Source organism: Rhodoferax saidenbachensis, assembly GCF_031457975.1.
In the GTDB taxonomy this organism is placed as follows: domain Bacteria; phylum Pseudomonadota; class Gammaproteobacteria; order Burkholderiales; family Burkholderiaceae_C; genus Allorhodoferax; species Allorhodoferax saidenbachensis_A.
Genome location: NZ_JAVDXO010000005.1, coordinates 115,343 through 171,883, shown reverse-complemented (window position 1 = coordinate 171,883; position 56,541 = coordinate 115,343). Strand labels below are relative to the sequence as shown.

Below are 56,541 nucleotides of genomic sequence, written 5' to 3'. Positions count from 1 at the left end.
CGCCGGGGACTTGTTGACCTGCCGCCCGTTTGACGTGTCGCTGGACCTGTACAAAAAGGGCCACCTGGACAAGCTCAATGGCAACCCTGCATTGAAGAGCTTCCCCGAATCCGCCCAGGTGGCGTGGCAGACCGATGACGGCAAGGACACCTACTGCGTGCCCATGGCCTCGGTGATCCACGGTTTCTTCTACAACAAGAAGGTGTTCTCCGAGCTGGGCTTGGCTGTGCCTGTGACCGAAGCCGACTTCTTCTCTGCACTGGACAAGATCAAGGCGCAAGGCAAAGTGGCACCCATCGCCATGGGGACTGCGGACCAGTGGGAAACCAACCAGATCGTGTTCACCGGCATTGGCCCGAACCACTGGAAGGGTGAAGAGGGTCGCAAGGCCATCATCGCTGGCAAGAAGAAGTTCACCGATCCCGAGTTCGTGAGCACCTGGGACGTGATGGCCAAGTGGGCCAACTACCTGCCCAAGGGCTACCAAGCCCAAACCTATGGCGATTCGCAAAACCTGTTCGGCACTGGCCGCGCTGCGATCTACCCTGCGGGTTCGTGGGACATCTCGTACTTTGAAGGCAACAGCAAAGTGGAATTCGGCGCCTTCAAGCCGCCCGTGCAAAAGGCCGGTGACCCTTGCTACATCTCGGACCACACCGACATCGCCATGGGCATCAACAGCAAGAGCAAGAACAAGGCAGATGCCCAGGTGTTCCTGAACTGGCTGGCCAGCAAAGAGTTTGCCGACCTGTACACCAACAAGGTGACGGGCTTCTTCTCGCTGTCCAACCACGCGATTGATGTGAAGAACCCCGTGGCCAAGGAAATGATCAGCTGGCGCAACCAGTGCAAGAGCACCATCCGCCTGAACGCCCAGATCATGAGCCGCGGCACACCGAGCATGGAAAACGAACTGTGGAACGTGAGCTCCCAGGTCATGAACGGAAAGATGGCGCCCAAGGATGCTGCAGCGCAAATCCAGACCGGCTTTGCCAAGTGGTACACGCCTGGCAAGTAATGCCTGGGTGTGAGTAATCAAGGTGCGGGCCAGCGGTCCGCACCTTGGTACCGCAGTTTTCTTCCCCCTGCTTCTGTCTCTGACCAACAAGGTCTTCCATGAAATTAGGCTTCTCCTGGCGGGTGCTGGTGTTCATTGCACCGGCGCTCCTGATCTACGCCACCTTCAGCGCACTGCCGCTGATCGACACCCTGCGCCTGGGTCTGTACAGCGCCGACGACACCGGTGTGCGCACGTTCTCTGGCCTCGCCAACTACACAACGATCCTGGCAGATCCGCAATGGTCCACCGCGTTCTGGAACGCGATGTGGAACAACCTGAAGTTCTTTGGCATCCACATGGCGGTGCAAAACCCCGTGGGTCTGCTGTTGGCGGCGCTGCTGTCGCTGCGCAATGTGCGCTTTGCGGCCACCTACCGGACCATCTTCTTTCTGCCCACCTTGCTGTCGGTGGTGATCATCGGCTTTGTCTGGCAGCTCATCCTGTCGCCGCTGTGGGGGGTGTCCGAGCGCCTGCTGACGCTGGTGGGGCTGGGCGACTGGTTTGCGCCCTGGCTGGGGCTGGAGGGCAGCGCGCTCATCACGGTCTCGTTGATGTCGGTGTGGCAGTACATCGGCGTGCCCATGATGCTGATCTATGCCGCGCTGATTGCGATTCCCGACGACATCATTGAAGCCGCCGTGGTGGAGGGGGCATCGCCCTGGCGCATCTTTTGGCAGATCCGCCTGCCGCTGATCCTGCCCACGCTGGGGCTGGTGACCATCCTCACCTTTGTGGCCAACTTCAACGCGTTTGACCTGGTCTACACGGTCAAGGGCGCGCTGGCCGGTCCCAACTACAGCACCGACATTCTGGGCACGCTGTTCTACCGCACCTTCTTTGGCTACCAGTCGCAGGTGGCCAGTCCGACCATGGGGGCGGCCGTGGCCACCATCATGTTCCTGGTGATTCTGGTGGGCGTGGCCATTTACTTTCTCGCGGTGCAGCGCAAGCTGCAGCGCTTTGCCCTGTGAGGCCACGCATGGCATCGAACTCTTCCTCCAAAGCCCTGCCGCTGGCGCCCAGCCGCGTGTTCGTGCACCTCACGCTGATTGCCTACCTGCTGCTGGCGCTCTTGCCCATCCTGCTGGTGTTCATGAACTCCTTCAAGAGCCGTGACGCCATCTTCAACGACCCGCTGGCTTGGCCCACGCCCGAGACCTTCTCGCTGATTGGCTACACCAAGGTACTGGGCCGCTCCGATGTGCTCATGTATTTCGGCAACAGCTTCATCGTCACCATTGCCTCGCTGTTCTTCATTCTGTTGTTTGGTGCCATGGCGGCCTGGGGCCTGTCGGAGTACCACTTCAAGGGCAACCGCTGGCTGAAGTTCTTCTTCGCCTTCGGCATCATGGTGCCGATCCGGCTGGGCACGGTGTCCATCCTGCAGCTCATGGTGGAGCTGAACCTGGTGAACACGCTGACCGCGCTGGTGCTGGTCTATGTGGCGCAGGGCTTGCCGCTGGCCATCATGATCCTCTCGGAATTCATGGGCCAGGTGCCCAGCGAGCTGAAGGACGCGGCGCGCTGCGACGGCATTGACGAGTTCCGCATCTTCTTCCAGGTGGTGGTGCCGTTGATCCGCCCGGCCATTGCCACGGTGGCGGTGTTCACCATGGTGCCGATCTGGAACGACCTGTGGTTCCCGCTAATCCTGGCGCCGTCCGAGAAGACCCAAACCATCACGCTCGGCATTCAGCAGTTTGTGGGGCAGTACGCCACCGACTGGAATGCCGTGCTGGCCTCGCTGTCACTGGCCATCGTGCCGGTGGTCACGCTCTACGCCCTGTTCTCCCGTCAACTGATTCGCGGCATCACCGCGGGCGCCGTCAAATAAAGCACACACACCATGGCACGCGTTTCCCTTAAAAACATTTCCAAATCCTATGGCAGCAACGACCCGGTGCTGCACAACATCAGCCTGGACATCGAACACGGCGAGCTGGTAGTGCTGGTCGGCCCCAGCGGTTGCGGCAAGTCCACGCTGCTCCGCGTGCTCTGCGGGCTGGAAGACATCAGCAGCGGCGAGCTGCGCATTGGCGACGATGTGGTGAACCACCTGCCGCCAGCCGAGCGTGGCATTGCCATGGTGTTCCAGAGCTATGCGCTGTACCCGCACATGGACGTGTACCGCAACATGTCCTTCGGTCTGAAGATCCACGGCGCGAACAAGGCCGACATCGACAAAAAAGTGCGCGACGCGGCCAAGGTGCTGCACATCGACCACCTGCTGGACCGCCTGCCGCGCGAGCTCTCGGGCGGGCAGCGCCAGCGCGTAGCGATTGGCCGCGCCATCGTGCGTGAGCCACGGCTGTTTTTGTTTGATGAGCCGCTGTCCAACCTGGACGCCGCACTGCGCGCCAAGACCCGCATCGAGCTGGCGCGCCTGCACCGCGACCTGGACGCCACCATGGTCTACGTGACGCACGACCAGGTAGAGGCCATGACGCTGGGCGACAAGATCGTGGTGCTGAACGAAGGCCATGTGCAGCAGGCGGGCACGCCGCTGGCGCTGTACCAGCAGCCCGCTAACCGCTTTGTGGCGACCTTCATCGGCTCGCCTACCATCAACCTGCTGCCCGCGCGCGTGATCGAGGTGTCGGACACCGGCGCGCGCCTGCAACTGGGCAATGGCAGCAAGGTGCTGGCCACGGTGGATGCCTCGCAACTGCAGGTAGGCGAGACGGTGGAGGTGGGCCTGCGCCCCGAGCATTGCGAAGTGTTGCCCGCCGGGGTGGCGCCGGGCACGGATGACACGGCGCTGGATGCCGAGATCACGCTGGTGGAACACTTGGGCGAGTCCAACCTGCTGTACCTGAAGATGGACGATGGCCAGGAGCTGATCGTGCGCGGTGATGGCAATGCCGAGGTGCATCTGGGTGACTCGGTCATCGTGCGCGCAGCGCCATCGGCGTTGTACGTCTTCCGGGCCGACGGCACGGCCTGCACGCGCCTGAACCCGGGCAATATGCGCTCGGCCCACGCCCGATGAGTGCTGTCTGGAATTTTGAATCACTGCCGGTGCACATCCACTACGCCATTGGCGTGGACGGTGGCGGCACCAGCACGCGGGCACGTGTGGTGCACCGCAGCGGGGCGCTGGTGGGCGAGGGCAAGGCCGGTGCTTCCGGCCTCATGCAGGGCACGCCGCAAGCCTGGCGCCATATTGCAGAGGCCATTGCAGTGGCGGTGCAGGGCCGCTTGCAGGCCGACTGGCCCCAGCCCGAGCCCGCCAACTGCGCGCTGGGTCTGGGCCTGGCCGGTGCCAATAATGCGGACTGGAACGCCAGCTGCCTGGCTGCCAACCCTGGCTACACGCGCCTGGTGCTGGAGTCCGATGCGGTGACCGCCTTGCTGGGCGCCCACCAGGGTGCGCCCGGTGCGCTGGTCATCATGGGTACGGGCGCCGTTGGCCTGGCCCTGCAGACGAATGGCGAGCGCACGACAGTGGGCGGTTGGGGTTTCCCCTGCGGCGACGAAGGCAGCGGTGCCGACCTGGGGCTGCAGGCTGTGAACCTCACGCAGCGCGCGGTGGATGGGCGCCATGCCCATACGCCGCTCACGCGCGACGTGTATGCCACGCTAGGCGGCACGCCGCAGGCCCTGCTGGCCTGGTGCGGCGCGGCGCGGCAGTTTGAGTACGCCACCGTGGCGCCCAAGGTGTTTGCGCATGCGGAGCAGGACGCCGAAGCGGCCCGCCTGCTCGCGCACGCCGCGCACAGCCTAGAGTCCTTGGCCACTGCGCTGGACCCCACCCACACGCTGCCGTTGGCCGTGGCCGGCAGCATTGCCCAGCGCCTGCTGCCCCGTTTGTCCCACGCCACGGTGCGGCGCGTGGTACCCGCCCAAGGCGACGCCATGGATGGCGCGCTGGCCCTGTGTTTTCAATAGAGGATTGTTTCGTGAGTACTTTGATGTTGGAAGAGGCCCTTGCCTCGGCGCGCCAGGTGGCGCAACAGTTGGCGGCGGACGAAGACCGTTACGCCGCCCTGGGCGCCGCATTGCGCGCGCTGCCGCCGCAGGGTGCGGTGACGATTGCGCGTGGCAGCTCGGACCACGCGGCGGCCTACTTTGCCTACCTGGTGATGTCGCGCACCGGGCAACTGGTGACCTCGTTGCCCATGTCGCTGTTGACGCTGTACAAGGCGCCGTTGGCCAAGCAGCGCCTGCTGGCGGTGTCCATCTCGCAGTCGGGCCGCAGCCCGGACCTGATTGAGCCGATGCAAATGTTTGAGGCCGCAGGCGCGACTACGGTGGCACTGGTGAATGACACCACGTCACCGTTGGCGGAAGCCGTGGACTGGGCGCTGCCATTGCATGCCGGCCCCGAGAAAAGTGTGGCCGCCACCAAGAGCTTTATTTGTGGATTGGTGGCCGGTGCGCGCCTGGCGGCACACTGGGGTGCGCATGCCGACCTATTGCAGGGCCTGCAGACCCTGCCTGCCGCGCTGGAGGATGCCTGCAAGCAGGATTGGTCCAGCGCGGTGGAGCCATTGCGCACCGCCAGCAAGCTCATGGTGATTGGCCGCGGTCCGGGCCTCGCGATTGCGCAGGAAGCGGCGCTCAAGTTCAAGGAGACCTGCGCCATCCAGGCTGAGGCCTTCAGCGGTGCCGAGGTGAAGCACGGCCCCATGGCGCTGGTGGACGAGAACTACCCCATGCTGGTGTTTGCGCTGCGCGGCCCCGCGCAGCAAAGCCTCATCGACCTGGCCACCGAGATGCGTGGCCGCGGCGCCCAGGTGCTGCTGGCCGCACCGGCCGATGTGCCGGGCCGAGACCTGACGTTGAGCACCGCGCCACAAGAGGACCTGGACCCGATCACCGCCATTCAGAGTTTCTACCTGCTGGTGGAAGCCGTGGCGCGCGCGCGCGGGTCCAACCCCGACCAGCCCCGCCACCTCTCCAAGGTCACGACCACCCGATAAACTGCGGGGCATGAATTGCCAGACCCTGCTGATTGACGATGCTCCTGCTGTGCGCCTGCAAGGGGCCGCCGGCGATACCGTGACGGTGCTGTTGCGCGGTGCCCAGGTGATCTCGTGGGTGGACGCCAGTGGCGTGGAGCGGCTCTATTGCAGCCCCGCATCTCCGCTCAAGGGCCCGCAGGCCGTGCGCGGCGGTGTGCCGGTGATCTTTCCGCAGTTTGCGGCGCGTGGCTCCTTGATGCGCCATGGCTGGGCACGCATGCGTGGCTGGACATTGCAGCCCTGGGACACGTCCGCGCCGGAGCCGAGCGTGTCTTTGCAACTGCACAACGCCGTGGGCGACGACCCGCAGTGGCCCCATGCCTGTGTCTGTACGCTGACGGTGAGTCTGCTGCCGAATGGCCTGCGCATGGCGTTGACGGTGGAGAACACGGGCCCTGCGTCCTTCTCCTTCCACGCCGCCCTGCACACCTACCTGGCGGTGGGCGATGTGGCACAGACCACGTTGGCTGGCGTGTTGCCCGAGGGTGCAGTGCTGTCGCTGCGGGAACCTATTGACCAGATCTTCGAAGCCGTGACCGGCCCCTTGCAATTGCATAGCCCGCTGGGGCTGCTGCGGCTGGAACACGCGGGCTTTGGCGATGTGGTGGTGTGGAACCCCGGACCCGATGCGGGGCTGGCTGACCTGCCGCCCCTGGGCCATACCGCGTTTGCCTGTGTGGAGGCGGCGGCGGTGATGCAGCCCGTGGCGCTGGCGCCGGGAGCGCACTGGCAGGGATCGCAGACGCTGCTGAGCGGTTTGTAGGGGCTTAGGCGCATTTTTTACAATGCGCGCGCTGTTCACTTCTGACCCCGTACGCCATGACCGCACCCACGCCCAAGAAAACCACCGCACTGCGGCCCATCCCCAATTTCATTTTCGCCAGCCGCTGGCTGCAGCTGCCGCTGTACCTGGGGCTGATTGCGGCACAGGGTGTGTACGTCTTCCACTTTTGGGTGGAGCTGGTGCATTTGCTGGAGGCTGCTTTTGGCAGCCAGGCCGCGCTACAGGCGCTGGTAACCAGCATTGGCTACAAGTCCGACATCGCCGTGCCGGCGCTCAACGAGACCATCATCATGCTGGTGGTGCTGGCGCTGATTGACGTGGTGATGATCTCCAACCTGCTGATCATGGTGATCGTGGGCGGCTACGAGACCTTTGTGAGCCGCATGGACCTGGACGGCCACCCCGACCAGCCCGAGTGGCTGAGCCATGTGAATGCCTCGGTGCTCAAGGTGAAGCTGGCCATGGCCATCATCGGCATCAGCTCCATCCACCTGCTCAAGACCTTCATCAACGCTGCCAACTACGACGTGAAGGTGCTGATGTGGCAGACCATCATCCATGTGGTGTTCCTCATGAGCGCCATGGCGATTGCCTACACCGACAAGCTGCTCACCATCACCCACAACGCGCAGCAGCCGCACTGAGCCGGGCGGCAAGGCTTTCTTAGGGGACCACTGGCTCGTGGTCCTTGTCCGGTCGTTGGGCCGGGTCCACATGGGTGAAGAGGTTGAGCACGCGGTGGCGTGCCAGCACGGCGGCCCGGGCCCGTACTGCGATGGCGTGGCCGGCCTCCACGGTCAGCAGCGCATCCACCTCGATGTGCGCATCGGCCAGTACCATGTCTCCCATTTTTCGGGTGCGCACTTCGTGCACTCCCAGCACGCCCGGCGTGGAGAGCAGTGTGTCGCGGATGGCCTGCACCTCTTCCTGGTCGATGGCGTGGTCCACCAGGTCGTGCAGCGCGTCCCAGCCAAAAATCCAGCCCATGCGGCTGACCATCAGCCCCACGATGAGCGCGGCAATCGGGTCCAACAGTGGAAAGCCCGCCAGGTTGCCCAGCAGCCCCAGGCTGACCACGAGTGACGAAGCAGCGTCGGATCGGGCATGCCAGGCATTGGCCACCAGCATGCTGGACTTAACGGCCTTGGCCACCCTCAGCATGTAGCGAAACAGCAGTTCCTTGGCCACCAGTGCGGTCAGCGCCACCCATAGCGCCACGGGATGGGCCACGGGGATGGCTTCGGGCGTCTGCAGCTTGACCACGGCGCTCCAGACCATGCCCACGCCGACCATCAGCAACAGCGCGCCCAGTGCCAGTGACGCGGCCGTCTCAAAGCGTTGGTGGCCGTAGGGGTGTTCCTGGTCTGCGTCCTTCTGGCTGTGCCGGCTGGCAAACAGCACGACAAAGTCGGCCACCAGGTCGGACAGCGAATGCAGGCCATCGGCTACCAGGCCTTGGGACCGGGCCAGCAGGCCGATCACGATTTGCAGGCCCGACAGGACCAGGTTGACCACGACGCTGACCCAGGTGCTGCGCGCCGACGCCACCGCGCGCTGCGCGGCGGAATGGGTGCTGTGCTCCCTGTCGTCGCGCGGTTCGGAGTAGCGCATGGCGTCAGCTCAGGTGTTTGCCCGCAATGCCAGCCAGTTCAAACATCGTCACCTGTTCCTTGCCAAACACTTTGAGCAGCTTGGCATCGGCGTTGATGGCTCGCTTGTTGGTGGCGTCCTGCAGGCCGTTGGCTTTGATGTAGTCCCACAGCTTCTTGATGACCTCGGTGCGCGCCACGGGCTCGGCGCCAATCACCGCGGCCAGTTCGGCGCTGGGTAGCTTGCCGCTGGCGGCGGTGGTCTTGCGGGGTGCCTTGGGCTTGGCAGCTTTAGCGGCTGCGGCCTTTTTTGCAGGTGCCTTTTTGGCTGTAGCCCCCGTAGATGCTGCACGAGCAGCTCCTGTTTTAGTAGCGCCCGTAGTCTTGGCTGCCGCTTTGTAAGCGGGCTTGCGCGGTGGGAATTTGCTGGGCGCAAATTCGAAGTTCACCTTGCCGGCTTCGGCGTCCCAGGCCAGCATGGCCTTGAAGGCACGGCGCGTGCGCATGGAGACAAACTTGTCCAGCAGGTCGGTCTTGCCGGTGGCCAGCAGCTTTTGCATTTGCTCCCGCTCGATAGGCTGTTGCAGGATGATCTGGCCGCTCTTGAAGTCGCAGCTGGGCGTGGGCTGGGCCATGGTGGGCACCGACTTGTCGCACACATAGTTTTTGCCGTGCTCATACACATGGCCGCCGCACTTGGGGCACACGCCCAGGGCAGTCTGGCCGCTGAAGTCGATCAGCTCGCCACTTTCCTCGCCAGCCTTGTCGTCGCCAAAGTCAAACTCCAGCTTGTAGTTCTTGGTCTCTTCATCGAACTTGATGACCATCTCGGCCGTGAAGGGCCAGCCCGCCTTGGAGCGGAAGCCATCCAGCGGGCCGATGTGTTTGTCGCGCAGGAATTGTTCGACCTCGGCGGGCTCAAACGTACGCCCGGCGGGCGACTTGCCAAACGAAAAGCCGCAGCCTTCTTCGGCACCAGTCTTGCCGGTGCAGGTGTAGCGGCGGTAGTTTTCCTTGACGATGCCGCCACAGTTGGGGCAAGGCGCAGTCAGTGTGGCGTAGTCGCCGGGGATGGTGTCGCGGTCGTATTCCTTGGCCTTCTTGACCATGCGTTCGGTCATGGACGCGATCTCGGCCATGAAGCTGGTACGGCTCATCTTGCCCTGCTCCATCTGGGCCAGCTTGTATTCCCACTCGCCGGTCAGCTCGGCCTTGGAGAGTTCTTCCACGCCCAGGCCGCGCAACAGCGTCATTAGCTGGAAAGCCTTGGCGGTGGGGATCAGCTCGCGGCCTTCGCGTAGCATGTATTTTTCGGCGATCAATCCTTCGATGATGCTGGAGCGCGTAGCGGGTGTGCCCAGGCCTTTTTCCCCCATAGCCTCGCGCAGCTCGTCGTCGTCCACGGTCTTGCCCGCGTTTTCCATGGCACCCAGCAGCGTGGCTTCGGAGTAGCGTGCGGGGGGCTTGGTCTTCAGGCCCTTGGGGTCCACGGGGTCGCCCTTGACCTTTTCACCGGGCGCCACGGGCACCAGGTTCTGGCCTTTGTCGCCTTCCTTGGCATCTTCCACCTCGGCCGCGGCTTCCTTGCCGTAGATGGCCAGCCAGCCCGGCTTGACCAGTACCTTGCCTTCGGTCTTGAAGCTGTGGCCCACGGCCGTGGTGATGCGGGTGGTGACCTGGTATTCGGCGCTCGGGAAGAAGATGGCCATGAAGCGGCGCACCACCAGGTCATAGATCTTCTGCTCGGCTTCGCTCAGGCCGCTGGGCGCCTGCAGCGTGGGGATGATGGCAAAGTGATCCGACACCTTGGCGTTGTCGAACACGCGCTTGGTGGGCTTCACGTAGCCGCCCTTGACGGCCTGAGCTGCGAATGGTGCCAGGTGCTTCATGCCGCTGTCGGCCAGCATATTGAAGGTGTCTTTGACCACCGCCACATAGTCTTCGGGCAGGTTGCGCGAATCGGTACGCGGGTAGGTCAGGGCCTTGTGGCGTTCGTACAGGCTTTGGGCGATGGACAGTGTGGTCTTGGCCGAGAAACCAAACTTGCCGTTGGCCTCGCGCTGCAGGCTGGTCAGGTCGAACAGCAGCGGCGATGCCTGCGTGGTGGGCTTGCTTTCTTCGGTGACGGTCGCTTGCTGGCCGCGCACGGCGTCGGCAATGGCCTGCGCTTCACGCTGGCTCCATACGCGGTCGGCCTTTTTCTCGGCATCCTCGGCGTCCTTCTTGTGCGCGGGGTTGAACCACTTGGCGGCGTAATCACCTGCCTCGGCGTGGAAGGACGCGTGCACTTCCCAGTAGTCGCGGCTCACAAACTTGCGAATCAGCTCTTCGCGTTCCACCACCACCGACAGCGTAGGCGTTTGCACGCGGCCCACGGTGGTCAGGAAGAAGCCACCGTCGCGGCTGTTGAAGGCGGTCATGGCGCGTGTGCCGTTGATGCCGACCAGCCAGTCGGCCTCGGAGCGGCAGCGGGCGGCGTCGGCCAGCGGCTGCATCTGGGCATTGCTGCGCAGGTGGTCGAAGCCATCGCGGATGGCTTGCGGCGTCATCGACTGCAGCCACAAGCGGCTGACTGGCTTGCCCAGTGGCTTGGCGCCACCGGCGTACTGCTCGATCAGGCGGAAGATGAGTTCTCCCTCGCGGCCCGCATCACAGGCGTTCACCAGTTTGTCCACGTCCTTGCGCTTGGCCAGCTTGACCACGGCGTTCAGGCGCGTCTTGGTTTTGTCCACGGGCTTGAGGTCAAAGTGCGGCGGAATCACGGGCAGGTGGGCGAAGCTCCACTTGCCACGCTTCACGTCGTACTGCTCGGGCGCCTGGATCTCCACCAGGTGACCCACGGCGCTGGAGACGACGTAGGTGTCGCTCTCGAAGTATTCGTCGTGTTTCTCGAACTTGCCCGCCGTGGGCGTGAGCGCCCGCACGATGTCTTGGGCGACCGACGGCTTTTCGGCAATAACCAAAGTTTTATAGAAAACGTCGTTTTTCATCTGACTACAATCCAGTTCTCGCGTGCGCGCAGGCGCGCACTTGCACACGCAGGCACGCACACATGCGCGCCCATACGATTCACCATACCAAATTTTCGATCCGTGGCAAAAAACCCAGTGAATTCCTCGGTCCCCGCCAGTAACCGGCGTATCCAGACCCGTCGCTCCGGGGTGCATGGCAAGGGGGTATTCGCGGTGCAGGACATTGCCGAGGGTGAGACCATCATCGAGTACGTGGGTCAGATCATCAGTTGGAAGGAGGCCCAGCGCCGCCACCCCCACGACCCCAAGGACCCCAACCACACGTTCTACTTCTCGTTGGAAGATGGCAATGTGATCGACGCGCTGTTTGGCGGCAACTCCTCACGCTGGATCAACCATTCCTGCGACGGCAACTGCGATGCCGACGAGGAAAACGGCCGCGTGTTCATCAAGGCGCTGCGCAATATCAAGGCCGGTGAAGAACTGAACTACGACTACGGCCTGATCATCGACGAGCCCTATACCAAGAAGCTCAAGGCCGAGTACCCCTGCTGGTGCGGCGCCAAGACCTGCCGCGGCACCCTGCTGGCCCCAAAAAAATGACTCCCCCCTGTGGCGGCTCCTGCCGCCTCCCCCTCAAGGGGGCAACGCCAATGGCCCGGCAAAGCCGGTTCCACGGCGTTTCTGGGTTCAGGCATAGCGCGCCGGAGACATTGTCTGTATGACTGTACGCTGGCAGGCTGAGGGGATCTGGGAGGCTGTGAGCCCCCTGTGGCCGACGTTCTCGGTTGAGATCCTGCCGGAGGTGGACTCCACCAACACCGAACTCATGCGCCGTGCCCGTGCGGGCCAGTTGGACCCCATCCTGCTGGTGGCCGAGCGCCAGACGGCCGGCCGCGGCCGTCTGGGCCGCGACTGGAAGAGTGACACACAAGGGTTGGGCGGCACGTTGACCTTCTCGCTGGGCGTGCCCCTGGCACCTGCGGATTGGTCGGGCCTGTCCTTGGCCGTGGGCCTGGCCGTGGTCAACAGCCTGCACCCGGACCTGCGCCTGAAGTGGCCCAATGACGTGTGGCTGGAACAGCGCAAGCTGGCCGGCATCCTCATCGAGACCGCCAGCGTGGGCGATGCACGCTACGCGGTGATCGGCATTGGCATCAACATCGCCCCGCGCGACGCGACCGACCTGCGCACGCCCCCTGCGGCCCTGCACGAGCTGTTGCCCGATGCCACGGCACCGTCGGTACTGGCGAGCGTGGTGCCGCTGTTGGCGCAGGCCGTGCAGCGCTTTGCCCTGGAGGGCTTTGGTCCGTTGCGCACGGCCTTCCACGCGCGTGACCTGCTCTATGGCCAGGCCGTGGTGTGCAGCGATGGCACCACCGGTACCGCGCGCGGGGTCGACGCCAGCGGTGCCCTGCTGGTGCATACTGAGAATGGATTGATCAAAATTAGTAGCGCGGAGGTCAGTGTGCGACCCGCGCGCGCTGCCCTTCTCTGACCTGACCCTATGCTGCGCTTGCTTGTTTTGATGCTGGTACTGGCCAACGGCCTGTTTTTCGCCTGGAGCAATGGCCTGCTGCGCGCCTACGGGTTTGCGCCAGTGCCGCCCAATGAGCCGCAGCGCCTGTCCCAGCAAATCAAGCCCGAGGCCATTCAACTGCTGAGCACGGGTGAACTCAAGCGCGTGGAGGCCCAGGTGCAGGCCGATCTGGCGCCCAAAGAATGTCTGCAGGCCGGCCCGTTTGACGATGCCCAGGTGAGTACCCTGCGCACGGCGCTGGAGGCTGCCAGCCTGCCCGCCGGCAGCTGGCAGCTGGAGCCGGGCAAGGAAGCCGCCCGCTGGATCATCTACATGGGCAAGTACGCCACGCCCGAGCTGCTGGCCAAAAAGCGCGCGGAGCTGGCGGGCATGGACATCAAGACCGAAGCCGTGAACAACCCCACGCTGGAGATCGGTCTGTCGCTGGGCGGCTTTGAGACCGAGGCTGCAGCCAAGGCCGAACTGGTCAAACTGGCGCCCAAGGGCATTCGCACCGCCAAGGTGGTGCAGGAGCGTGAAGAGGCCACGGTGTCCCTGCTCAAGCTGCCCGCAGTGTCAGAAGCCGTCCGGGTCAAGCTGGGCGAGGTCAAACCAGCGCTGGCGGGCAAGCCACTCAAGACCTGCAGTTGATCGTCTGCTAAGCCGCGTGCAGGTTGTGTTGAAAGCGCAGCGTGAAGCTGGCGCCTGGCGCGGTATGGCCGGGGCGGGTTTCTTCCAGTGAAATGGTGGCATGGTGCTGGCGCGCAATTTCCAGCACGATGGGCAGGCCCAGGCCGGAACCATCCGCCTCGTTGCCCAGTGCCCGGTAGAAAGGTTGGAACACCAACTCCCGCTCGGCCACCGGGATGCCGGGGCCTGAATCTTCCACCTGCAGCACCAGCGCCTTGCTGAAAGGGTCCACCAGCACACGGGTGGTGATCACGCCGGGTTTGTCGGCTGTGGATGGCGTGTAGTTGATGGCGTTGTCCAGCAGGTTGCGCACCATCTCCTTGAGCAAGGTGGGGTTGCCCTGCAGCGTGGCGCCTTCGGTGCCGGGTTCCACACCCTCGAAGCCCAGATCGATGTGTTTCTCCATAGCGCGCGGCACGCAGTCGCGCACCACTTCCATGGTCAGGCGCGCCAGGTCGCACGGCTGGTGGCTGAGCACGGCACCACTGCTCTCGGCGCGTGCCAGCGCCAGCAGCTGGTTCACCGTGTGGGTGGCGCGGATGCTGGAGCGGCCGATCTGCCGCAGCGATTGCTTCAAGTCTTCGGCATTCGCGCCCTCGCGTTGGGCCAGGTCGGCCTGCATGCGCAGCCCCGCCAGCGGGGTCTTGAGCTGGTGCGCTGCGTCGGCCAGAAAGCGTTTTTGCGTAGAGATCGAGTCCTTGAGCCGCATTAGCAAGTCGTTCACCGAGGACACCAGGGGCACCACTTCCAGCGGCACGGCTTCCACGTCCAGTGGGCTCAAGTCGTCGGGGCTGCGCGCGCGGATGCGCTCTTCCAGGCTGTTGAGCGGTTTGATGGCCTGCACCAGCGCCAGCCAGACCAGCAGCACGGCCAGCGGCAAGATGACGAACTGCGGCAGCATCACGCCTTTGACGATTTCGGTGGCCAGCACCGAGCGCTTCTCCATAGTCTCGGCCACCTGAACCAGTGCGGGCCGGCCCTGGGGCAAGTCCAGCTTGACCCACATGTAGGCGACCTTGAGGTCCAAACCCTTGAACTCGGCATCGCGCATGCGCACCTCGCCGGGCGGCAGCCGTTCGTCCTCGGGCGGCAGGGGCAGGTCTTTCTCGCCACTGAGGAATTCGCCATTGGCCCCCAGCACTTGGTAGTACACAGTGTCCGCATCGTCGGCACGCAGCAGTTCGCGCGCAGGCAGCGGCAGCACAAACTGGGCGTGGTTTTTGTTGACGGTGATGAGCTGGGCCAGCGCGCCCACGTTGTATTCCAGCGCGCGGTCAAAGGGCTTGCCCGCAATGCCCTGGGCCACCAACCAGGTCAGCACCAGGCTCACAGGCCACAGCAGCAACAGCGGTGTGAGCATCCAGTCCAGGATCTCCCCGAACAGGCTGCGTTGCTCACGCTGGAAGATTTTCAAGGCGCGATTTTCTCGAGGCAGTAGCCCAGGCCGCGCACCGTGGCAATGCGGATTGGGCCTTTTTCGATCTTCTTGCGCAGGCGGTGGATGTAGACCTCGATGGCGTTGTTGCTCACCTCTTCGCCCCACTCGCACAGGCGCTCCACCAGCTGGTCCTTGCTGACCAGGCGGCCGGCACGCTGCAGCAGCACTTCCAGCAGGCCCAGTTCGCGTGCCGATAGCTCGACCATCTTGCCGTCGATGGTGGCCACGCGGCCGGCCTGGTCGTAGGTCAGCGGGCCGTGCTTGATGCTGGCGGAGGTTGCCCCCATGCCGCGGCGCACCAGGGCGCGCACGCGGGCTTCCAACTCTTGCAGGCTGAAAGGCTTGGCCATGTAGTCGTCGGCGCCGTAGTCCAGGCCTTTGACGCGTTCGTCCACGCTGTCCGCTGCGGTGAGGATGAGCACGGGCAGCGAGGAGCCGCGGGCACGTAGTTTCTTCAGTACTTCCAGCCCGTGCATCTTGGGCAGGCCCAGGTCCAGGATCAGAAGGTCGAACTCGGTGTTGGTCATCAGTGCGGCATCGGCTTCGGTGCCGCTGGATACGTGGTCCACCGCAGCGCCTGCGCTGCGCAGGGCACGCAGCAGGCCATCGGCCAGCACCTGGTCATCTTCCGCTATGAGTATTCGCATGGGTGTCTCCTCGCTGGGCAGCGTGCGCGTTCTGTTCTGTTTGCCATTCTAGGCCGCGACCCTTGCGCCGGTCTTGCCCGTTAGCCGCCGCTATAAGCTTCCAGGCCCAGCGCCACCACGGTAGCCACCTCAGGGCTGACCGACTGACGCAGCTCGTCTTCGGCTTGGGCCACAGCCTCCTGGTAAGCACCCAGCCAAGCCAGGCCGGTGGCGGTGAACTGCACGCGGCGCGCGCGCGCATCGGCGGGGTCGTCTTCCCGGGTCACCATGCCCCAGGCCTCGCACTGGTTCACCAGGGTGCCCATGGCTTGCTTGGTCATGCCCGCACGCTGTGCCAGCTCGGTCAGGCGTGAGCCCTCCACCGCCAGGTGCCGCGTGATGTGGATGTGGGCCGCGCCCACTTGTCCGCGCTCGGCCAGGTTGGACAGGCCCAGAGGGACGCCGGGGTGGTCCGCCATGAGTTCCAGCACGCGGGCGTCAAAGCGCTCCAGCGCCAGGCGCAGCCAATGGCCCAAGTGGTTCTGACGCCAGGTGTCGTTGCGGATTGGGGTGAAATCGGGCACCTGCAAATAGTAATGCAAGCTGACTAAAAAATGTATTTACGCAATGTAATAAGCGCGTTTAAACTACTGTTCAAGCATCCAGCCTGTTGTTAAAACCAGATTGCTGTGGTGCACCAACCCATTGATTTTCAAGGAGATTTCTCATGGATGCACCCGTCAAGAACCTGAACAACACGAATGGCGCCAACGCTGAAAAAGCCAAGGCCTTGCAGGTGGCCCTGGCCCAGATCGAAAAGCAATTCGGCAAGGGCACCATCATGCGTTTGGGCGAAGGCGAGGTGATCGAGGACATCCAGGTCGTCTCCACCGGCTCGCTGGGGCTGGACATCGCCTTGGGCGTCGGCGGTCTGCCTCGTGGCCGTGTTGTTGAAATCTACGGACCAGAATCCTCCGGTAAAACCACGCTGACGCTGCAGGTGATTGCCGAGATGCAAAAACAGGGCGGCCAATGCGCCTTCGTGGATGCCGAACATGCGTTGGACATCCAGTACGCCCAGAAGCTGGGCGTCAACCTGCAAGACCTGCTGATCAGCCAGCCCGATACCGGCGAACAGGCGCTGGAAATTGTGGACAGCCTAGTGCGCTCCGGCGCAGTGGACCTGATCGTGGTCGACTCGGTGGCGGCCCTGACCCCCAAGGCCGAGCTGGAAGGCGAAATGGGCGATTCATTGCCCGGCCTGCAAGCTCGTCTGATGAGCCAGGCCCTGCGCAAGCTGACGGCCCACATCAAGAAGACCAACTGCATGGTCATCTTCATCAACCAGATCCGCATGAAGATTGGCGTGATGTTCGGTTCGCCCGAAACCACCACCGGCGGCAATGCGCTGAAGTTTTACGCCTCCGTGCGCTTGGACATCCGTCGCACCGGCACCATCAAAAAAGGTGACGACGCGATTGGCAACGAGACAAAGGTCAAGGTGGTGAAGAACAAGGTCAGCCCCCCGTTCAAGACGGCAGAGTTCGACATCCTGTTTGGCGAGGGCATCAGCCGCCACGGTGAAATCATCGACATGGGCGTAACCGCCGGCATTCTGGAAAAGTCTGGCGCCTGGTACGCCTACCAGGGCGAGAAGATCGGCCAAGGCCGTGACAACGCGCGTGAGTTCCTGCGCGAGAACCCTGTGCTGTCGGTGGAGATCGAAAACAAGGTGCGCGAATCCCTGGGCATCCCTTTGCTGCCCGTCGCCGAGCCTGAGGTCAAGGCCAAGGCCAAAAAAGCGGACAAGGCCGATAAAACCGAGAAAATAGAGTAAGCGAGCCTCTAGCCCCCGTGGATATTGTGCAAGCAGCTATGAATACAGGAGCAAAGCCGGCGTTGTCATTGATCGGCCGAGCCTTGCGCCTGCTCAGCACCCGGGAGCATTCCCGGGCCGAACTGGAGCGCAAGCTGGAGCCGTACGAGGAGGAGCCGGGCGCCCTGGCTAAGGTGCTGGACGCATTGCAGGCCAAGGGCTTTATCAACGAGGCGCGGGTGCTGGAATCGGTGGTGCATCGGCGGGCATCCAAGCTGGGTGCTTCGCGCATCAAGCAAGAGCTGCAGGCCAAGGGGCTGGAGCCGGAGGCGGTGGCCGAGGCGGTCCAGGCCCTGCGCGCCACGGAGCTGGAGCGGGCTCGAGAGATCTGGCGCAAGAAGTTTGATCGCCAGCCCGCAGATGCGGCCGAGCGCGGTAAGCAAATGCGCTTTCTGGCCAGCCGTGGTTTTGGCGGCGACACCATCCATAAGGTGGTGTCGGGCGCGGACGAAGAGTAACGCTTACAGGCTGAGCATCAGTTCCAGGTTTTGCACCGCTGCGCCGCTGGCACCCTTGCCCAAGTTGTCCAGGCGGGCTACGAGCACGGCATGGGCAAAGCCGTCTTTGGCAGCGTCATTCCCAAATACGCGCAACTCCAGCTTGTTGGTGTCGACCAACGCCACGGCATCCAGTTTGAGGTCAGGTGTGACCGGCTCTACGGTCACCCAGGCGCTGCCCGCGTAGTGCTTGGCCAGCGCGTTGTGGAGGTCCTGTGCCGATGGCTTGCCCGGTAGCGTGTCCAGGTGCAGCGGCAACTGGACCAGCATGCCCTGCTTGAAGTTGCCCACCGAAGGCACAAACAGCGGGCGGCGGCTCAGGCCCGTGTACTTCATGATTTCGGGGATGTGCTTGTGCTTGAGGCCCAAGGCGTACAGCTCATACGGGGCTGCAGTGCCTTGCTCGTAGGCCTCGATCATGGTGCGCCCGCCACCCGAATAGCCGCTCACCGACGGCAGGCACACGGGAAAGTCGGCGGGCAGCAGGCCTGCGTCCACCAGCGGGCGGATCAGCGCGATGGCACCGGTGGCGTAGCAGCCGGGGTTGCTGACGCGGCGGGCGTTTGCCACCGCATCGCGCTGGCCCTTGGCCAACTCGGGGAAACCGTAGACCCAACCTGGCGCAGTACGGTGCGCGGTGGAGGCATCGATGATGCGAGGACCAGGGCGCCCGGTTTCCTTTTCCAGGCCATCGACCATGGCCACGGTTTCGAAGGCTGCGTCATCGTGCAGGCAGAGCACGACCAGGTCGGCTTGTGCCACCAGGGCGCGCTTGGCCTGCGGGTCTTTGCGCAGTGCGGGATCAATGCTGAGCAGGTCGATTTGCGGCATGGCCTGCAGGCGTTCCCGGATTTGCAGCCCGGTGGTACCGGCCTCGCCGTCGATAAAGATTTTTTTCATGGTCATGGTCGAAAATCAATGCAATAGCAGGGGCAAACACCCGGGCTGTATACAGTGGCCGTAAGCCACGCACAAGGATTGTGCATCGCACCATGATACAGTCGGAGGCTGATGTGTCCAGTGCCATGCACTCGCAATTCATGTTGCGGCATGGTGAAAATTGTCCAGTCCAGAGAGAGACGTCATGAAGATTCACGAGTACCAAGGCAAGGAAATCTTGCGCCAGTTCGGTGTGCCGGTGCCTCGCGGCATCCCCGCTTTCACAGTGCAAGAAGCGGTGGAAGCCGCCCAGAAGCTCGGTGGCCCTGTCTGGGTTGTCAAGGCGCAGATCCACGCGGGTGGCCGCGGCAAGGGCGGTGGCGTGAAGGTGGCCAAGTCCATCGACGACGTCAAGCGTCTGGCTAGCGAAATCCTGGGCATGCAGCTCAAGACGCACCAAACTGGCCCCGAAGGCCAAAAGGTCCGCCGCCTCTACATCGAAGACGGTGCCGACATCAAGAATGAACTGTATGTGTCGTTGGTGACCGACCGCGCTACGCAGAAGGTGGCTCTGATCGCGTCGAGCGAAGGTGGCATGGATATCGAGGAAGTGGCCCATTCCACACCTGAAAAGATCGTGACCGAAATGATCGATCCTCTGACCGGCATCACCACCGAGCAGAGCAAAAAAGTGGCCGCAGCCATCGGCCTGACCGGCGCCTCCATTGACCAGGCCGTAGACATCTTCGCCAAGATCTACAAGTGCTACATGGACACCGATGCGTCACTGGTGGAAATCAACCCGCTGAATTGCGACTCCAAGGGCAATTTGATGGCCCTGGATGCCAAGTTCAACTTTGACCCCAACGCGCTGTTCCGCCACCCCGAAATCGTGGCCTACCGCGATCTGGACGAAGAAGACGCGGCCGAAGTCGAAGCTTCCAAGTTCGACCTGGCTTACATCAGCCTGGACGGCAACATCGGCTGCTTGGTGAACGGCGCCGGTCTGGCCATGGCCACCATGGACACCATCAAGCTGTACGGCGCTGAGCCTGCCAACTTCCTGGACGTGGGCGGCGGTGCTACTCCCGAGAAGGTGACTGAAGCCTTCAAGATCATGCTGAAGAACCCCAAGGTCGAGGCCATCATGGTCAACATCTTCGGCGGCATCATGAAGTGCGACACCATCGCCACTGGCGTGATCACTGCCTGCAAGGCCGTGAACCTGTCCGTGCCACTGGTGGTGCGCATGAAGGGCACCAACGAAGACCTGGGCAAAAAGATGCTGGCCGAGTCCGGTCTGCCCATCATCAGCGCCGATAGCATGGCCGAAGCGGCCGAAAAAGTTGTTGCAGCCGTCAAAGCCCGCTAAGGAAACACCATGTCGATCTTTATCAACAAAGACACCAAAGTCATCACCCAGGGTATCACCGGCAAGACCGGCCAGTTCCACACTGAGAAGTGCCAGGAATACGCGAACGGCAAGAACTGTTTCGTAGCTGGCGTGAACCCGAAGAAGGCTGGCGAGTCCATCTTCAACATCCCAATCTACGCCTCCGTCAAGGAAGCTGCTGGCGACACCGGCGCCACCGTGTCGGTGATCTATGTGCCGCCGGCTGGCGCCGCTGCTGCCATCTGGGAAGCTGTTGAAGCCGATCTGGATTTGGCCATCTGCATTACCGAAGGCATCCCCGTGCGCGACATGCTGGAAGTGCGCAACCGCATGAAGGCCAAGGAGGCTGCGGGCGGCAAAAAGACGCTGCTGCTGGGCCCCAACTGCCCCGGTTTGATTACACCTGACGAAATCAAGATCGGCATCATGCCCGGCCACATCCACCGCAAGGGTCGTATCGGCGTGGTGTCCCGCTCCGGTACGCTGACGTACGAAGCTGTGGCACAACTGACGGAAATCGGTCTGGGCCAGTCGTCGGCTGTTGGCATTGGTGGTGACCCCATCAACGGCCTGAAGCACATCGATGTCATGAAGGCGTTCAACGACGATCCTGATACCGACGCCGTCATCATGATTGGCGAAATCGGCGGACCGGACGAAGCCGAAGCCGCTCGCTGGTGCAAGCTGAACATGAAGAAGCCTATCGTTGGCTTTATCGCTGGCGTGACTGCGCCTCCCGGAAAACGCATGGGCCACGCCGGTGCGCTGATTTCTGGTGGTGCTGATACAGCCGATGCCAAGCTGGCAGTGATGGAAGAGTGCGGCTTCAAAGTCACACGCAATCCGTCCGAAATGGCGAAGCTGCTCAAGGCCATGCTGTAATTCCAGCGTTGGTTCAATAGCCGAAGCGAGGGGTTTTCCTCTCAGAGCAAAGTGCCCACACCTCGTGTCTGGGCACTTTTTCGTTTGTAGTGTGGAGTGCAATTATGGAAATTCTTCAGAGCGCTGACTTCTGGATTGGTCTGATCAAGATCGTCTGGATCAACATCATTTTGTCCGGGGACAACGCCGTGGTGATCGCCCTCGCGGCGCGCTCTCTGCCACCTGAACAGCAGAGAAAAGCGGTGCTTTTCGGTTCCGGTGCGGCCGTAGTGCTGCGAATCGCGCTGACTGTGGTGGCTGCCAAGTTGCTGGAGATCTCCTTTTTGCAGGTCATCGGCGGCATCTTGCTGCTGTGGATCGGTGTGCAGTTGATGAGTGACGACGACGGTGAAGAGGGCCATGGCAAGAACACCGGAAGCATGCTGGCCGCGGTGCGCACGATTCTGATCGCGGATCTGGTGATGAGCCTGGACAACGTCATCGCGGTGGCGGCTGCCGCCAAGGGCAGCATGCTATTGCTGATCCTGGGGCTGGCTATCAGCATTCCGCTGGTTATCTTCGGCAGCACGTTGATGATTCGCTTGATGGAGCGTTTCCCGGTGATCGTCACCCTGGGTGCCGCACTGATCGGCTGGGTAGGCGGTGAAACCATCGCCAGCGACGGTGCGTTCAGCGGATGGATGGTGACCCATGGCTGGGTGCACTATGCAGCGGCTGTCATGGGCGCCGGTTTGGTATTGGGCTTGGGTATAGCGCTGGAGAAGCGCAAGGCGCGCTCTGCGGCCTAAACGAGCCTCCGCCTGTCGCCAAGGGCCCCCACTTGTCGCAAAAGCGAGAAGTCCAGTGAAGAAGTCCCTTGTCGGCTGGGGGATCGTCTGCTAACGTCCCTACCTTGACTCCTCCTCACGTGAGGCGGGTAGGGGTGTGGGCAGATCAATGGGCGCCGATAAGGCATGGTGTTGGGGGTAGCAATTGGCGAAATCTTCTTCAAAGACGCAATCATTCTGGCGCGCGGACTGGCTTGCCGGGTTGGCGATCGTGGTGGCAGCCGTGGTACTGCACCTGTCCACCGATTTCATTGGGACTTTGGAGCGCCGCTTTTACGATTTCGCAAGCACCAGCACCTCGCGGCAGCCCTCAGACCGCATCGCGGTCATTGCCATTGATGACCAAAGCATCGCCAACCTGGGTCGCTGGCCCTGGCCCAGAGACATCCATGCCAAGCTGATCGACACGCTGGCTGCGGCGAAAGCCAAGACCATCGTGCACACCGCGTTCTTTTTTGAGCCCCAGGTGGATCCGGGCCTCGTTTTCATCCGCAAGATGAAGGCCGCATTGGATGCGCCTGCCGATGGGGCGGCAGCCAATGAATCGGTAGTGAAGCTGATCGCGGAGGCTGAGACTGCGCTGGATACCGATGCCAAATTGGCAACCAGCCTGCAGAATGCTGGCAATGTGTTGATCCCGTCAGTGTTCACCCTGGGCGAACCCCAAGGCCGACCCGATAACCCGCTTCCCTCTTACGCGCTGAAAAGTGCCCTGGATGATGCCAATGGGTTTTCCATTCCCGCCGTACGTGGGCAGCAGCCTATTGAGAGCGTGGGGAATGCCGCAGCCGGTATTGGGCACTTGAACCAGTTTCCCGACGTGGATGGTGCGGTTCGTTTAGAGCCCTTGCTGGTGAACTACTACGGCAAGGCAGTGCCCTCCATGGCGCTGTTGGCCGCCTTCAAGAGCTTGAACCTTTCCCCCGCGGACGTGAAACTCAACCCCGGCGATTCGGTCCAAATTGGCAAACTGAAGGTCAAAACCGATGAAGCGGCATTGATGTTGCCGCAGTTTTACAAGGGGCGGGACGGCAAACCAGCCTTCGCAGTGGATTCTTTCTATGATGTGCTGACAGGGAAAATCCCTGCGAGCAAGTATGCCGACAAGATCGTCATCATTGGTGCCACAGCTGCGGGCGTGGGCGTTCAATTTCCGGTGCCTGGTAACGCAGCCTTGTCACCCGCGGAAACCATCGCCCACATTACGTCGAGCATCTTGAGTGAGCACTTTATCGTGCAGCCTAGTTGGGGCGTGTGGATCAGCCTGCTGGCCTTCTTGGTTGTGGTGGTTTATGTCGTCGCAGGCTTGCCGCGTTTGTCGGCCGCCACGGCCGCAGCGGTGACCTTGGGTTTGTTTGTCGCCTTGTTGGTCGTGGAGTTTGGTCTGCTGTCGGCTGCCGCCACTTGGTTGAAGCTGGTGTTTCCTGCCACGGTGTTGGTCTTGGGTCATTTGGCATTAACGACCAAGCGTTTTCTGGTCACCGAAGCAGGCAAGGTCAAGGCCGATGAAGAGTCTGCGGAGACCAATCGCATGATGGGTCTGGCTCTGCAAGGCCAGGGGCAGTTGGACATGGCTTTTGACCGTTTCCGTCGCGTGCCTTTGGCGGAGGCGGTGATGGGCAATTTGTATAGCTTGGCGCTGGACTTTGAGCGCAAACGCCAGTTCAACAAAGCGGAGGCTGTTTACGAGCACATGGCCGCGTTCGACAAGAACTACAAGGACATCCAGACCAAGTTGAGTCGCGCCAAAAACCTCTCGGAAACCGTGATATTGGGTGGAGGTGGAGGTCATCCTGGAGGCACCATGCTGTTGGATGGTGGTGCTGTCGAGAAGCCCATGCTGGGTCGTTACCAGGTGGAAAAAGAGCTTGGCAAGGGCGCGATGGGCGTGGTGTATTTGGGCAAGGATCCCAAGATCGGTCGGGTTGTGGCCATCAAAACTATGGCGCTGAGTCAAGAGTTTGCCGGCGAAGAACTGACGGACGCCCGAGAGCGTTTCTTCCGGGAGGCAGAGACCGCTGGCCGCCTGCAACACCAAAACATCGTGACCATTTTCGATGCGGGTGAAGAACATGACCTGGCGTATATCGCCATGGAGTTTCTCAAAGGGCGTGACTTGGTCGAGTTTTGCAAGGGCGACAATTTGTTGCCCGTGCCGCTGGTGTTGAGTTTGGTGGCCAGAGTCGCCGAGGCGCTAGCGTATGCGCACAAGCAGTCGGTGGTACACCGTGATATCAAGCCCGCCAACATCATGTACGAGCGCGAAACCGATACGGTCAAGGTCACCGACTTTGGCATTGCGCGCATTACCGACTCCAGCAAGACCAAAACGGGGCTCGTGTTAGGGACGCCCAGTTTCATGTCTCCCGAGCAGTTGGCCGGTAAAAAAGTGGATGGCCGATCCGACTTGTATTCACTGGGCGTCATGCTGTTTCAATTGCTGACGGGTGTGTTGCCCTTCCGGGGTGACTCCATGGCTGAACTGATGTTCAAAATTGCCAACGAAGAGGCGCCAGACATACGTGTTGTGCGGCCAGACTTGCCTGTGTCTCTGGCGAATGTGGTTGCCCTGTCTCTGAGCAAGCGCCCTGAGTTGCGCTATCAGGATGGCGACCAATTTGCGACCGATTTGCGCGAAGCAATCGGAGGGCTGGACTCCTCTAGAGCAGCAATGGCGCGTCCTGCATTAGCTGTGGCGGCAGGGGCGGAAGAAAAAACGCAGGCGTTTGTGGCCGCCAACCCTAAGGCTCAAAGCAATTTCGATCAAACCGTTGCGCAGCCCGCGACGGGAGCGCCCGGGCCAACAGCCGCGGGTGCTGACACGGATATTCAGATCTAAAACAACAATGATGTACCACTTTTGTGCGCAAACGGACCCTGGTCGCGCTCGCGATAACAACGAAGACTCTGTCGCTTTCGAAGAGTCTGCCCGGGTCGCGGTTCTGGCGGACGGCATGGGCGGATATAACGCAGGTGAGATTGCCAGCGGCATGGCCACTGCTTTCATCAAATCAGAATTGAGCCGCTGGCTGCTAGAGGCCGGTGCTACGGCGCAGGCCAAGGAGGTGCGCCGTGCCATGGAAATTTGCGTGGACAACGCTAACCTAGCGATTTTCAATTCTGCCAATTCCAATGCTGCGTACTCGGGCATGGGAACCACCCTGGTGGTGGGGGTTTTTCGCGACGATCGCTTGTTGCTCGGCCACATCGGTGATTCCCGTTGCTACCGACTGCGGGGCGGGCAATTGACCCAAATCACCAAAGACCATTCCCTGCTGCAAGAGCAAATTGATGCGGGCTTGATTACCCAGGAGCAGGCGGCGACCTCGTCCATCAAAAATTTGGTGACGCGGGCTTTGGGGGTGGAAGAGGTTGTGATGCTGGACGTCAACGAACACGTCGTTGAGCCCGGGGACCTGTATTTGATGTGCTCGGACGGCTTGTCCGACATGGTTGACGATGAACTAATCGCTAGAATTGTCGTTGGCGACTCCGGTCTGGATCAAAAGGCGGGCTTGTTGATTGATGCTGCCAACGACAATGGTGGGCGGGACAATATTTCCGTGCTGATAGTCTCTGCAAGTGAAGCCGCAGAAAAGCGTGGTTTGATCGCTCGGCTGCTAGGGAAGTAGAGTTGTTACATTTTCCAAAAACCAATTACAGGAAAAGGAGTCGATCATGCCGAAAATGATCGTTTCGATCGATGAGGTCGTGATCAAGGAAGTTCAGCTCACCAAAGAGCGCACGACGTTGGGGCGCCGTCCTTACAACGACATCGTGATTGACAATTTGGCAGTGAGTGGTGAGCACGCCGTGCTCCAAATGACTGGTAGCGAAGTTTTCCTGGAGGACTTGAACAGCACCAACGGCACCTACATCAACGGCAAGGCTGTGAAAAAGCAGCAGTTGCACAACGGTGATGGTATCGAGATTGGGAAGTACAAAATCAAGTTCGTGGGTGATGGTGTTGTCGACAACTTTGACAAAACCATGGTGGTGCGCGCGCGCCCTGCGGTGGCACCCCAAGCGGCGCCTGCTTCCGGATACCCCACTTCAGCAGGCGACTCCACTGGCATCGGGGCATTCCACGCTGCGATCAAAGTGCTTTCGGGCGCCGCTTCGGGGCGTGAAGTGCCTTTGACCAAGGTCGTGACTACCATCGGCAAGCCCGGTGTTGCAGTGGCCGCGATCACGCGGCGACAGCATGGCTATGTGGTGCACCATGTGGAAGGGGCGGGCAATCCTACTTTGAATGGTTCACCGATCGGTTCTGACCCCATTTCGCTGAAGAATGGCGATTTGGTGGAGTTGGCGGGAACGCAAATGCAATTCGTCCAAACCTGAGCTGGTCGAAATCCGGCCTGATCACATGCAGATTGGAATTCAGCCTGGTTTGAAATGCGGTCGCTAACCAGGCATTGGCCCCGCATCGCGGTGACCCTGATCCCCGTGATTTTGGCACTGTTGCATGCGGTTGGCGTGGTGCGTATTGGTGTTTTGCAGCGGCTGGACGACATCATTTATGACGCTCGTCTGCGGGCCACCATGCCCAACACGCAGGATGACCGGATTGTCATCGTCAATATTGACGAAAAAAGCTTGGCTGAGGTGGGGCGCTGGCCCTGGGGCAGAAACAAACTCGCTCAGTTGATCACCACCTTATTCGATGAGCAGCAGATTGCACTCATTGGCTTTGACGTGGTCTTTGCCGAGGCGGACGAGAGCTCCGGTCTGACCCGGCTTAATGAGCTGGCTCGCAACGAATTTCGCGATCAGGCCGGGTTTTCTGACCGCTTGCGCCAGTTGCAACCGGAACTCGATTTCGACGCGGCCTTTGCGCGTGCCATTGCCAACCGCCCGGTCGTTATGGGGTATTACTTGACGAGCGATGGCGAAGGCCGCTCCAACGGAACTTTGCCGGCCCCTGTATTGACTCCAGACGTATTGCAGGGGCGCCCCATCAAGGCGACTTCTTGGAATGGATTTGGCTCCAATATTGACCAGCTAGCCAAGGCGGCGCCATTGGCAGGGTTTTTCAATTCAATTACCGACGGGGATGGGGTTGTTCGGTCCTTGCCCTTGTTGGCTGAATACAAGGGACAGTATTACGAGTCCATCTCTTTGGCGATGTTTCGCGCCATTGCAGGCATGCCCAAAGTGGCCCCCGGGTTTTCCAACGAGAAATTCCTGGCTCGCAGCTATCAGGGCATGGACCGTGTATTGCTCAAGCAGGGAGAAAAAGCACTGGCCATTCCGGTAGATGAGCGTGTGGCCACGCTGGTGCCATATCGGGGGCGGGGTGGTGTGCAGGGCGGTTCGTTCCGGTATGTGTCCGCATCTGATGTGCTGTCCAAAAAGCTGCCACTCCATAGCCTGAAGGACAAAATCATTTTGCTGGGGACCACCGCACCGGGTCTGCTGGATTTGCGAGTGACCCCGGTGGGGGAGACCTATCCTGGGGTAGAGACCCACGCCAACATCATTTCTGCACTGTTGGATGGCAGTGTATTGGTGAAACCGGACTATGCAGTGGGCTATGAGGTTGTCATTCTCACTTTGGCAGGTTTGTTGTTGTCCATTGGACTGCCTCTGCTATCGGCGCCGCGAGCAGTGCTGTTGAGCGTGGCGGTGGTGAGCGTGCTGGTACTCACCAACCTATGGCTTTACCTATCGTACGGCTTGGTGCTGCCGTTGGCTTCTGCGCTCACCATGGCTATTACCGCTTTTGGTCTCAATATGAGTTACGGCTACTTTGTAGAGAGCCGTTCCAAACGTGAATTGGCCAATCTGTTTGGTACTTATGTTCCACCCGAGCTGGTGGATGAAATGGTCAAGGACCCTGACAGCTACAGCATGAAGGCAACCAATCGCGAGTTGACAGTGATGTTCTGCGATATGCGCGGTTTCACCAAAATGTCGGAGCGGATGGAGCCCACACAACTGCAAGAGTTGCTCACCGGGGTGTTTAGTCGACTGACGAGTTTGATTCGCGCGAACCGCGGAACGATCGACAAATACATGGGCGATTGCGTCATGGCGTTTTGGGGCGCTCCGGTGGAGACCGCTGAGCACGCCCATTTGGCCGTCAAGTCCTCCATGGAAATGGCCAATGCCATTCGAGAGATCAACCTGGAACACCGTGCCAAGGGCCTGCCGGAGATCGGAATTGGGATTGGCTTGAACACCGGCACCATGTGTGTCGGAGACATGGGGTCGAACATTCGTCGCAGCTACACCGTGATTGGTGATGCGGTCAATCTGGGATCTCGGCTTGAAGGCCTGTCCAAGGCTTACGGCTTGGATATCGTGGTAAGCGAAGCCACACGTAAATTGGCGCCAGATTTCGCGTGGCAGGAGTTGGACCGGGTTCGGGTGAAGGGTAAGGAACAAGCAGTGGCGATCTTCTGGCCTTTGGCGCCGCTTGCGCGGGTGAGTGCTGAGGTCGCGGACGAGGTCAAGACTTGGGCGCAATTTCTCAAGGCCTACAGGGCGCAAAATTGGGATCAGGCAGATGTGTTGCTTATCAATTTGATGCGCATGAATGCCAAAAAATACCTTTACCAGTTGTACTCTGAGCGGGTAGCCTCTATGCGGTTGCTCCCATTCGATCCAGAATGGGATGGCGCCACCAACTTCGAAACCAAATAGGGCCTCGTTTTGTGAAAGTACGCGTACTTGGCTGCTCGGGCGCCATCGCCCAAGAGTGCCGGACCACCTCATTCCTTGTAGGTCGCCAAATTTTGGTGGACGCAGGGACCGGTGTGGGCGATCTGACGTTGGAGGAAATGGGGCAAGTTGACCATGTGTTTTTGACCCATTCGCACCTGGATCACATTGCAGCCTTGCCACTAATGGTCGATGCCGTAGCTTCGCAACGGCAATCACCAATTGCTATCTACGCACTGTCAGGCACGATCGCGGCCCTTAAAGCCCACATCTTTAACGATATCATCTGGCCCGATTTTTCGCGAATTCCTACAGTGCAGGCTCCGTTTGTACGGTTTGTGGAAATACAAGTAGGTCAGGTTTTAGAGTTGGCGGGAAGCCGCATCGAAGTATTGCCGGCGGTCCATACGGTGCCTGCGGTGGGGTTCGCGGTCTCTGCAGGGGCTGGGCATTGGGTCTTCACGGGTGACACGGAGCGCAATCCTGCGTTGTGGACCCGTATTAACCAGTTGGACGTAGCCATGTTGGTCATTGAAACGGCGTTCAGCAACCGCGAAAAAGAATTGGCTCGCAAGAGTCTGCATTTGTCGCCGAGTGCCCTGGCCAAGGAGCTGGACTGCATTCGCAAGGGCAAAAGTTTCCCCATCTACATCACCCACACCAAGCCAGCTGAAACTGAGTTGATCATGGCCGAGATACAGCGATTCGACCAGACCTTGCCTTTCGGCCCGGATGTGACGCATGACATTCGGTGGTTGCGCGCGGGGCAGGAGTTTGAGATATGAGCGTGGTTATACAGCCCAGCGGAGCCGAGCGATCGTCCGAGCAGGCTTTTTTTGAGTCACAGAAGTTGCCTTCCAAAAAAAGAGGTATGACCTTTGAGGCGCTTTTTTATCGGCAACTGCACCAGGTCACGGCACGCATTCACGATACGGAACAGCTTGAGCAAATCATGCTGGAGACCAGCCAGGAAATTTGCAAACTGCTGAATGCCGATCGCTTGACCTTGTATGCGGTGACGGAAGATCAGACGGCGATTATTTCCAAAATCAAAACGGGTTTGAACAGTAGCCGGGATTTGAAGCTGCCCATCTCTCCGCAGAGCCTGGCAGGCTACGCCGCATTCAGCCGAACCGCTCTCAATCTGCCTGACGTGTATGACGAAGACGCGCTCAAACGGATCCATCCTTCGTTGACGTTCTTGAAAGAGGTCGACAAACGCTCTGGCTATCGTACGAAACAAATGCTGGTCGCCCCCATCATGGACGGAGGAACCCTGCATGGAGTCTTGCAAGTCATCAACAACAAAAGTGATGAACCCTTCGGCGAGCTTGAGGTAGATGGTGTTACTGAGTTGTGCAAAACGCTAGCTACGGCCATTCGCCAGCGTGTCAAAGGGCCGGAAGGCGGCATACAGCGGAAGACCACCAAATACGATGGGCTGATTTCTGACGGCATACTGACCGAGCAAGAGCTCGCCCAGTGCGTGCAAGATGCCCGCAATGAAGGTCAGTCCGTGGAACAACGCTTGATGGCTGACTACAGCATCAAACCGGCACAGCTGGGAAGCGCACTAGCCAAATTCTTTGGTGTTCCCTACGAGCCTTTCAATCCCGGGCGCATTCGGTCGGAGATGCTGCAAGGGGCTCTCAAGCGTGAGTTCATCGAAGAGCAGGAATGGATGCCACTGGAGGAGTCTCCAGATGGCTTGGTCATCATGTGTGTGGATCCGGAGGCGGTCAAAGGTTCTCGGGTCGTGCCGCAGGTGTTTCCACGCGTTACCAAGTTTGCCTACCGGGTGACAACGCTGGTCGAGTTTCGTGAAACGTTGGCGCAGTTGTTTGGTGCCGCGGCTGACAGCAGCACGATTGACCAGTTGCTTGCCGACATGGACGGTGGCCCCATAGACGATGGGAACAATGATGAGTCACTGGAGTCGGCGGCGGCGGACAACGAGCTCGTGAAGTTCGTTAACAAGGTGATCATCGACGCTTACAACCAAAAGGTGTCGGATATCCACATCGAGCCCATGCCGGGCAAGTTCAAGACTGGCATCCGCTTTCGGATTGACGGAAGCCTAGTGCCTTACGTAGAGGTACCTGCACATTTCAGACAAGCCATGGTGACCCGTCTGAAAATCATGTGTGACCTTGATATCTCCGAGCGGCGCAAGCCGCAGGATGGCAAGATCAAGTTCAAGAAGTACGGGCCATTGGACATTGAGTTGCGCGTGGCAACCATTCCCTCCGCGGGCGGTGTGGAAGACGTGGTCATGCGGATTCTGGCTGCGGGTGAGCCAATTCCTTTGGAGAAATTGGGCCTTACTCCGCATAACAAGGCGCGACTGGAAGCCACAGTCAGCAAGCCGTACGGCTTGTTCTATGTGTGTGGACCCACGGGCTCGGGTAAAACCACTACGCTGCATTCCATCCTGAAGTTTCTGAACACACCAGACACGAAAATCTGGACAGCCGAGGACCCCGTGGAAATTACACAGAAGGGGTTGCGGCAGGTTCAGATCAACAAAAAAGCGGGAATTGACTTCGCGTTGGTCATGCGTGCTTTTTTGCGGGCGGACCCGGACATCATCATGGTGGGTGAGTCGCGCGACAAAGAAACCGTATCCATGGGCGTGGAGGCATCGCTCACAGGTCACATGGTGTTCTCCACGCTGCACACCAACTCCGCACCGGAGTCCATTACCCGCTTGCTGGATATGGGGATGGATCCGTTTAACTTCGCCGATGCGCTGCTGGGAATCTTGGCACAGCGTTTGGCCAAGAAGTTATGTGATTGCAAGGCCGCCTATGTGCCCGATGCCGAAGAGATGCGCCTTTTCGCGGCTGAATATGCAGAAGAATTGCGTCACACACAGAGCTGGAAGCAGGACTACGCAGGTGAAAGCAAAAAGATGGTCGACAAATGGATGCAGGCCTACGGGGACAGCGGACAACTCAAGCTCTACAAAGCCGTCGGCTGCGATAAGTGCAACAAGACGGGGTACAAGGGGCGTATTGGCCTGCATGAGCTCATGGTGGCCGATGACGCGGTGAAAAAGCTCATTCAAGAGCGCTCTCGTGTGGCCGAATTGTTCTCTGCCGCGGTGGAGGGGGGCATGCGCACCCTTAAGATGGACGGCATGGAGAAGATCATGATGGGGCTGACGGATTTGAAGATGGTGAGACAGGTCTGTATTAAATAATCGCCAAGAGTGACATTTATGTCACTAATTTGGTTGGATTTGTCGGAAAGGGTGTCTGATAGTTGAAAAAAGCTTACCAAAAATGTGTTTTGGTAGCGCTGGACGGTTGGCACGAAGTCTGCTGATCAATAGCTCTCTTGTTTCTTTTTGGAGCTCAATATGAAGCGCACTTTGCAAAAGGGTTTTACCCTGATCGAATTGATGATCGTGGTTGCGATTATTGGTATTTTGGCTGCGGTGGCCCTCCCTGCTTATCAGGATTACACCGTACGTGCGAAGATGTCTGAAGTAGTGCTTGCGGCGTCCTCTTGCCGAACCACCATCACGGAGATTTTCCAATCTGCCTCTGTATTGCCCTCTGCTAATGCTTGGGGTTGTGAATCCAGCCAGGTTGGTGGTGCCTCCAAGTATGTAAATAAAATTGAAACTTCTGATGCTGGCGTTGTTACCGTCACCGCCCAAGGCATTGGTAATTCAAATGTAGATTCCAAGACTGTTTCGTTGGCCCCCTATTCGGATGCTGCAGGTAGTACTCCGATGGCCGTTACCGATGCAGGCAAGGCTGTCGCCGCCTGGAAGTGTGGCCCCGGGGCAATCAATGGCGTTACTGCAAAATATCTGCCTGGTTCTTGCCGCGGTAATTGATTTTGTAAGTTCAACAAAAAGCGCCCTTTGGGCGCTTTTTTTATGTCGCAAATCATCTTTTTTTCACTATTAACGGTTGGCATGCTAGTGCCTGACCATATTCCACCGTGGCAGGCATTTCATAATGAGGCTCCCGTTTTTGTCGGGTTGATCTTTGCGACTATTGCTTCCTTGTTCTCGAAACAAGTCGTCCGCATCCGATGGGTGGGGATGGGCATTTCTATGTTTTTCACTGCCATCGCCCTCTTGCAATGGAGATTCGGTTTGCTGCCTGTGGGAGGGGATGCTTTTTTGTTAGTGATGTATAGCCTAGGCTTTGGTCTGGCCTGGTCGTTGGGTTTTAACTGGAAGGCAAATGAGGGAGCAGCAAGGCTGACTGCAATGGCAATCACATTCGCTTTTGTCGCATGTGTATCGAGTTTCATCGCATTAATTCAATCGACTGGGTTGGATATGGACTTAGCTCCTTGGGTTACGTCAGTGGGGGACTCCGGGCGTGCTATTGGGAATATAGGGCAGCCTAACCAACTTGCCACGCTCTTGCTGATGGGAGTAATAGCCACGTGGATCCTATATCAACAGGCGAAGCTGGGCGGTGCAACAACCATCCTATTGATTGCAGTTATGAGTATGGGGATGGTGTTGAGTCAATCTCGCACAGTATTGCTCTCAGCACTGTGTTTACCCGTTGCCCTTTATCTTATACCGCAGCGCATGCGGGCTAGATTCTCTAAGCGGCCTGTTTGGATCTGGCTGGGCGCACTACTTTTTATGGCGATCAGCTACCGATATGTTGGAAATGTAGTTGTGCTGAATACAGGTACAAGTGGAAACATGGCACGAGAAGTTGTAACTACCGGTACTCGACCTCTCATGTGGACGCAGCTTGTGGCCGGACTCTCGCAGTCCCCTTGGTGGGGATACGGATTTTTGCAAACAGCGACGGCGCAACAACATGGAGCGATGCTGGTTCCCGGTATCGAGCAGACGAATTATTCTCATAACTTAGTGCTAGATCTTTTGGTGTGGTGTGGTGTTCCCGTTGGTGTTTTTGTAACTTGGGTCGGTTCGTGTTGGATAGTGCGCCGTTGGCGCAATGCTGCCGATGAACAAACTGTTTTTGCTTTGCTTTGGCTGCTGCCATTCGCAATACATAGCCTGCTGGAATTCCCTTTTGCTTACGCGTACTTTCTTTTTCCGGTCGGTCTACTCATTGGCGGAATTGATCGCCAATCATCGGCCGATGGCCCCTCACCTACGGAACAGTCGGTGGCATTGCAAAAGCGGGCGTTTGCTGGGGTAGTTGTGTGTTTTTTGTCGCTAGTGACTTTTGCAGGATGGGAATATTTGAGAGTGGAGCAAGATTTCAATATCGCTCGCTTTGAAAATCGTCGCGTTGGGCGAACTCCCGAGGGCTACGAACCGCCTAACTTCACCATACTCAGTCACTTTAGCGTCGTTCTGCATGCGATGAGACTTCGTGCCAAGCCTGGGATGTCGTCTGAAGAATTGGAGGTACTTCGGCTTGCCTGTCAGCGGTTTTCTTGGGCTGCACTACACATGCGGTATTCGACTGCTCTCGCATTAAATGGAGAGCCGAGAAAGGCAAGAGATCAAATGTTGCTTATGCGAAATCTATTCGGCCCCGTCGCATACCAAGAAGCTAAAGATGCTCTTTTAAGTCTTCAGCAACAAACATATCCTGAATTGAATCAAGTCATATTGCCCTAGTTTGGCTGTGGAGCTACTGAGACATTGAATGTTGTTCAAAATGACGAGCAAGGTCGATGGGGAGGCAAAAACGCAGAAAACATCAACTTCGGGTTTGCCCCAGCGTATTTCAACACCGCGTATATTTGGACCAATCGTCTTCAAGTCTGCAGCCGTACATTTGTCAAAAGTAGAGTTTTCCATGCGAATGTTCACAAGCTCCCCCGCATTTTGGCGAGATCGACTGCTTGCAAGTGGACTCCACTTGGGTTTGAGCATGGCCATTGCAATGCTCGCAGCGATGCTCGTCTTCGGGCTGTGGTACCCGTACCCCTACAGAGAGCTCTCCGGGGGGCGGGAGTTGTTCTTCATAGTCGTGACCGTGGATGTAGTCATGGGCCCTCTAATTACGATGGCTATCTTCAACCGCACTAAGCCTCGGTCCGAATTGGGCCGCGATCTAGCTATCGTCGGGGTGCTACAGGCCATTGCGCTAGCCTACGGATTGTGGACGGTCAGCGTTGCCCGTCCAGTTCATCTAGTGTTCGAGATTGACCGGTTCCGCGTAGTGCACGCCATCGATGTGCCCGTAGATTTGTTAGACAAAACCCCTGACGGCATCACCGCGCTCCCGTTGACTGGGCCTAGTTTGTTGGGTGTCCGGGCCTTTAAAGATGAGGCTGAGAAGGTTGACGTCACTATTGCCGCTCTTCAGGGGCTGGAAATTAGCTTCCGACCAGACCTCTGGCAACCTTATACATCCAGTATTGCCGATGTGTTGAGGGCGGCCAAACCTGCGCGTCAGTTGGCAGCGCGCTTTGAGTCGCAAGTGCCGGTGATCGAGGCGATATTGGTTCGTGCTGGACGCACAATGGACAATACGTTGTATCTCCCTCTGGCCGGTCGAAAGGATTTCTGGACAGCCTTCGTGGATCCTGTTACCGCCGGCGTGGTAGCAGTCATGCCGTTGGACTCGTTTTGATGCAGCTACTTGAGAGGAGAGGATTGTTGATTCCGGCGGCTTTCGCGCAGATCGTTATTGTATGTATAGCATGTGTGATGACTAAACCCGCTTGGACGCAAGATACAACTGGCTCAAGCGGATCTTTGCTCCCCAACCTCGGCGACACCACCTCCATCACTCCCAGCGCCGAACGCCGCCTTGGCAACCGCATCGCGCGCGAGCTGTACCGGGACCCGGATTACCTCGATGACCCCGTCATCATGGAGTATGTGCAGGGTATCTGGCAGCCGCTCCTAGCGGCGGCGCGGACGCGGGGGGAGCTGCCGCCGGAGTTGGACGAACAGTATGCCTGGACGATCTTGTTGGGGCGGGATCGCACGGTCAATGCCTTTGCCCTGCCTGGCGCCTATCTGGGGCTGCATTTAGGGCTGGTTGGCGTGGTCACCAGTAGGGATGAGTTAGCAGCGGTGCTGGCGCACGAGCTGAGCCACGTGACCCAGCGGCACATTGCGCGCCTGATCTCGCGCCAGAGTGAACAAACGCCTTGGTTGATCGGGGCCATGATTTTGGGCGCGCTGGCGGCCAGCAAAAACCCCGGGGCGGCGAATGCCGTGATCGTGGGCGGGCAGGCTGCCGCGATACAGACCCAACTGAATTTCTCGCGCGATATGGAGCGGGAAGCAGACCGTGTGGGCTTTGGCGTGGCCTCGCAGGCCGGCTTTGCGCCGCAGGGCTTTGTCAGCATGTTTGAAAAGCTGCAGCAGTCCAACCGCCTCAATGATTCTGGTGGTTTCCCCTACCTTCGCAGCCATCCGCTGACAACGGAGCGCATGGCCGACATGCAGGCGCGCGTACCTGCCAACGGGGCGGCCGCGCCGGTACCGCAATGGGAGCACGCGTTGATCGCTGCACGCGCACGCGTGCTGTCCAACCCGGCGGTTGACGCGCTACGCAATTGGTATTCGGAAGCTGAACCAGCGCGTTTGGCGCAGCAAAGCTCTATGCAACAGGCCGCCACGCTCTATGGCGCTACTCTGGCCGCCACCAAGCTGCGCGACTTTGCGCTGGCCGACGCCTCTCTGGGCCGCTTGGCCATCGCTGCGAAGGGTGATCCACTGGCAGCGCGCCAGGTCCGTTTGCTGGCTGCGGAGCTGGCCTTGGCCAAAGGGGATGGCCCCAAGGCCCTGGCAGCGCTGGGGGAGTCGATGCAGGTCGGCAGCCGTGCGGAGTTGTTATTGCAGGCCCAGGCCCAGCTGCAAGCGGGGCGGGCGGCCCAGGCGGGCCAGCTATTGCAAACCTGGCTGGCCGACAACCCGCTGGATGCGTTGGCTTGGCAAACCCTGGCCAGTGCGTCAGCGGCGCAGGGCAAGACCCTGGCGGCCATCCGCGCTGAGGCCGAGGTCAATATCGCGGAATTGGACTACACGGCAGCGCTAGCGCGCCTGAAGGCCGCACAGGACAGGGCGCGCAGCGGCACGCAAGGTGCCGACCATTTCGAGGCATCCATCGTGGACACCCGAACACGCCAGGTGGAGCAGTTACTTAAAGAACAGGCGCTCGAGCGCTGATTCGATGACCAGGCCCAGTAGGGTGTAAATCAGCGAGCCGATCAGCGCCGCCGTGAAGCCCTGCACATAAAAGCCGTCCAGCACGCCTGCGGCGGACCAGAACATCAGCGCGTTGATGACAAACAGGAACAGGCCCAGCGTCAGGATCGTGAACGGCAAGGTCAACACCACCAGCAGTGGGCGCACCACGGTGTTCAGCAAGCCAATCACGAAGGCTGCAATCAGGGCCGAAGTGAAGCTCTTCACTTCTACGCCGCTGTACAGATGGGCAACCGCCAGCAAGGCGGTTGCGCTCAGAAGCCATTTGATGAGTAATTTCATGCTGCCAGCATAGCACCGGCAAGCCCTGTTTAGCCGTTGAGCGGCGCCGCGGCTTGGGCCCGCTTCTGGCTCCACCAGCCTGCGGCCAGCACGCCAACCACTGCGACGATGTAGACCGCCCAGCGTGCAGCGGCCTGCGTACCGTCGATACCGGATGCATCGCCAAACACCGAGCGCAGCAGCGCCTCGCTCACCACCATCTTGGCAGCCGTGAAAGCCAGTACAGCGGAACCCAGCTGGATGATCAGGGGAAAGCGCTCCACCAGGCGCAGCACTACGGTGCTGCCGAACACCACGATGGGCACGCTGATCAGCAGGCCGATGATGACCAGGTCAAACGCACCATGGGCCGCACCGGCCACGCCCAGCACGTTGTCGATACCCATCAGCGCGTCGGCCACCACGATGGTCTTCATCGCACCCCAGAAGGTGCTGGCCATGGGGCCGTCGTGTTCGTTGCCGCCCTGGTCGGCCAGCAGCTGGTAGGCAATCCACAGCAGCCCCAGTCCGCCCACTAGCATCAGGCCGGGGATCTTCAGCAGCCAGACCACGCCCACCGTCATGATCGAGCGCACGACGATGGCGCCCACGGTACCCCAAACAATGGCTTTGCGCTTGAGATGATCGGGCAGGTTGCGCGCCGCCAGCGCGATGACGATGGCGTTGTCGCCAGCCAGCACCAGATCGATGAGCACGATGGCCAGCAGCGCTGACCACCAGGAGGCAGAGAGAAATTCCATGACAGATCCAGGTTGAAATCGATGTTTCGCACACCGCGCACTGGATCTAGGGGGACTTGGGGGTAATGGGACACCACAAGCACACTTCGATCAAGCCCGCGGCGGGCTCCAATCGAAGGTCTTGCTCAGCAAGGTATGGTGCCTTGCCCAACAAGCCGGAAGCCGAAGCTTCGTATTGACGACTTGCTGAAAACCGCTGGATGGCAGCGGGCGGGAGCTACTCCCCTTCGTGCCCGCAGTGTACTGAGGTGCGGGAAGGGCCTGCGAAACGAGGGGGCTTTGGGCCCGCCGGTATATGATGCGCCCCCTTCTACGGGAATCTATGGCAGGCATCCACATCACCGACATCGAGTCGGCCATCAACTACTGGCGGGCCCGCGAACCCTCGCCCGATGGGGTGGCCTTGCCCGCGCCCACGCGCGCGCTGGCAGAGGTGTATGCCCTGCTGGTCTACTACCATGAGACCGAGGCCGACGAGGCCACCATGCCGCCCAAGGCGCTGGCTGCCTGGCTGGCTTGGTACGAGAGCACGCCCGATACGCCCTGCATCGCCATCTGCTCTACCAGCCAGGGAGACGACTTGTGCAAGGGCTGCGGCCGCACCTTTGAAGAGGTGCAGCTTTGGCCCGAGATGGGTCCAGCCGCCAAGCGCGCCACCTGGCGGCGCATCACACTGGACGCCACCTCCTGGCGGTTTAACAAATACTCAGAGCGCGCGGCCGAAGGCCCGATGCCTGACACAGAAGTGCTACCAAAATAGTAGCTATTGGCGCAGTGTTGACGTGGGCTAGGGGTCTGTTTGGCCCAAAGTGACGCCGCCCAAAGCTGCCTTTGGTCACTTCCAGCGAATCGGCTCGATGTCCACGGTGTTCACGCCATCGCCCAGCATCAACACCCCTTCCTGCACCGTCGCCTGCAGTTGCATGTTGCGCTGTGCCAGCTTGGCCAAGGCCTGCGAAGTGACCGACGGAATGCGCCACACCTGCAGCTTATCCAGCCGACTGAGCTTACCCTCGATGCCCTTCCACCAGATGTCGGCGGAGTGGGCAAAGGGATAGAGCAGCACCGCGTCGGCCTTGTTGCAGGCCTTGCTGATGGGTTTGTCCTCGGGCTGGCCCACTTCGATCCACAGGCGCTTGTGGCCCGTGAAGTCGGTCAGCGACACATCCGGGTCTTCCACGTCTGACAAGCCCGCACCAAATGCCAGCGTGCCATCGCCATTGCACACGCTTTGCAGCTTGTAGGCATTGAACGCCAGCGCGGCCAGCCGCACCATCATGCGTTCATCGGTCTCGCTGGGGTGGCGCGCCAGCGTCAGCGCGTGGTCGGCGTAGTAGCTGTTCTCGATGTCTGCAATCTGCAGGTTGGCCTTGTAGATGGTGGATTTGAGTGCCATCAGACGCGCTTTGCCAGCTCCGAGGCTTTGCCGGTGTAGCTACCCGGAGTCATCGCCAGCAGGCGGTCTTTCTCTTCCTGGGGAATCGCCAGCCCGGCGATGAAACCCTGCATCAGTTCCTTGGTCATGGCTTCGCCGCGAGTGAACTTCTTGAGTTGCTCGTACGGCTGGGGCAGGCCAAAGCGGCGCATCACGGTCTGGATGGGCTCGGCCAGTACTTCCCAGGATGCGTCCAAGTCTTCGGCTATTGCGGTTTCGTTGATTTCCAGCTTGTTCAGCCCGGTCATCAGCGAGCTGTAGGCCAGAACGGCGTAGCCCAAGGCCACGCCCATGTTGCGCAGCACGGTGGAGTCGGTCAGGTCGCGCTGCCAGCGGCTGATGGGCAGCTTCTCGCTCAGGTGGCGCAGCATCGCGTTGGCCAGGCCCAGGTTGCCCTCGGCGTTCTCAAAGTCAATCGGGTTGACCTTGTGCGGCATGGTGGAGGAGCCCACCTCGCCGTCCTTCAGGCGCTGCTTGAAGTAGCCCAGGCTCACATAGCCCCAGATGTCGCGACTCAGGTCGATCAGGATGGTGTTGGTGCGCGCCACGGCGTCAAACAGCTCGGCCATGTAGTCGTGCGGCTCGATCTGGATGCTGTAGGGCTGGAAGGTCAGGCCCAGGCCCAGCGGCTCGTGGGTTTCGATGACCTTGCGGCTGAAGGCTTCCCAGTCGAAGTCGGGCCAGGCGCTTAGGTGGGCGTTGTAGTTGCCCACGGCGCCGTTCATCTTGGCCAGAATCTTGACGGCTGCAATGCGCTCGCAGGCGGCCTGCAGGCGCACCACCACGTTGGCCATCTCCTTGCCCACGGTGGTGGGGCTGGCGGTCTGGCCATGGGTGCGGCTTAGCATGGGTACGTCGGCGTAGGCATGGGCCATGTCGCGCAGCTTGAGCACGATCTTGTCCAGCGCGGGCAGCACCACCACGTCGCGTGCGGAGCGCAACTGCAGGCCGTGGCTGGTGTTGTTGATGTCTTCGCTGGTGCAGGCAAAGTGCACAAACTCGCCAGCCTTCTCCAGCTCGGGGCGCGCCTCGAATTTGGACTTGATCCAGTACTCCACCGCCTTTACATCATGGTTGGTGGTCTTTTCAATAGTCTTAATGGCTTCGCCATCGGCTTCCGAGAAATTCTTGACCAGGCCCAGCAGGTAGGTGCGGGCGCCCGGAGTCAGCGGTTTGAACTCGGCGAAGCCGGCGTCGCTGAGAGCGATGAACCAGGCCACCTCCACCTGTACGCGGCGGTGCATATAGCCCAGTTCGCTGGTGAGGGGGCGCAGGGCGGCGAGCTTGGGGGCGTAACGGCCGTCGAGCGGGGAGAGGGCGGAAATGGCGGAGAAAGTCATCCCCGAATTGTAGGTTGTGCGCCACGCCCGGCCCCATGCCCCGTTCTGGTAAACCCTGCTGGATAGAATCGACCTTCAAGCAACTGCCAAGACCCCATGAAATTACTCGGATCCACTTCCAGCCCCTATGTTCGCAAAGTCCGCGTCGTGATGGCCGAGAAGAAGCTCGATTACGCCTTCGTCACCGAGGACGTGTGGGCGGCAGACACCAGCATCGCCGAGTCCAATCCGTTGGGCAAGGTGCCCTGCCTGATCATGGAAGGCGCGGAAGCCTTGTTTGACTCCCGCGTCATCGTCGAGTACCTCGACACGCTCTCCCCTGTGGGCAAGTTGATCCCGTCCGTGGGCCGTGAGCGTGCCGAAATCAAGACCTGGGAAGCCCTGGCCGATGGCCTGATGGACGCTGCCATCCTGGCGCGCCTGGAAGCCACCTGGGCTGGCCGCAGCAAGGCGCAGCGCAGCCAGGCCTGGATCGACCGCCAGATGGTTAAGGTCAACGATGCGGTGAAGGCCATGGCCCGCGGTTTGGGCGAGAAGCCGTTTTGCGCCGGTATCCACCTGAGCCTGGCTGACATTGCCGTGGGCTGTGCGCTGGGTTACCTGGACTTCCGTTTCCCCCAGATCGACTGGCGCACCGAGTACCCCAACCTGGCCAAGCTGGTTGAGAAGCTGGCGCAACGCCCGAGCTTCGCCGACACGGTTCCGGCCTAGGGTTGGCGCGGCCTGGCGGCCCAAAAGCGGCTGCCAGCCCTGTTTTTACAAGGTATTGCACAAAAACACTGGCCAAAACCCAGGCCAGTGCTTACAGTCGGCCCACCATGGCGACTTTTAAGACCATTTACAAGTGCCGCGAATGCGGTGCTACCAGCTACCAGCCGGTGATTGACCGTGCCGCCAACGGGGCCCTGAAGCCCACCGGCGAGTACAAATGCACCGGCTGCCGCAACGTGTTTGCCACCCTGCGCGCTTGGTGGGAACCGCGGCGCCCCGTAGAGTTTCACCAAGACTTTCAGGGCAGTAAATTTGGCAACCAGGCCAACGCCACCGGGCGCTGATCCCGTCTAGCTGTTGGCTCTTTTCTTGAGCCAGCGCATCACACCGCCCACCACGGGCAACTTCTCGTACAGCTCTTCCGCAGCGTCCCAGTAGTCGCGGTGCAGCGTCACCAAGCCGGTGGTGTCAAACACCAGGTGCGAGCCGCCCAGAATCACTTGCTCCTCCCCCGGCCGAAAGCGCAGGAAGCGAAAGCGAAATTCCCACGTCAGAAAACACTGCTGCCCCTGCACGATGCGCTCGCGCACGACAAAGCGGGGCGCTTCTAGCGCTTCAAACATGTGGGCAAAGATGTGCGTGATGGCGTCCACGCCCGTCACATCATTGAACGGGTCCTTGAAGCGCGCATCGGCTGCGTAGAACGCGGGCAGGGTCGCCACCGAGGCGGGTGTGAGGGTTTCAAACAGGGCCACCACGCGGGTGACGGCCTCGTCGCAAGTAACAGAGGATGCGTTCATAGGGTCGCGCGGCTCACCAGGTAAAAGTAGGCCCGGTACGGTAACACCTGCAGGGCTTTGAGCCACAGGGTGAACCGTTTGGGGAAGTGGATCTCGAAGAGGCCCCGCGCCCATCCCGCCAATATGGCTTGGGCCGCTTGCGCCGGGGTCAGCAGGGCGGGCATGTCAAAGTCGTTCTGCGCCGTCAGCGGGGTTTGCACAAAGCCGGGGTTGATCAGCGACACGCCAATCCCCTTGTCGTGCAGGTCCAGGTACAGCGTCTCGGCCAGGTGGATGAGGGCAGCCTTGGTGGGGCCGTAGGCCAGACTGTTGGGCAGGCCGCGGTAACCCGCCACGCTGCCCACCAGTGCGATGTGGCCCGTGCCACGCGCCAGCAGGGCGGGCAGCACAGCGCTCAGCACATACAGGGCGCCGGTGTAGTTCACCGCGGTGTGGCGCTGCAGGTCGGCCAGGTCCAGCGCCGTGGCGCGCATGGCGGCGTAGTGACCCGCGCAGTACAGCACGCAGTCCAGCGGGCCGCGCGCCAGCAGATGGTCGGCCGCCGCGTGCACCGCGGCGGCGTCGGTCGCGTCCAGCGGCAGCGCCGTGCTGCCGGGGTGCGCCGCCACAAAGGCCTCCAGCGCCTGGGCCTTGCGCGCCGACACCACCACGTGGGCACCCAACGCGTGCAGGGCGGCCGCTGTCGCCAGCCCGATGCCGCTGGAGGCGCCGACGATCCAGACGGTCTTGCCACGCCAGTCGCGCAGCGGGGGATTCAGGGGTTGAAGGAAGGGCATGGGAACAACCTTTGCTCTTGTTTTGATAGCTGCTCGCGCAATGGATATCGGGGTTGGGTGCCGATTTGGCTTGTCTTAGGGGCGTTTGGTGAACGACAGCGTCACCTCACCCAGCCGCACGCCGAACTTGGTCATGGTGGCCTTGTTGAGCATGACGGTGTCGGTCATCAGGTACATCCAGTCGTCGAACGTGACGTCGTAGACGGACCCATCCACCGGCAAGCTCAGCGTGTAGGTCCAGTAAAACGCGTTGCCACGTGCCTGGCCCTGGGCGGTGCCCACCACGTCGTCGGCGGTGCCGGTGTAGCGGCCATCAGGCAACTTTTTCAGGCGCCACACGCGCTTTTGCTTCGTGCCATCGGAGTAGCTGAAGTCTTCGTCCAGCACGCCCGCATCGCCCTGCCAGCTGCAGCGCATCACCACGGTGAAGCGTTTGACCACCGCGCCCGAGCGGTCGGTGAACACGCCGTACGCGTCGAGCACGCCATTGAAATACTGCCGCAGGTCCAGCACCGGTTTTTCCTGGCTGTATTGGTCAATGCGTTGGGTGCTGCAGCCGCCCAGCGCAAGCGCGCTGGCTGCGGTGGCGGCGCTGAGAAGCAGGCGTCGTTTCATGGGGTCTTTCGGATGACGAGGAAGTAGAGCAATGCGGCAGCCACGGCTTTGAGTGCGCAGGGCAGCAGGCAGTAGGCGATGGTGAGTACCTGCAAGGCGGCCGGGTCGCGCGTGCCGGGCGTGTAGCCCCACAGGCCCAGCAGCGGCAGCGCCACACCGGCGGCCAGCGCGAGGTTGAGCTTGGTGGCAAAGTTCCACCAGCCAAAGTAGGCGCCCTCGGTGCGGCCGCGGTCCCCAGCGGCGGCAATGGTGCCGGCCAGGAGGGCACCGGGCAAGGCCAGGTCGGTGCCCAGTGCCACGCCAGAGAGCACACACACAGCCACAAAATGCAGGGTGTCGCCGGCGCCTAGCTGCGTGGCAAACACAAACACTGCCATGGACAACACCATGCCCACCAGCCAGGTGCGCGCCAGGCCCAGGCGTGGCACCACGCGCAGCCACACAGGAAGGGCCAAGGCGGCGCAGACAAAGTAGCTGCCCAGGAACATGGCTTCCATGCCGGCCGGGGCTTGCAGCCGGTCTTGCACAAAAAACAGAATCAGCGTGGCTGGCACGGCGCTGGCAATGCCGTTGACCACAAACACCGCCAGCAGCGCGCGAAACGCGGGTCGGGTGAATGGCAGCCAGACCGACGCGGGCTGGCCGACGGAGAAGCCTGCTTCGGCTGCGCTGGCGGCACCCACGGGGGGCTGGCGTGCCACGCGCCAAGCAGCCCAACCCGCACCAAGTGCTATCAAAAACAGAGCTGCTGTCGCAGGCAATCCGAGGGCTAGCGGTGCAATAGATGCCAAAACCACGCCCAGCAGGCCCAGGCCTTCACGCCAGGCCACCACGCGGCTGCGCTGTACCTCGTCCCCTCCCAGCCGCGCGCCCCACGACTGGTGCAGGATGCTGAGTGCGCTGTAGGCCGCGTAGGTGATGACCAGGCAGGCCGTGGCCCACAGCACCAGTGCGCCGCGGCCGTGGACGGGCGGGAAGAACAGCAGTGCAAAACCTGCGCCCAGCACGACGCAGGCCAGCGCGGCCCAGGCCAGCACGGCCCGCAGCGACTGGGCAAACAGCCGGTCGCTCCAGCGGCCCAGCAGCGGGTCGATCAGCGCGTCGAACAGGCGTGCGGCCAGCAGCACCGCGCCCAGTGTGGCCAGCGGCACGCCAAAGGCCGTGGCGTAATGGTTGGGCAGCGTGACGTAGAGCGGCAGCGCCACAAACGCCAGCGGCAGGCCCATGAGGCCATAGCGCCAACTGGCATGCCAGTTGAACGGCGCGGTGATCACGGTGTTGCGGGTCATGGCGCCAACCCCGCCAGCAGCTCAGCACGCAGGCGCGGCTCGCTGGTCCAGGGCGCGAGCCAGATGCCAAGGAACTGCGGACCAAACGCCGGGTCGGCCACGGTGGCGCGCAGCGTGCCATTGAAGAAAAAGCGGGCACCTCCGCCCGGCGTGTGCAGGCCGGTGAGACGGTCGCCCTCTTTCACATCGGGAAAGGCCTCCACCATGGCCTGCAACCAGCGCTGTTCGGTGGCGGCGTCCATGGGGCCGCCGCGGCGCATCTCCTGCAGCGAGCGTTCCGCGATGGCCTGGCCCTTGAGCGAGCGCAGGTAGCGCAGCTCTAGCGCCAGGGGGAGGGCGGCATACTGCGCGGCCTCAAAGCCCGGCGCCACCCACAGCTGCGCGTCGTAAATGGAGAGGCCAAAAAACCGCATGCGCGTAGCGCCGGCAGCCTTGGCCTGCGGCAGCTGGGCCTGCACTTCTGGTGGCATCGCAGTCTGGGCGTGGCGCATGGCGGGGGCTTCAGGCTGCGCGCTTTTGCAGCGTGTACTGCACCACGTCAATGTTGCGTTCATCGAAAGCGGCTTCGCAGTAGGCCAGGTAAAACTCCCAGATCAGCATGAAGCGTTGGTCAAAGCCGGCCGCCATCACACGGTCACGTTCGGCCAGGAAGGCATCGCGCCAGCGGCGCAGGGTCTCTGCGTAGTCAGGGCCAAAGGCGTATTCGTCCACCACCTCCAGCCCTGCAGCGCGGGCCTGCGCGCGGAACTCGCGCGGGCATGGCAGGCAGCCACCGGGGAAGATGTACTGCTGGATGAAATCGGTGGAGGCGATGTAGCGGTCAAATAGCGCGTCGTCGATGACGATGCTTTGCACGCAGGCGCGGCCACCGGGCTTGAGCAGCTGGGCCACGCTGGCGAAGTAGGTGGGCCAGTACTCGCGACCCACGGCCTCCACCATTTCGATGGAGCAGATCGCGTCAAACGGCGCATCGGCAATGTCACGGTAGTCCTGCAGCCGCAGCTCGGCCCGGTCTTGCCCGCCAAAGCGCTGCATGCGCTCACGCGCAAAGGCCAGTTGCTCGGTGCTCAGCGTCACACCGGTGATGGACGCGTTGAATTCGGTGGTCGCCATCTCGGCCAGTGCGCCCCAGCCGCAGCCAATTTCCAGTACACGGTCACCGGTTTGCACACCGGCCATGGAGAGCGCGCGCCGCACCTTGGCCTTTTGCGCCTCGGCCATGGGCTGGTCCGTGTTGCCTGCGAAGATGGCGGACGAGTAGTTCATGGTCTCGTCCAGCCACAGCGTGTAGAAGGCGTTGCCCAGGTCGTAGTGGGCGTGGATGTTCTTCTGGCTGTTGGCCTTGGTGTTGCGGTTCAGCAGGTGCTTGATGCGGTAGAGCAGGCGCCCGGCCCAGGTGCCGTAGATCACGCCTTCCACCTCGGCACGGTTTTTTACCAGCACGCGCAGCAGCTCGGTCAGGTTCGGCGTGCTCCAGTCGCCGGCGATAAAGCTTTCGGCAAAGCCGATATCGCCCGACTTGAGCGCCGCGCTGCAGACATTCCAGTTGTGCAGCTGCAGGCTGGCGTGCGGCAGTGCCTCGCCGCCAAAACGCTGCATGCTGCCGTCGGGCAACTGCACCGTCAGACTGCCATGGCGCAGGTGTTGCAGCAGCTTGAGCACGGTGCGTGCGGCAGCCGGGGTGTCACGGGGCAGCGTGAACGAGGGTGCGGTGGAGGTGATGCTGTTGGTGTTCATGGGGCTTCTGACGCGGTCATGCAAAAGGGCAAATGGGTGGGGTTAGCGGGTGGTCAAGCTGGTGGGTGGCAGGGGCTTGCGGAAGAACGGGACTCGTTTGAGCCACAGCCGCAGCGCTTGCCAGTGGATGCGTGCCACCACACCCAGCGTCATGGCCGGGTAGGCCCACAGCGCGCGGCGCACGCTGTGGGCGTTCAGCGGCTCCAGCGTGCCGCTCACGCTGGTTTCGATCAGCGGGCCTTGGGCGTCGTCGTAGTCCACGCGTGCCACCGTGCGGTGCAGGTCAGACGTCAGCATGAAACGGAAGCGGTAGCCGCCCTCGACTGGGCAAAACGGAGACACATGGAACACCTTGTCCGCGCGCAGCTCGGCGCCGTAGTGGGGCTGGTCCAGCAGGTAGCAGTGGCGCTCGCCAAAGGGGTTGTTCACCTCCACCACGATGACGCGCAGGCTGCCATCCGTGCGGTGGCAGTACCAGAAGCTCACGGGTTTGAAGGTGAAGCCCAGCACGCGCGGGTAGCAGTGCAGCCAAGCCTCACCATCGGCATCCTCAATGCCTTCGGCGTGCAGCAGCGCGTCCAACCAAGCCAATGCACCGCCCTGTTCGGGGCCGCGGCCATCGCCATGGTCGCGGTCATAAAAGCTCAGTGCTGCCCAGCGGTTGCGCGCCAGCGCGCCGGGGCCCTGCGCTTGCAGGCTGCGCAGCGGCAGCATGAGGAAGTAGGTGCCGTAGGCAAACGCATGGTGGGCGGGCCGCAGCCGCGTGTGGCGCACCTGCCCGAAACCCAGCAGGGCTGTGTGGGGCGTCGGGGGCACGTGCGTGGCTTGGGTCATGGCTCAGGCTCCGCCCGCCAGCACGACCTGCAGGCGCTTGGCCACCTTCAGGCCAGACTTCAGGCCGTCTTCGTGAAAGCCATAGCCGGTCCAGGCACCGCAGAAGTAGGTGTGCTGCTGGCCTTGCAGCGCGCCCACCTCGCCCTGCGCGCGGATGGCGGCCAGGTCAAACACCGGGTGGGCGTAGTCAAAGCTGCCATGCACATGTTCAGGCGCAATCTCGCGCACCGGGTTCAGCGACACCACCACGCTTTGCGTAAACGGCAGCGGCTGCAGCATGTTCAGCAGGTAGTGCAGGCAGACGCGGGCGGAGTCTTGCTCACCGTCGGCACTGCGCTCGTAGTTCCAGGCGGCCCAGGCGCGGCGTGCCCGCGGCAGCACCGTGGTGTCGGTGTGCAGCACAGCGCGGTTGGCTTGGTAGCGGATGGCGCCCAGCGTGGCGCGCTCCTGCGCGGTGGCGTCGGCCAGCAGCGCCAGCGACTGGTCGGAGTGGCTGGCCAGCACCACCTTGTCAAAGCGTTCGGTCTGGCCCTTGCTGGTGATTAGCACGCCGTCGGCGGTGCGCTCCACCAACTGCACCGGCGTGTTCAGGCGTTTGTCGGCCACCTGCGCCACGATCTTTTGCACATAGTGTTTGGCACCACCAGTCACGGTCCACCACTGGGGGCGGTTGCTGACCTGGATCAGGCCATGGTTGTGGCAGAAGCGGATCATGGTGGCCACGGGGAACTGCAGCATCTGGTCGGTCGGGCAGCTCCAGATACAGCCCAGCATGGGCAGGAAATACCAGTCACGGAACTCGGCGCTGAGCTGGTGCTGGTCCAGAAACGCGCTGAGGGGTTGCATCAGCTCGGCCTCGGCATTGCGCTCTGCAATGTGTGTTGCCAGACGGTTGAAGCGCAGCACATCGCGCAGCATGCGTAAAAAACGGGGGTTGACCAGGTTGCTGCGCTGGGCGAATACCGTGCTGAGCGTGGAGCCGCTCCACTCCAGTGGGCCACCGGCCTTGGCACCGGGCACCTGCACCGAGAACGACATGTCGGACTTGGCGGTGTCCACGCCCAGTTCGGCCAGCAGGGCGATGAGATTGGGGTAGGTGCGCTCGTTGAACACCAAGAAACCTGTATCGACACCATGCGTCACCGGACCTGTGGGGCCGGGCAGCGTTACGTCCACCGTGTGCGTGTGGCCGCCAAAGTAGCTGCCGGCTTCGAACAGCGTGAGATCGGCCTGGCCGCGCAGCGTGTGGGCGACGGCGAGGCCGGAGATGCCGGAACCAACGATGGCGATTTTCATGATTTGAACTATAAAGTAATTTTGTGACTGTATGGTAATTTATCGGATTGACGGGTCACAATCCAGGCCAAGGCCTTGGTTTGTCACGAAAAAGCCATAGCTGTGTCAAGGTGTTGACATACGGCCCGACTAAAATTCAAACGCATTGAAAGGTTGCCATGCTCTACCCTGAACTCTTCAAACAGCTGGAATCGGTCCGTTGGGACATGGACAAGGACATTCCCTGGGATGCGTTCGACGCCAGCCAGCTCTCCGACGAGCAGGCGGCCACCATCAAGATGAATGCCATCACCGAGTGGGCTGCGCTGCCCGCCACCGAGATGTTCCTGCGTGACAACCGTGGCGACAGCGACTTTTCCGCCTTCATGTCCATCTGGTTCTTTGAAGAGCAAAAGCATTCGCTGGTGCTGATGGAGTACCTGCGCCGCTTCCGCCCCGACATGGCACCTACCGAGGAAGAACTGCACGCCGTGCGCTTTGAGTTCGACCCCGCGCCCGTGCTGGAAACGCTGATGCTGCACTTTTGCGGCGAGATTCGCCTGAACCACTGGTACCGCCGTGCCAGCGAATGGCACACCGAACCCGTCATCAAGGCGATCTACACCAAGCTCAGCCAGGACGAAGCCCGCCATGGCGGTGCCTACCTGCGCTATATGAAGCGCGCGATCAGCAATTTCGGTGTGGAGGCCAAGAGCGCGTTTGCCAAAGTGGGCGTGCTGATGGCATCGGCCCGCCGCACGGCCCAGGCCCTGCACCCCACCAATCTGCATGTGAACAAGGCCTTGTTCCCGCGCGACACCGTGCAAAGCCGCCTGCCCAACCCCGAGTGGCTGGAGCACTGGCTGGACAAGCAGATTAATTTCGACGCCGTGTGGGAAACCAAGGTGGTCGAGCGCATCCTGCACAACCTGAGCCTGCTCATGGAGCGCAGCTTCACCACCGTGCAAGAGCTCAACAAGTACCGCAAAGAGCTGGCACGCGAACTGGGCGCCTCACTCGAAGCCGTGGCCTCACCACGGGCGGTCTGAAGTCGGAACCGCGGTGAGCGGCAGCAGCCGCTCCAGGTTGATCTGCACCTTCACATCGCGGTGCGCCACGCTGGCCACAATGCGGTATTCCTTGAGGCTGGAATCGCGGATGGTGGGCTCCACCGTCGGAATGCCCGAGCGGTTCACCAGCACGGCCACGCGCGGCGTGGTGGTGTTGGCACCGCGCTTGATCACCACCGCAATCTCATTCGTCGCCAGCCGTACGTACGAGCCCGGCTGGTAAATCCCCACGGCCTTGATCAGCGCCGCCCCCGCTTCGTCAATCGCCTTCACTTCATCAAAGTAGCAGGCCTGCATGGCCGCGGCCGGTGCCAGCGGCACGCGTGCGGCGCGCGGCGCCAGGCGCGCGGCAAACATGTCGGCGCGCTGGATCAGGCGCGCCAGGCGTTGGGGCCGGGTGCGGTCGGCCAAGCGACCTGGTGCCTGCCGGTGGTGGTCGCGCACGGCGGCCAGCCAGTCGTGGTCGCCCACGCCCATGGCCTGCAGCATCTGGGCCGAGCGCTCGGCGTGGGTGTCGATGGCTGCGCGCTGCGTGGCCGTGGGCGCCTCCAGCTGAATGGCCAGGCGGTCCTGCAGATCCGTCATGCCAATGTTCATGGTCAGCGCGGCCTGGGCCACCAGAATCTGGTCGGCCTCCGGCCAGTTCAGTACCTCCTTGGCGGCCAGGTGGCACATCACGCTGACCAGCATGGCGTGCGTGGCGCTGTACATGCGCGTGTCGGTGGCGGAGAGGTAGATCAGCGCAAACAGCGTGCCATCGGCGTTGCGCTGCATATTGCGTTGCAACTGGCGCAGCAGGCGCACCATGCGCTCGCGGAACATGGCGGGCAGGGTCTCGCGCAGCAGCGAGTTGGCCACTTCCTGCAGGTCCAGCCAGTCCATGCGGTCGTCCGCTGCGGCGCGTTCGGCGGCTGTGGTGTCGTTGGTGATCTGGGTGCCAGCAATCTGGCCCAGCGTTTTTTCGTCGCGCACCAGGCCGTGCAGGCGCTCCACATAGGCGCGGTGGTGGGCTTCGGAGTCGGCCACATCAATGTACAGGCCGCCGCCGCGCTGGGAGATCTCGTCCAGATCCTGGCGCGTGGCCACCACAAAGGCCTTTTTGGCCAGTAAAACGCCGTTCTTGTCCATCAAGGGGAACGGCAGCGGCTGACCGATGCGGATGGATTCGACGTTGACGGGAACTAGGTGCATAGAAGTCGGCGAATTATGCAATGCGCGCACGCGTGGCCCGGCCGGCGATTCGGCAAAACGGCGTGCTGCTAGCATCTTCGTCATGGAATCTATCGACCAGTCTCCCGCTTTTCTTCAAAAAATCGTGCCGTCGGACGCTTTGGCGGCCGCCTTGGCGCATTTGCCCCGGCCCTGGGTGTTCACCAATGGGGTGTTTGACGTGCTGCACCGCGGCCATGTGATGTACCTGGCCCAGGCCCGCGCGCTGGGCGGTAGCCTGATCGTGGCGCTGAACACCGATGCCTCCGTCAAACGTCTGGGCAAGGGCGACGACCGGCCGCTGAACGCCGAGGCTGACCGCGCCATCGTCATGGCCAGCCAGGAGGCCGTGAGTCTCGTGACTTGGTTTGGCGAAGACACGCCAGTGGAAATCATTGCCCAGATCCGCCCCGACATCCTGGTCAAGGGCGGCGACTACGACATGGCCAAGCTGCCTGAGACGGCGCTGATGGAGTCCTGGGGCGGGCGGGCGCTGGCGCTGCCGTTTGTGCAGGGCTACTCCACCACCAAGCTGGTGCAGAGGATTCGGGCGGGCTGAGCGACGCGCTGCACACCCGCCTTGGGTCGCAACTAGCGGCTTTGCTGGTAGACCGACACGCCCCAGTTCGTCCAACTGCCAAAGCCCGTGTTGCTCTGCGTGGGGCTGGCGCCTTGCCCGAGCGCGCTCAAGGTGGCTTGTTGGCTTTTGAGAATGCCGGAGCGCTGGTTCAGCGTGGACAGGGACAAGCCCACATTGCCATTGCCAGCCAGCTCCTGCGTCGCCGCGCTGAAGACCTGCTGGCCCAGCTTGTTCAAGGTGGCGCGCACAGCGGCAGGGTCTGCCTTTTGTGCGGCGTCTAGCTGTTTGGTGTCCAACACCAGGCTGCCGCCCGTGTTCAGGCTGAAGCCCACCTTCTTGAGAGCATCCACCGCGGCCGAGTCCGCGCCCAACGCACGCAGCAGGTTGTTGCCGGTACGGCTGGCACTTTGCGCCGCCGCGGGTTCGCCGGGTTGCGCGGCGCTTGTCTTGGCGCTGGCCAGGGCCGTGTTGAAAGCGCTGGTGAAATCACTGGCAGCAGACTTCTGCGCCGCCGCCGTGCTGGTACTGCCCAAAACACCCAATCCACGCGCGGCTATCTGCGTGCCTGACACGGCGGACTGCAGTTTGCCAAACGTGGAGAGTTGCGCGGTGGTCGTATTCACCTGCGCCTGAATGCGTTGGTCCGCCTTTTTGAGCCCTGCCTGCGCCACCAAACTCAAGCCACCCGTGGCCTGCGTGCTGGCGCTGGCCCCCAGGTACTGTGTGGCTGCATGGGCTTTGACAAAGTCGTTGATGTTCATGGCGTATGCGTCCGCAAAACTGCGTGACGCGACCAAACCAGTCTATTCCTATGTGGAGGTGCTGGGAAGTGGCCTGCCCGTTGGCATGGTTATGGATGTGGATGTCTGCCGGGGTTAGGTTGCATGCAGCTGCCTTGCGTCAGGTGGCTGATGCGGCTTGGGGTGGATCGGCCGGGGGATTCCGCACCGCTTAGCTGAGGCAACAATAGACGGCGGATTCAACCGGTCGATGCAACACATTCGCTGCGCTCCGAAGCGGGTCCGGTTGTACGAGGGGTTAGGCGTCAGTGCGCTGCTAAGTGCTGGGGTCAGTGATCGGCGGTCTCCAGCCATTCTGCGAAGCGTCTGATCTCTGAGATCACCGTATTGAGCTTTTCTGGCGTGACGTGTATGGTCAGTGGAAGAAGCCAACTGTATTCTCCGGAATCGAGAGAGGAGTTCAGTTCCACTTCCTGGCGCGAGACAAAAACGGGGCTCGGCAGCTTTTGTAGGTCGCTGTCTGTCCAGTGCGTGTCGTGAGTGGTAATCTGGTCCGGGTGTTGAACGCGATTGCGCGCCAGAACCAGTTCTTCGAGCAGGGCGAGACTGCAGCCGCTATCTTCGAACTCTATTGAGAAGATCTTGCTGAAATAAAGTTGATACCCAGCGAACCATCCCTTCTTCTTGAAGATGGGTTTCAACGACTCGTCAACCGGTCGGCCAAGTTGGCACTCCCATGTCTTGAGATAGAGATGGAGTGAGGCCGATAGCATCGAGAGACATGATTTCCCAAGAACCTGCAGGGAATCCTCTGCTTCTAGCCACTCGAACAGAAACGGTGGCTCGCCATCTTCTGAACTGTTGCCCACAAAGGGTTCTTCCTTTGCGTCAATCTTTCGCTTGCGTTCTACGAACGGAGCGGACGCCTCACGGTAAAACTGTTCGACAAACTTGAGCCGGCGTTCAAGGAAGTAGCGAATGTTCACGGGATGTTCTCTGACGCTTAACGTAGAGCTAGCCGGCGCTGCGCGGCTTTATCGCGCAGCGTCCAGCGACTGAAAGGAGCGAGGTTGAGCGCCGGGTTAGGACTCGACATGCCGAAGAAGCTCTTCATAGTGATTAAGTACCTTTGCTACGGCGTCTTCTGTTTTGTAACCATCTGGGCCAACGGCATCATGGTATACGCGGTAAAGCGGCCCGTCTTGCCCATCGTTTGTATTGATGTAGTAGTAATCACCGCTTCCAATCGAGCACCAAGCAACTGGAACATAGCCATCTTTCGAGACGCCGAGTCCCGGCCAGAAATTTGTCGATTCGTTGATAGATTGCGCTTCGGTGAGGAACCGCATGTCTGCGCCAAGCGTCGATAAATCAACCTCCTCGCTGAGGCAAGCGGACTTGCCTGCCAACTGATGGTTGTCGACAAACTGGTGCCAATAAAACGGAAACATTAGCGCAAGAGTCTTAACGTGATGTAGGTGAGCGGATATTCTGGGCGCCCAGGATATCCGACGGGACATACCCGAATTCCACCTGCGGATGCTCATGGGCAATGAAGCTGCAAGGTGTATGTAGCCTTGATCCGTAGCCAATTCCCCAAGAAAGTGAAGTCATTTCCGTCCCCTTAAACCCTGTCGCCTATCCTGGCGAAATTTGGTCAATGCCGAGTTGATTTTTTCGACTGTAGCCCAGTCGACAACATACCTAAATGTCGGCTTCCGCCGCAAACCGGCCCCGCCCATCCGGCAGTGTGAAACACAACGTCAGCGCATCCGCTGCAGCTGACACGCCCTAGTCCGCGCCCTTAGCGCGGCTTATAGACGTTGACCAGGTTGCCCCCCAGCATCAGTGCGGCACCCACCAGCAGCATGGGCTTGAAGCCCTCGCCATACAGCGCCATGCCCACCACGCCAATCAGCGGCAGGCGCAGAAAATCCAGCGTTACCACCACGCTCACCTCGGCGGTCTTCATGGCGTGGGTCAGGCAGAAATGGGCGCTGAGTGCACTCAGGCCAATCAGCGTCAGCCACACCCACTGCAGCGGCGTGGGTACCACAAAATGGCTGGCGCTCAGCAGCAGGCCCAGTGGCAGCTGCACCAGACACATGTAGAACAGGATGGTGAGTGGGGCTTCGGTGGTGGACAGCGCCTTGGTCGCGACATACGACAGCGCGTAGCAGACCGCGGCGCCCAGCACGTAGAGCGCCGCCGGGTTCACGATGTCGCCGCCAGGGTTCAGGATCAGCACCACGCCGATGGAGCCCAGCGCAATCGCCACGGCCTTGCGCGTGGTCAGCTTTTCTTTGAGGAACAGCGCCGCAATGAGCAGCGTCCACAGCGGCGTGGTGAATTCCAGCGCAAACACCTGCGCCAGCGGCAACAGGCCAATGCCCAGAAACCAGCCGTACTGGCCGACAAAGTGAAACAGGTTGCGCCCCACCTGCAGCTTCAGCCGCTGGGTGCGAAACAGTTCGGGTTTGCCCGTGCGCCAGATGACGGCGCTGACCACCAACAGCCCGATCACGCTGCGCGACAGCAGGATCTGGAAGGTGTTGATACCACCGGCCAGCTCGCGCCCGCCAATGGCCATCAGGCAAAACGAGACCAGGGCACCGGTCATCCACAGAAAAGCACGCATGGGATTCAGACAACAAGAAAAGGGTGAAAGGCTTCGCGGCGGCCAGCCAGGTGCACGGGCAGGTTGCTACGAAAAATATAGCTGCTCGCGCAACATCGACGGGGGCTAGAGGCCTATTTTTATCACAAGTGGCTGGATGGTGTGGCGTCGCACGCTGTTTGCCAAGCGTTTCGCTACAGTGGTCTGCACCATGCCGTCCCTGCGCCTTCCCCCCTCCTTGGCTGCAGAGCGCCAGCGCGGGGTGGGAGCCGGTGTGTGGCGCTGGCTGGCCGGGGCGCTGCTGTGCGCTGTGCTCACCGGCTGCGCCTCGCTGCCCAGCGCGGTGGACCGGCCGGTTTCCTCCGCCCTGGCCAACCCGGCCGAGACGCGGCTGGGCGCCGCGGTGGCGGCGCGGGCCCAACAGGCGGGTACGCGCAACGACTCGGGCTTTGCGCTGGTGGGCGATGCGGAGCTGGCCTTCAGCAGCCGCATGGCGCTGATACAGGCAGCGCAAAAGACGCTGGACCTGCAGTACTACGCCATCTTTGCCGACGAAACCACCGAGCGCATGTTTGACGCGCTGCGCGACGCGGCGGCGCGCGGCGTACGCATTCGCCTCCTGCTGGACGACTTCAACACCTCGGGCAAAAACGCCCAGGTGCTCCGGCTCGCGTTTGAGCCGAATATTGCGTTGCGCCTGTTCAACCCACTGCCGGGCGGGCGCGGCTCCATGGTGGGGCGGGTGCTCAGCAACCTCAAGGACACGGCACGTATGCAGCGGCGCATGCACAACAAGATGCTGGTGGCCGACAACGCCGTAGCCATCACCGGAGGGCGCAACCTGGGCGAGACCTACTTTGGCCAGGGCCAGGACAGCAACTTTGTGGACCTGGATGTGCTGGCCGCGGGCCGCGTCGTGCGCGAGCTCTCCCACAGCTTTGACCTGTACTGGAACAACCCGCTGGCCTATCCGGTGGAATCGTTGATGACCGCGAAGGAGATTGACGCCCTGAAACCCCCACCGGTGCAAGACGCCGTCATGGCGCCAGCGGCGTTGCCGGCTACCGGCACCCCGCCCGAAACCACCGACCTGCGTTTGTTGACCTGGACCTGGGCGCCCTCGGCGCTGTTGGTGGACAAGCCCTCCAAGATTGCGGGCGATGCAGACGCCACCGAAGCCGCGCAAGACACTACGGTCGACGGGCTGCTACAGCTCATGGCGCAGGCGCGGCGCTCGTTGCTCATCGTGTCGCCCTACTTTGTGCCCGGTGAGCGCATGCTCAAGGCCTTTGCCGACCTGCGCCGGCGCGATGTGCAGATACGGGTGCTGACCAATTCCCTGGCGTCCAACGACGCGCCAGCCGCCCACGTGGGCTACGCCCGTTACCGCCGGGCGCTGCTGGGGCTGGGCATAGAGCTGTACGAAATGCGGGCGGAGCAGCGGGGCACCTTCCGCAGCTTCGGCGCATCGGCCCTGGGCAGCGGCAATGCCGGGTCACGCGCCAGCCTGCATTCCAAGCTGGTGGTGATGGACGATGCGCTCTTGGTGGTGGGCTCCATGAACCTGGACCTGCGTTCGCAGTTGCAAAACAGCGAGGTGGCCATCGCCATCCGCAACCGTGCGATTTCTGCGGAAGCCACGCGCCTGGTGGAGCCTACGCTGGCCCGCGACGCCTACCGCGTGGAACTGCGTGACCAGCA

The 56,541-nt window shown here is 61.2% G+C and carries 54 protein-coding genes and 1 pseudogene (2 of these 55 only partly in view); 32 read left to right on the top strand and 23 right to left on the bottom strand.

The genetic code is table 11. The annotated features are described in order from the left end of the window. The 8 genes from J2X15_RS12565 to J2X15_RS12530 form a co-directional block, all read left to right on the top strand. A protein-coding gene (locus J2X15_RS12565; protein ID WP_310343363.1) for an ABC transporter substrate-binding protein crosses the window boundary here: on the top strand, positions 1-1,018 show its 3' portion. Its footprint begins 230 nt before the window's first position; 1,018 of the gene's 1,248 nt are visible here — the last part of the coding sequence; its start codon lies off the left edge, out of view; its stop codon occupies positions 1,016-1,018. Between the two features lie 98 nt (positions 1,019-1,116). Next, complete coding sequence (locus J2X15_RS12560; RefSeq protein ID WP_310343360.1) at positions 1,117-2,031, top strand: carbohydrate ABC transporter permease; 915 nt, start codon at positions 1,117-1,119, stop codon at positions 2,029-2,031. An 8-nt stretch (positions 2,032-2,039) separates the two neighbouring features. Further along, complete coding sequence (locus J2X15_RS12555; RefSeq protein ID WP_310343357.1) at positions 2,040-2,894, top strand: carbohydrate ABC transporter permease; 855 nt, start codon at positions 2,040-2,042, stop codon at positions 2,892-2,894. Positions 2,895-2,906: 12 nt separating this feature from the next. Then, a complete protein-coding gene (locus J2X15_RS12550; protein WP_310343354.1) occupies positions 2,907-4,049 on the top strand; it encodes an ABC transporter ATP-binding protein in 1,143 nt (380 codons plus the stop codon). Continuing rightward, positions 4,046-4,948 (top strand): glucosamine kinase nucleotide-binding domain-containing protein, encoded by a 903-nt coding sequence (locus tag J2X15_RS12545; RefSeq protein ID WP_310343352.1) that lies wholly within the window; start codon positions 4,046-4,048, stop codon positions 4,946-4,948. The genes J2X15_RS12550 and J2X15_RS12545 overlap by 4 nt, the downstream gene beginning before the upstream one ends. Before the next feature lie 11 nt (positions 4,949-4,959). Next, positions 4,960-5,982, top strand: a complete 1,023-nt coding sequence (locus J2X15_RS12540) for an SIS domain-containing protein (protein WP_310343349.1) — start codon at positions 4,960-4,962, stop codon at positions 5,980-5,982. Positions 5,983-5,992: 10 nt separating this feature from the next. Next, positions 5,993-6,787, top strand: coding sequence for an aldose epimerase family protein (locus tag J2X15_RS12535; RefSeq protein ID WP_310343346.1), 795 nt, complete (start codon positions 5,993-5,995; stop codon positions 6,785-6,787). A 56-nt stretch (positions 6,788-6,843) separates the two neighbouring features. Continuing rightward, on the top strand, positions 6,844-7,452 hold the full coding sequence (locus J2X15_RS12530; protein ID WP_310343343.1) for a TIGR00645 family protein: 609 nt from the start codon (positions 6,844-6,846) through the stop codon (positions 7,450-7,452). A 19-nt stretch (positions 7,453-7,471) separates the two neighbouring features. On the opposite strand, the gene J2X15_RS12525 is transcribed toward J2X15_RS12530, so the two are convergent. Together J2X15_RS12525 and J2X15_RS12520 are read right to left on the bottom strand one after the other, a co-directional pair. Continuing rightward, positions 7,472-8,419, bottom strand: coding sequence for a cation diffusion facilitator family transporter (locus J2X15_RS12525; protein WP_310343340.1), 948 nt, complete (start codon positions 8,417-8,419; stop codon positions 7,472-7,474). Positions 8,420-8,423: 4 nt separating this feature from the next. After that, a complete protein-coding gene (locus J2X15_RS12520) occupies positions 8,424-11,387 on the bottom strand; it encodes a DNA topoisomerase III (protein ID WP_310343337.1) in 2,964 nt (987 codons plus the stop codon). A gap of 102 nt (positions 11,388-11,489) precedes the next feature. On the opposite strand from J2X15_RS12520, the pseudogene J2X15_RS12515 reads away from it, so the two are divergent. From J2X15_RS12515 to J2X15_RS12505, 3 genes and pseudogenes are all read left to right on the top strand, one after another. Beyond that, positions 11,490-11,969 (top strand): annotated as a pseudogene (locus J2X15_RS12515) (SET domain-containing protein); the annotation flags it as partial. A 121-nt stretch (positions 11,970-12,090) separates the two neighbouring features. Further along, positions 12,091-12,867 carry a biotin--[acetyl-CoA-carboxylase] ligase gene (locus tag J2X15_RS12510; RefSeq protein WP_310343335.1) on the top strand — a complete coding sequence of 259 codons (777 nt, stop codon included), beginning with the start codon at positions 12,091-12,093 and terminating at the stop codon, positions 12,865-12,867. Positions 12,868-12,876: 9 nt separating this feature from the next. Further along, positions 12,877-13,539, top strand: a complete 663-nt coding sequence (locus J2X15_RS12505) for an SPOR domain-containing protein (protein ID WP_310343333.1) — start codon at positions 12,877-12,879, stop codon at positions 13,537-13,539. 7 nt (positions 13,540-13,546) lie between these two features. On the opposite strand, the gene J2X15_RS12500 is transcribed toward J2X15_RS12505, so the two are convergent. The 3 genes from J2X15_RS12500 to J2X15_RS12490 form a co-directional block, all read right to left on the bottom strand. Further along, positions 13,547-14,992, bottom strand: coding sequence for a sensor histidine kinase (locus tag J2X15_RS12500; protein ID WP_310343332.1), 1,446 nt, complete (start codon positions 14,990-14,992; stop codon positions 13,547-13,549). Beyond that, on the bottom strand, positions 14,989-15,663 hold the full coding sequence (locus J2X15_RS12495; protein ID WP_310343329.1) for a response regulator transcription factor: 675 nt from the start codon (positions 15,661-15,663) through the stop codon (positions 14,989-14,991). Before J2X15_RS12495 ends, J2X15_RS12500 begins: the two co-directional genes overlap by 4 nt. A gap of 80 nt (positions 15,664-15,743) precedes the next feature. Further along, entirely contained in the window at positions 15,744-16,244 is a 501-nt protein-coding gene (locus J2X15_RS12490) for a MarR family winged helix-turn-helix transcriptional regulator (RefSeq protein ID WP_409034283.1), read from the bottom strand. Positions 16,245-16,369: 125 nt separating this feature from the next. Between J2X15_RS12490 and recA the strand changes: the two genes are divergently transcribed. Both recA and recX read left to right on the top strand, forming a co-directional pair. After that, positions 16,370-17,479: a recombinase RecA gene (gene recA, locus J2X15_RS12485; protein ID WP_310343327.1), complete on the top strand. Its 1,110-nt coding sequence runs from the start codon at positions 16,370-16,372 to the stop codon at positions 17,477-17,479. 38 nt (positions 17,480-17,517) lie between these two features. After that, entirely contained in the window at positions 17,518-17,976 is a 459-nt protein-coding gene (recX, locus tag J2X15_RS12480) for a recombination regulator RecX (RefSeq protein WP_310343325.1), read from the top strand. Between the two features lie 3 nt (positions 17,977-17,979). On the opposite strand, the gene argC is transcribed toward recX, so the two are convergent. Next, the gene (gene argC, locus J2X15_RS12475; RefSeq protein ID WP_310343601.1) at positions 17,980-18,915 is read right to left on the bottom strand and encodes an N-acetyl-gamma-glutamyl-phosphate reductase; all 936 of its coding nucleotides are present in this window, start codon (positions 18,913-18,915) and stop codon (positions 17,980-17,982) included. A 184-nt stretch (positions 18,916-19,099) separates the two neighbouring features. Here argC and sucC point away from each other — a divergent pair, with 184 nt between their 5' ends. The 13 genes from sucC (at position 19,100) to J2X15_RS12410 (ending at position 36,751) form a co-directional block, all read left to right on the top strand. Further along, complete coding sequence (gene sucC, locus J2X15_RS12470) at positions 19,100-20,266, top strand: ADP-forming succinate--CoA ligase subunit beta (RefSeq protein ID WP_310343323.1); 1,167 nt, start codon at positions 19,100-19,102, stop codon at positions 20,264-20,266. A gap of 9 nt (positions 20,267-20,275) precedes the next feature. After that, complete coding sequence (gene sucD / locus J2X15_RS12465; protein ID WP_310343320.1) at positions 20,276-21,169, top strand: succinate--CoA ligase subunit alpha; 894 nt, start codon at positions 20,276-20,278, stop codon at positions 21,167-21,169. 104 nt (positions 21,170-21,273) lie between these two features. Then, a complete protein-coding gene (locus J2X15_RS12460) occupies positions 21,274-21,957 on the top strand; it encodes a TerC family protein (protein ID WP_310343317.1) in 684 nt (227 codons plus the stop codon). Between the two features lie 253 nt (positions 21,958-22,210). Next, positions 22,211-24,835, top strand: a complete 2,625-nt coding sequence (locus J2X15_RS12455) for a CHASE2 domain-containing serine/threonine-protein kinase (RefSeq protein ID WP_310343314.1) — start codon at positions 22,211-22,213, stop codon at positions 24,833-24,835. A 7-nt stretch (positions 24,836-24,842) separates the two neighbouring features. Beyond that, positions 24,843-25,628: a Stp1/IreP family PP2C-type Ser/Thr phosphatase gene (locus J2X15_RS12450; protein WP_310343311.1), complete on the top strand. Its 786-nt coding sequence runs from the start codon at positions 24,843-24,845 to the stop codon at positions 25,626-25,628. A gap of 46 nt (positions 25,629-25,674) precedes the next feature. Beyond that, a complete protein-coding gene (locus J2X15_RS12445; protein ID WP_310343309.1) occupies positions 25,675-26,340 on the top strand; it encodes an FHA domain-containing protein in 666 nt (221 codons plus the stop codon). 54 nt (positions 26,341-26,394) lie between these two features. Continuing rightward, a complete protein-coding gene (locus J2X15_RS12440; RefSeq protein ID WP_310343307.1) occupies positions 26,395-28,644 on the top strand; it encodes a CHASE2 domain-containing protein in 2,250 nt (749 codons plus the stop codon). Positions 28,645-28,655: 11 nt separating this feature from the next. Beyond that, complete coding sequence (locus tag J2X15_RS12435) at positions 28,656-29,447, top strand: 3',5'-cyclic-nucleotide phosphodiesterase (RefSeq protein WP_310343305.1); 792 nt, start codon at positions 28,656-28,658, stop codon at positions 29,445-29,447. Beyond that, positions 29,444-31,864, top strand: a complete 2,421-nt coding sequence (locus J2X15_RS12430) for a GspE/PulE family protein (RefSeq protein WP_310343301.1) — start codon at positions 29,444-29,446, stop codon at positions 31,862-31,864. Before J2X15_RS12435 ends, J2X15_RS12430 begins: the two co-directional genes overlap by 4 nt. Before the next feature lie 159 nt (positions 31,865-32,023). Continuing rightward, positions 32,024-32,509, top strand: a complete 486-nt coding sequence (locus tag J2X15_RS12425; protein WP_310343297.1) for a pilin — start codon at positions 32,024-32,026, stop codon at positions 32,507-32,509. 42 nt (positions 32,510-32,551) lie between these two features. After that, entirely contained in the window at positions 32,552-34,240 is a 1,689-nt protein-coding gene (locus tag J2X15_RS12420; RefSeq protein ID WP_310343295.1) for a PglL family O-oligosaccharyltransferase, read from the top strand. Positions 34,241-34,268: 28 nt separating this feature from the next. Beyond that, positions 34,269-35,201, top strand: coding sequence for a TfpX/TfpZ family type IV pilin accessory protein (tfpZ, locus tag J2X15_RS12415; protein ID WP_310343292.1), 933 nt, complete (start codon positions 34,269-34,271; stop codon positions 35,199-35,201). Between the two features lie 77 nt (positions 35,202-35,278). Next, the gene (locus J2X15_RS12410; protein WP_310343289.1) at positions 35,279-36,751 is read left to right on the top strand and encodes a M48 family metalloprotease; all 1,473 of its coding nucleotides are present in this window, start codon (positions 35,279-35,281) and stop codon (positions 36,749-36,751) included. Here J2X15_RS12410 and J2X15_RS12405 read toward each other — a convergent pair. After that, positions 36,722-37,072: a phage holin family protein gene (locus tag J2X15_RS12405; RefSeq protein ID WP_310343286.1), complete on the bottom strand. Its 351-nt coding sequence runs from the start codon at positions 37,070-37,072 to the stop codon at positions 36,722-36,724. The two genes, J2X15_RS12410 and J2X15_RS12405, sit on opposite strands and share 30 nt — an antisense overlap. A 29-nt stretch (positions 37,073-37,101) precedes the next feature. Continuing rightward, positions 37,102-37,812: a TerC family protein gene (locus J2X15_RS12400; protein ID WP_310343284.1), complete on the bottom strand. Its 711-nt coding sequence runs from the start codon at positions 37,810-37,812 to the stop codon at positions 37,102-37,104. Positions 37,813-38,134: 322 nt separating this feature from the next. On the opposite strand from J2X15_RS12400, the gene J2X15_RS12395 reads away from it, so the two are divergent. Further along, positions 38,135-38,572 carry a DUF3717 domain-containing protein gene (locus J2X15_RS12395; RefSeq protein WP_310343282.1) on the top strand — a complete coding sequence of 146 codons (438 nt, stop codon included), beginning with the start codon at positions 38,135-38,137 and terminating at the stop codon, positions 38,570-38,572. Positions 38,573-38,647: 75 nt separating this feature from the next. On the opposite strand, the gene J2X15_RS12390 is transcribed toward J2X15_RS12395, so the two are convergent. Then, positions 38,648-39,208 (bottom strand): YaeQ family protein, encoded by a 561-nt coding sequence (locus J2X15_RS12390; RefSeq protein ID WP_310343281.1) that lies wholly within the window; start codon positions 39,206-39,208, stop codon positions 38,648-38,650. Next, entirely contained in the window at positions 39,208-40,587 is a 1,380-nt protein-coding gene (gene purB, locus J2X15_RS12385) for an adenylosuccinate lyase (protein ID WP_310343279.1), read from the bottom strand. Before purB ends, J2X15_RS12390 begins: the two co-directional genes overlap by 1 nt. 96 nt (positions 40,588-40,683) lie before the next feature. On the opposite strand from purB, the gene J2X15_RS12380 reads away from it, so the two are divergent. Beyond that, positions 40,684-41,298 carry a glutathione S-transferase C-terminal domain-containing protein gene (locus J2X15_RS12380; protein WP_310343277.1) on the top strand — a complete coding sequence of 205 codons (615 nt, stop codon included), beginning with the start codon at positions 40,684-40,686 and terminating at the stop codon, positions 41,296-41,298. Between the two features lie 107 nt (positions 41,299-41,405). Beyond that, positions 41,406-41,642 carry a hypothetical protein gene (locus tag J2X15_RS12375; RefSeq protein ID WP_310343275.1) on the top strand — a complete coding sequence of 79 codons (237 nt, stop codon included), beginning with the start codon at positions 41,406-41,408 and terminating at the stop codon, positions 41,640-41,642. A 6-nt stretch (positions 41,643-41,648) separates the two neighbouring features. Here the strand turns inward: J2X15_RS12375 and J2X15_RS12370 are convergent, their stop codons facing one another. The 8 genes from J2X15_RS12370 to J2X15_RS12335 form a co-directional block, all read right to left on the bottom strand. After that, complete coding sequence (locus J2X15_RS12370; RefSeq protein WP_310343272.1) at positions 41,649-42,098, bottom strand: nuclear transport factor 2 family protein; 450 nt, start codon at positions 42,096-42,098, stop codon at positions 41,649-41,651. Then, positions 42,095-42,874: an SDR family NAD(P)-dependent oxidoreductase gene (locus tag J2X15_RS12365; RefSeq protein ID WP_310343269.1), complete on the bottom strand. Its 780-nt coding sequence runs from the start codon at positions 42,872-42,874 to the stop codon at positions 42,095-42,097. Before J2X15_RS12365 ends, J2X15_RS12370 begins: the two co-directional genes overlap by 4 nt. 75 nt (positions 42,875-42,949) lie before the next feature. Next, positions 42,950-43,489 carry a DUF3833 domain-containing protein gene (locus J2X15_RS12360; protein WP_310343267.1) on the bottom strand — a complete coding sequence of 180 codons (540 nt, stop codon included), beginning with the start codon at positions 43,487-43,489 and terminating at the stop codon, positions 42,950-42,952. Further along, the gene (locus J2X15_RS12355; RefSeq protein ID WP_310343266.1) at positions 43,486-44,778 is read right to left on the bottom strand and encodes an MFS transporter; all 1,293 of its coding nucleotides are present in this window, start codon (positions 44,776-44,778) and stop codon (positions 43,486-43,488) included. Before J2X15_RS12355 ends, J2X15_RS12360 begins: the two co-directional genes overlap by 4 nt. Further along, positions 44,775-45,269: a chalcone isomerase family protein gene (locus J2X15_RS12350; protein ID WP_310343263.1), complete on the bottom strand. Its 495-nt coding sequence runs from the start codon at positions 45,267-45,269 to the stop codon at positions 44,775-44,777. Before J2X15_RS12350 ends, J2X15_RS12355 begins: the two co-directional genes overlap by 4 nt. Before the next feature lie 10 nt (positions 45,270-45,279). Further along, positions 45,280-46,515, bottom strand: coding sequence for a cyclopropane-fatty-acyl-phospholipid synthase family protein (locus tag J2X15_RS12345; protein ID WP_310343256.1), 1,236 nt, complete (start codon positions 46,513-46,515; stop codon positions 45,280-45,282). Positions 46,516-46,557: 42 nt separating this feature from the next. Further along, positions 46,558-47,349 (bottom strand): DUF1365 domain-containing protein, encoded by a 792-nt coding sequence (locus J2X15_RS12340; RefSeq protein ID WP_310343254.1) that lies wholly within the window; start codon positions 47,347-47,349, stop codon positions 46,558-46,560. A 3-nt stretch (positions 47,350-47,352) separates the two neighbouring features. Next, positions 47,353-48,645 carry an NAD(P)/FAD-dependent oxidoreductase gene (locus tag J2X15_RS12335; protein WP_310343252.1) on the bottom strand — a complete coding sequence of 431 codons (1,293 nt, stop codon included), beginning with the start codon at positions 48,643-48,645 and terminating at the stop codon, positions 47,353-47,355. 158 nt (positions 48,646-48,803) lie between these two features. Between J2X15_RS12335 and J2X15_RS12330 the strand changes: the two genes are divergently transcribed. After that, positions 48,804-49,673 (top strand): ferritin family protein, encoded by an 870-nt coding sequence (locus J2X15_RS12330; RefSeq protein ID WP_310343249.1) that lies wholly within the window; start codon positions 48,804-48,806, stop codon positions 49,671-49,673. Here J2X15_RS12330 and J2X15_RS12325 read toward each other — a convergent pair. Beyond that, positions 49,656-50,885 carry an HD-GYP domain-containing protein gene (locus J2X15_RS12325; RefSeq protein ID WP_310343246.1) on the bottom strand — a complete coding sequence of 410 codons (1,230 nt, stop codon included), beginning with the start codon at positions 50,883-50,885 and terminating at the stop codon, positions 49,656-49,658. The genes J2X15_RS12330 and J2X15_RS12325 overlap by 18 nt on opposite strands. A gap of 82 nt (positions 50,886-50,967) precedes the next feature. Here J2X15_RS12325 and J2X15_RS12320 point away from each other — a divergent pair, with 82 nt between their 5' ends. After that, entirely contained in the window at positions 50,968-51,462 is a 495-nt protein-coding gene (locus tag J2X15_RS12320) for an adenylyltransferase/cytidyltransferase family protein (RefSeq protein WP_310343243.1), read from the top strand. 32 nt (positions 51,463-51,494) lie between these two features. Here J2X15_RS12320 and J2X15_RS12315 read toward each other — a convergent pair whose 3' ends face one another. From J2X15_RS12315 to J2X15_RS12300, 4 genes are all read right to left on the bottom strand, one after another. Beyond that, entirely contained in the window at positions 51,495-52,244 is a 750-nt protein-coding gene (locus J2X15_RS12315) for a flagellar filament capping protein FliD (RefSeq protein WP_310343240.1), read from the bottom strand. Positions 52,245-52,552: 308 nt separating this feature from the next. Continuing rightward, positions 52,553-53,209 (bottom strand): hypothetical protein, encoded by a 657-nt coding sequence (locus tag J2X15_RS12310; RefSeq protein WP_310343237.1) that lies wholly within the window; start codon positions 53,207-53,209, stop codon positions 52,553-52,555. A gap of 96 nt (positions 53,210-53,305) precedes the next feature. Further along, the gene (locus J2X15_RS12305; protein ID WP_310343236.1) at positions 53,306-53,674 is read right to left on the bottom strand and encodes a hypothetical protein; all 369 of its coding nucleotides are present in this window, start codon (positions 53,672-53,674) and stop codon (positions 53,306-53,308) included. Between the two features lie 353 nt (positions 53,675-54,027). Next, entirely contained in the window at positions 54,028-54,861 is an 834-nt protein-coding gene (locus tag J2X15_RS12300; RefSeq protein WP_310343233.1) for a DMT family transporter, read from the bottom strand. 136 nt (positions 54,862-54,997) lie between these two features. Here J2X15_RS12300 and J2X15_RS12295 point away from each other — a divergent pair, with 136 nt between their 5' ends. Beyond that, on the top strand, positions 54,998-56,541 hold the 5' portion of the coding sequence (locus J2X15_RS12295; protein ID WP_310343231.1) for a phospholipase D-like domain-containing protein. Its footprint extends 124 nt past the window's final position; only the first 1,544 of its 1,668 coding nucleotides appear in the window; its start codon is at positions 54,998-55,000; its stop codon lies beyond the right edge, outside the window.

Bases quoted from the DNA above. Each gene is read 5' to 3' on its own strand.
- J2X15_RS12560 (WP_310343360.1), top strand. From the start codon at position 1,117: ATGAAATTAGGCTTCTCCTGGCGGGTGCTGGTGTTCATTGCACCGGCG.
- J2X15_RS12555 (WP_310343357.1), top strand. From the start codon at position 2,040: ATGGCATCGAACTCTTCCTCCAAAGCCCTGCCGCTGGCGCCCAGCCGC.
- J2X15_RS12550 (WP_310343354.1), top strand. From the start codon at position 2,907: ATGGCACGCGTTTCCCTTAAAAACATTTCCAAATCCTATGGCAGCAAC.
- J2X15_RS12545 (WP_310343352.1), top strand. From the start codon at position 4,046: ATGAGTGCTGTCTGGAATTTTGAATCACTGCCGGTGCACATCCACTAC.
- J2X15_RS12535 (WP_310343346.1), top strand. From the start codon at position 5,993: ATGAATTGCCAGACCCTGCTGATTGACGATGCTCCTGCTGTGCGCCTG.
- J2X15_RS12530 (WP_310343343.1), top strand. From the start codon at position 6,844: ATGACCGCACCCACGCCCAAGAAAACCACCGCACTGCGGCCCATCCCC.
- J2X15_RS12525 (WP_310343340.1), bottom strand. From the start codon at position 8,419: ATGCGCTACTCCGAACCGCGCGACGACAGGGAGCACAGCACCCATTCC.
- J2X15_RS12520 (WP_310343337.1), bottom strand. From the start codon at position 11,387: ATGAAAAACGACGTTTTCTATAAAACTTTGGTTATTGCCGAAAAGCCG.
- J2X15_RS12510 (WP_310343335.1), top strand. From the start codon at position 12,091: ATGACTGTACGCTGGCAGGCTGAGGGGATCTGGGAGGCTGTGAGCCCC.
- J2X15_RS12505 (WP_310343333.1), top strand. From the start codon at position 12,877: ATGCTGCGCTTGCTTGTTTTGATGCTGGTACTGGCCAACGGCCTGTTT.
- J2X15_RS12495 (WP_310343329.1), bottom strand. From the start codon at position 15,663: ATGCGAATACTCATAGCGGAAGATGACCAGGTGCTGGCCGATGGCCTG.
- recA (WP_310343327.1), top strand. From the start codon at position 16,370: ATGGATGCACCCGTCAAGAACCTGAACAACACGAATGGCGCCAACGCT.
- recX (WP_310343325.1), top strand. From the start codon at position 17,518: ATGAATACAGGAGCAAAGCCGGCGTTGTCATTGATCGGCCGAGCCTTG.
- argC (WP_310343601.1), bottom strand. From the start codon at position 18,915: ATGAAAAAAATCTTTATCGACGGCGAGGCCGGTACCACCGGGCTGCAA.
- sucC (WP_310343323.1), top strand. From the start codon at position 19,100: ATGAAGATTCACGAGTACCAAGGCAAGGAAATCTTGCGCCAGTTCGGT.
- sucD (WP_310343320.1), top strand. From the start codon at position 20,276: ATGTCGATCTTTATCAACAAAGACACCAAAGTCATCACCCAGGGTATC.
- J2X15_RS12460 (WP_310343317.1), top strand. From the start codon at position 21,274: ATGGAAATTCTTCAGAGCGCTGACTTCTGGATTGGTCTGATCAAGATC.
- J2X15_RS12450 (WP_310343311.1), top strand. From the start codon at position 24,843: ATGATGTACCACTTTTGTGCGCAAACGGACCCTGGTCGCGCTCGCGAT.
- J2X15_RS12445 (WP_310343309.1), top strand. From the start codon at position 25,675: ATGCCGAAAATGATCGTTTCGATCGATGAGGTCGTGATCAAGGAAGTT.
- J2X15_RS12440 (WP_310343307.1), top strand. From the start codon at position 26,395: ATGCGGTCGCTAACCAGGCATTGGCCCCGCATCGCGGTGACCCTGATC.
- J2X15_RS12430 (WP_310343301.1), top strand. From the start codon at position 29,444: ATGAGCGTGGTTATACAGCCCAGCGGAGCCGAGCGATCGTCCGAGCAG.
- J2X15_RS12425 (WP_310343297.1), top strand. From the start codon at position 32,024: ATGAAGCGCACTTTGCAAAAGGGTTTTACCCTGATCGAATTGATGATC.
- J2X15_RS12420 (WP_310343295.1), top strand. From the start codon at position 32,552: ATGTCGCAAATCATCTTTTTTTCACTATTAACGGTTGGCATGCTAGTG.
- tfpZ (WP_310343292.1), top strand. From the start codon at position 34,269: ATGTTGTTCAAAATGACGAGCAAGGTCGATGGGGAGGCAAAAACGCAG.
- J2X15_RS12410 (WP_310343289.1), top strand. From the start codon at position 35,279: ATGACTAAACCCGCTTGGACGCAAGATACAACTGGCTCAAGCGGATCT.
- J2X15_RS12405 (WP_310343286.1), bottom strand. From the start codon at position 37,072: ATGAAATTACTCATCAAATGGCTTCTGAGCGCAACCGCCTTGCTGGCG.
- J2X15_RS12400 (WP_310343284.1), bottom strand. From the start codon at position 37,812: ATGGAATTTCTCTCTGCCTCCTGGTGGTCAGCGCTGCTGGCCATCGTG.
- J2X15_RS12395 (WP_310343282.1), top strand. From the start codon at position 38,135: ATGGCAGGCATCCACATCACCGACATCGAGTCGGCCATCAACTACTGG.
- J2X15_RS12390 (WP_310343281.1), bottom strand. From the start codon at position 39,208: ATGGCACTCAAATCCACCATCTACAAGGCCAACCTGCAGATTGCAGAC.
- purB (WP_310343279.1), bottom strand. From the start codon at position 40,587: ATGACTTTCTCCGCCATTTCCGCCCTCTCCCCGCTCGACGGCCGTTAC.
- J2X15_RS12380 (WP_310343277.1), top strand. From the start codon at position 40,684: ATGAAATTACTCGGATCCACTTCCAGCCCCTATGTTCGCAAAGTCCGC.
- J2X15_RS12375 (WP_310343275.1), top strand. From the start codon at position 41,406: ATGGCGACTTTTAAGACCATTTACAAGTGCCGCGAATGCGGTGCTACC.
- J2X15_RS12370 (WP_310343272.1), bottom strand. From the start codon at position 42,098: ATGAACGCATCCTCTGTTACTTGCGACGAGGCCGTCACCCGCGTGGTG.
- J2X15_RS12365 (WP_310343269.1), bottom strand. From the start codon at position 42,874: ATGCCCTTCCTTCAACCCCTGAATCCCCCGCTGCGCGACTGGCGTGGC.
- J2X15_RS12360 (WP_310343267.1), bottom strand. From the start codon at position 43,489: ATGAAACGACGCCTGCTTCTCAGCGCCGCCACCGCAGCCAGCGCGCTT.
- J2X15_RS12355 (WP_310343266.1), bottom strand. From the start codon at position 44,778: ATGACCCGCAACACCGTGATCACCGCGCCGTTCAACTGGCATGCCAGT.
- J2X15_RS12350 (WP_310343263.1), bottom strand. From the start codon at position 45,269: ATGCGCCACGCCCAGACTGCGATGCCACCAGAAGTGCAGGCCCAGCTG.
- J2X15_RS12345 (WP_310343256.1), bottom strand. From the start codon at position 46,515: ATGAACACCAACAGCATCACCTCCACCGCACCCTCGTTCACGCTGCCC.
- J2X15_RS12340 (WP_310343254.1), bottom strand. From the start codon at position 47,349: ATGACCCAAGCCACGCACGTGCCCCCGACGCCCCACACAGCCCTGCTG.
- J2X15_RS12335 (WP_310343252.1), bottom strand. From the start codon at position 48,645: ATGAAAATCGCCATCGTTGGTTCCGGCATCTCCGGCCTCGCCGTCGCC.
- J2X15_RS12330 (WP_310343249.1), top strand. From the start codon at position 48,804: ATGCTCTACCCTGAACTCTTCAAACAGCTGGAATCGGTCCGTTGGGAC.
- J2X15_RS12325 (WP_310343246.1), bottom strand. From the start codon at position 50,885: ATGCACCTAGTTCCCGTCAACGTCGAATCCATCCGCATCGGTCAGCCG.
- J2X15_RS12320 (WP_310343243.1), top strand. From the start codon at position 50,968: ATGGAATCTATCGACCAGTCTCCCGCTTTTCTTCAAAAAATCGTGCCG.
- J2X15_RS12315 (WP_310343240.1), bottom strand. From the start codon at position 52,244: ATGAACATCAACGACTTTGTCAAAGCCCATGCAGCCACACAGTACCTG.
- J2X15_RS12305 (WP_310343236.1), bottom strand. From the start codon at position 53,674: ATGTTTCCGTTTTATTGGCACCAGTTTGTCGACAACCATCAGTTGGCA.
- J2X15_RS12300 (WP_310343233.1), bottom strand. From the start codon at position 54,861: ATGCGTGCTTTTCTGTGGATGACCGGTGCCCTGGTCTCGTTTTGCCTG.